The organism is Aliivibrio sifiae (assembly GCF_002954715.1).
Taxonomy (GTDB): Bacteria; Pseudomonadota; Gammaproteobacteria; order Enterobacterales; family Vibrionaceae; genus Aliivibrio; species Aliivibrio sifiae.
Genome location: NZ_MSCP01000003.1, coordinates 57,672 through 99,087, shown reverse-complemented (window position 1 = coordinate 99,087; position 41,416 = coordinate 57,672). Strand labels below are relative to the sequence as shown.

The 41,416-nt window shown below is 41.3% G+C and carries 54 protein-coding genes and 1 riboswitch (1 of these 55 running past the window's edge); of the genes, 43 read left to right on the top strand and 11 right to left on the bottom strand.

Translation table 11 applies throughout. The annotated features are described in order from the left end of the window. From BTO23_RS18840 to rplQ, 29 genes are all read left to right on the top strand, one after another. Positions 1-195, top strand: a 195-nt coding sequence (locus BTO23_RS18840; RefSeq protein WP_478206018.1) for an EF-Tu C-terminal domain-related protein, incomplete at its 5' end; no start/stop codon positions are given. Between the two features lie 427 nt (positions 196-622). Then, the gene (rpsJ, locus tag BTO23_RS18835) at positions 623-934 is read left to right on the top strand and encodes a 30S ribosomal protein S10 (RefSeq protein ID WP_005417222.1); all 312 of its coding nucleotides are present in this window, start codon (positions 623-625) and stop codon (positions 932-934) included. 12 nt (positions 935-946) lie between these two features. Continuing rightward, positions 947-1,576, top strand: a complete 630-nt coding sequence (rplC, locus tag BTO23_RS18830) for a 50S ribosomal protein L3 (RefSeq protein ID WP_060993968.1) — start codon at positions 947-949, stop codon at positions 1,574-1,576. Positions 1,577-1,593: 17 nt separating this feature from the next. Then, positions 1,594-2,196: a 50S ribosomal protein L4 gene (gene rplD / locus BTO23_RS18825; RefSeq protein ID WP_060993967.1), complete on the top strand. Its 603-nt coding sequence runs from the start codon at positions 1,594-1,596 to the stop codon at positions 2,194-2,196. Further along, positions 2,193-2,495 carry a 50S ribosomal protein L23 gene (gene rplW, locus BTO23_RS18820; RefSeq protein ID WP_060993966.1) on the top strand — a complete coding sequence of 101 codons (303 nt, stop codon included), beginning with the start codon at positions 2,193-2,195 and terminating at the stop codon, positions 2,493-2,495. The genes rplD and rplW overlap by 4 nt, the downstream gene beginning before the upstream one ends. 15 nt (positions 2,496-2,510) lie before the next feature. Further along, on the top strand, positions 2,511-3,335 hold the full coding sequence (gene rplB, locus BTO23_RS18815) for a 50S ribosomal protein L2 (protein WP_012549153.1): 825 nt from the start codon (positions 2,511-2,513) through the stop codon (positions 3,333-3,335). 19 nt (positions 3,336-3,354) lie between these two features. Beyond that, positions 3,355-3,633, top strand: a complete 279-nt coding sequence (gene rpsS / locus BTO23_RS18810; protein WP_012549154.1) for a 30S ribosomal protein S19 — start codon at positions 3,355-3,357, stop codon at positions 3,631-3,633. A 10-nt stretch (positions 3,634-3,643) separates the two neighbouring features. Continuing rightward, on the top strand, positions 3,644-3,976 hold the full coding sequence (gene rplV, locus BTO23_RS18805) for a 50S ribosomal protein L22 (protein WP_045103050.1): 333 nt from the start codon (positions 3,644-3,646) through the stop codon (positions 3,974-3,976). A gap of 19 nt (positions 3,977-3,995) precedes the next feature. Beyond that, positions 3,996-4,694, top strand: coding sequence for a 30S ribosomal protein S3 (rpsC, locus tag BTO23_RS18800; protein ID WP_045103049.1), 699 nt, complete (start codon positions 3,996-3,998; stop codon positions 4,692-4,694). 11 nt (positions 4,695-4,705) lie between these two features. Continuing rightward, positions 4,706-5,116: a 50S ribosomal protein L16 gene (gene rplP / locus BTO23_RS18795; protein WP_045103048.1), complete on the top strand. Its 411-nt coding sequence runs from the start codon at positions 4,706-4,708 to the stop codon at positions 5,114-5,116. Further along, positions 5,116-5,307, top strand: coding sequence for a 50S ribosomal protein L29 (gene rpmC / locus BTO23_RS18790; RefSeq protein ID WP_005417238.1), 192 nt, complete (start codon positions 5,116-5,118; stop codon positions 5,305-5,307). The genes rplP and rpmC overlap by 1 nt, the downstream gene beginning before the upstream one ends. Beyond that, positions 5,307-5,561, top strand: a complete 255-nt coding sequence (gene rpsQ, locus BTO23_RS18785) for a 30S ribosomal protein S17 (protein WP_060993965.1) — start codon at positions 5,307-5,309, stop codon at positions 5,559-5,561. Before rpmC ends, rpsQ begins: the two co-directional genes overlap by 1 nt. Positions 5,562-5,733: 172 nt before the next feature. After that, the gene (gene rplN / locus BTO23_RS18780) at positions 5,734-6,105 is read left to right on the top strand and encodes a 50S ribosomal protein L14 (RefSeq protein ID WP_012549159.1); all 372 of its coding nucleotides are present in this window, start codon (positions 5,734-5,736) and stop codon (positions 6,103-6,105) included. 11 nt (positions 6,106-6,116) lie between these two features. Then, on the top strand, positions 6,117-6,434 hold the full coding sequence (gene rplX, locus BTO23_RS18775; protein WP_060993964.1) for a 50S ribosomal protein L24: 318 nt from the start codon (positions 6,117-6,119) through the stop codon (positions 6,432-6,434). A gap of 23 nt (positions 6,435-6,457) precedes the next feature. Continuing rightward, positions 6,458-6,997 carry a 50S ribosomal protein L5 gene (rplE, locus tag BTO23_RS18770; protein ID WP_061005632.1) on the top strand — a complete coding sequence of 180 codons (540 nt, stop codon included), beginning with the start codon at positions 6,458-6,460 and terminating at the stop codon, positions 6,995-6,997. A 17-nt stretch (positions 6,998-7,014) separates the two neighbouring features. After that, entirely contained in the window at positions 7,015-7,320 is a 306-nt protein-coding gene (rpsN, locus tag BTO23_RS18765; protein ID WP_060993962.1) for a 30S ribosomal protein S14, read from the top strand. A 29-nt stretch (positions 7,321-7,349) separates the two neighbouring features. After that, the gene (gene rpsH, locus BTO23_RS18760) at positions 7,350-7,742 is read left to right on the top strand and encodes a 30S ribosomal protein S8 (RefSeq protein WP_045103042.1); all 393 of its coding nucleotides are present in this window, start codon (positions 7,350-7,352) and stop codon (positions 7,740-7,742) included. 12 nt (positions 7,743-7,754) lie between these two features. Beyond that, positions 7,755-8,288, top strand: a complete 534-nt coding sequence (gene rplF, locus BTO23_RS18755) for a 50S ribosomal protein L6 (protein WP_060993961.1) — start codon at positions 7,755-7,757, stop codon at positions 8,286-8,288. Between the two features lie 9 nt (positions 8,289-8,297). Then, positions 8,298-8,651 (top strand): 50S ribosomal protein L18, encoded by a 354-nt coding sequence (gene rplR / locus BTO23_RS18750; protein WP_045103040.1) that lies wholly within the window; start codon positions 8,298-8,300, stop codon positions 8,649-8,651. 14 nt (positions 8,652-8,665) lie between these two features. Further along, on the top strand, positions 8,666-9,166 hold the full coding sequence (rpsE, locus tag BTO23_RS18745) for a 30S ribosomal protein S5 (RefSeq protein WP_060993960.1): 501 nt from the start codon (positions 8,666-8,668) through the stop codon (positions 9,164-9,166). A 5-nt stretch (positions 9,167-9,171) separates the two neighbouring features. Next, positions 9,172-9,351, top strand: coding sequence for a 50S ribosomal protein L30 (gene rpmD / locus BTO23_RS18740; protein WP_045103038.1), 180 nt, complete (start codon positions 9,172-9,174; stop codon positions 9,349-9,351). Between the two features lie 6 nt (positions 9,352-9,357). After that, positions 9,358-9,792: a 50S ribosomal protein L15 gene (gene rplO / locus BTO23_RS18735; protein ID WP_060993959.1), complete on the top strand. Its 435-nt coding sequence runs from the start codon at positions 9,358-9,360 to the stop codon at positions 9,790-9,792. A gap of 20 nt (positions 9,793-9,812) precedes the next feature. Beyond that, positions 9,813-11,144 (top strand): preprotein translocase subunit SecY, encoded by a 1,332-nt coding sequence (gene secY / locus BTO23_RS18730; protein ID WP_045103036.1) that lies wholly within the window; start codon positions 9,813-9,815, stop codon positions 11,142-11,144. 27 nt (positions 11,145-11,171) lie between these two features. Then, on the top strand, positions 11,172-11,285 hold the full coding sequence (gene rpmJ, locus BTO23_RS18725) for a 50S ribosomal protein L36 (RefSeq protein WP_044583162.1): 114 nt from the start codon (positions 11,172-11,174) through the stop codon (positions 11,283-11,285). 149 nt (positions 11,286-11,434) lie between these two features. After that, positions 11,435-11,791, top strand: a complete 357-nt coding sequence (rpsM, locus tag BTO23_RS18720; protein WP_060993958.1) for a 30S ribosomal protein S13 — start codon at positions 11,435-11,437, stop codon at positions 11,789-11,791. Positions 11,792-11,812: 21 nt separating this feature from the next. Next, positions 11,813-12,202, top strand: coding sequence for a 30S ribosomal protein S11 (gene rpsK / locus BTO23_RS18715; protein ID WP_005303517.1), 390 nt, complete (start codon positions 11,813-11,815; stop codon positions 12,200-12,202). Positions 12,203-12,233: 31 nt separating this feature from the next. Next, the gene (gene rpsD, locus BTO23_RS18710; RefSeq protein ID WP_045103035.1) at positions 12,234-12,854 is read left to right on the top strand and encodes a 30S ribosomal protein S4; all 621 of its coding nucleotides are present in this window, start codon (positions 12,234-12,236) and stop codon (positions 12,852-12,854) included. Positions 12,855-12,877: 23 nt separating this feature from the next. Then, the gene (locus tag BTO23_RS18705; RefSeq protein WP_060993957.1) at positions 12,878-13,867 is read left to right on the top strand and encodes a DNA-directed RNA polymerase subunit alpha; all 990 of its coding nucleotides are present in this window, start codon (positions 12,878-12,880) and stop codon (positions 13,865-13,867) included. A gap of 36 nt (positions 13,868-13,903) precedes the next feature. Further along, positions 13,904-14,284, top strand: coding sequence for a 50S ribosomal protein L17 (rplQ, locus tag BTO23_RS18700; RefSeq protein WP_012549173.1), 381 nt, complete (start codon positions 13,904-13,906; stop codon positions 14,282-14,284). A 212-nt stretch (positions 14,285-14,496) separates the two neighbouring features. Here rplQ and fbp read toward each other — a convergent pair whose 3' ends face one another. Beyond that, positions 14,497-15,507 (bottom strand): class 1 fructose-bisphosphatase, encoded by a 1,011-nt coding sequence (fbp, locus tag BTO23_RS18695; RefSeq protein WP_060993956.1) that lies wholly within the window; start codon positions 15,505-15,507, stop codon positions 14,497-14,499. A gap of 183 nt (positions 15,508-15,690) precedes the next feature. On the opposite strand from fbp, the gene mpl reads away from it, so the two are divergent. The 7 genes from mpl to BTO23_RS18660 all read left to right on the top strand — a co-directional run bounded on the left by mpl (position 15,691) and on the right by BTO23_RS18660 (position 25,100). After that, positions 15,691-17,046: a UDP-N-acetylmuramate:L-alanyl-gamma-D-glutamyl-meso-diaminopimelate ligase gene (gene mpl, locus BTO23_RS18690; protein WP_105064324.1), complete on the top strand. Its 1,356-nt coding sequence runs from the start codon at positions 15,691-15,693 to the stop codon at positions 17,044-17,046. Next, complete coding sequence (locus tag BTO23_RS18685) at positions 17,043-17,672, top strand: flavin prenyltransferase UbiX (RefSeq protein WP_060993954.1); 630 nt, start codon at positions 17,043-17,045, stop codon at positions 17,670-17,672. Before mpl ends, BTO23_RS18685 begins: the two co-directional genes overlap by 4 nt. Positions 17,673-17,711: 39 nt before the next feature. Next, a riboswitch (TPP riboswitch) is annotated at positions 17,712-17,825 on the top strand. Between the two features lie 52 nt (positions 17,826-17,877). Next, positions 17,878-18,894 (top strand): thiamine ABC transporter substrate binding subunit, encoded by a 1,017-nt coding sequence (gene thiB / locus BTO23_RS18680; RefSeq protein ID WP_060993953.1) that lies wholly within the window; start codon positions 17,878-17,880, stop codon positions 18,892-18,894. Positions 18,895-18,937: 43 nt separating this feature from the next. Then, positions 18,938-20,557, top strand: coding sequence for a thiamine/thiamine pyrophosphate ABC transporter permease ThiP (gene thiP, locus BTO23_RS18675; protein ID WP_105064323.1), 1,620 nt, complete (start codon positions 18,938-18,940; stop codon positions 20,555-20,557). Next, the gene (gene thiQ, locus BTO23_RS18670; protein WP_060993951.1) at positions 20,557-21,261 is read left to right on the top strand and encodes a thiamine ABC transporter ATP-binding protein; all 705 of its coding nucleotides are present in this window, start codon (positions 20,557-20,559) and stop codon (positions 21,259-21,261) included. The genes thiP and thiQ overlap by 1 nt, the downstream gene beginning before the upstream one ends. A gap of 192 nt (positions 21,262-21,453) precedes the next feature. Continuing rightward, a complete protein-coding gene (rapA, locus tag BTO23_RS18665; protein ID WP_061030551.1) occupies positions 21,454-24,363 on the top strand; it encodes an RNA polymerase-associated protein RapA in 2,910 nt (969 codons plus the stop codon). A 2-nt stretch (positions 24,364-24,365) separates the two neighbouring features. Beyond that, positions 24,366-25,100: a pseudouridine synthase gene (locus tag BTO23_RS18660; protein ID WP_060993949.1), complete on the top strand. Its 735-nt coding sequence runs from the start codon at positions 24,366-24,368 to the stop codon at positions 25,098-25,100. Positions 25,101-25,171: 71 nt separating this feature from the next. Here the strand turns inward: BTO23_RS18660 and BTO23_RS18655 are convergent, their stop codons facing one another. From BTO23_RS18655 to argR, 4 genes are all read right to left on the bottom strand, one after another. After that, the gene (locus BTO23_RS18655; protein WP_060993948.1) at positions 25,172-25,609 is read right to left on the bottom strand and encodes a universal stress protein; all 438 of its coding nucleotides are present in this window, start codon (positions 25,607-25,609) and stop codon (positions 25,172-25,174) included. 55 nt (positions 25,610-25,664) lie between these two features. After that, positions 25,665-28,244 (bottom strand): TRAP transporter permease, encoded by a 2,580-nt coding sequence (locus tag BTO23_RS18650; RefSeq protein ID WP_060993947.1) that lies wholly within the window; start codon positions 28,242-28,244, stop codon positions 25,665-25,667. A 231-nt stretch (positions 28,245-28,475) separates the two neighbouring features. Further along, positions 28,476-29,450 (bottom strand): TAXI family TRAP transporter solute-binding subunit, encoded by a 975-nt coding sequence (locus BTO23_RS18645; protein ID WP_061030552.1) that lies wholly within the window; start codon positions 29,448-29,450, stop codon positions 28,476-28,478. A gap of 347 nt (positions 29,451-29,797) precedes the next feature. Next, entirely contained in the window at positions 29,798-30,268 is a 471-nt protein-coding gene (argR, locus tag BTO23_RS18640) for a transcriptional regulator ArgR (protein ID WP_060993945.1), read from the bottom strand. A 333-nt stretch (positions 30,269-30,601) separates the two neighbouring features. On the opposite strand from argR, the gene mdh reads away from it, so the two are divergent. Beyond that, positions 30,602-31,537 (top strand): malate dehydrogenase, encoded by a 936-nt coding sequence (mdh, locus tag BTO23_RS18635; RefSeq protein WP_061005620.1) that lies wholly within the window; start codon positions 30,602-30,604, stop codon positions 31,535-31,537. Between the two features lie 76 nt (positions 31,538-31,613). Here the strand turns inward: mdh and ispB are convergent, their stop codons facing one another. Continuing rightward, positions 31,614-32,585, bottom strand: coding sequence for an octaprenyl diphosphate synthase (gene ispB / locus BTO23_RS18630; RefSeq protein WP_060993943.1), 972 nt, complete (start codon positions 32,583-32,585; stop codon positions 31,614-31,616). Between the two features lie 276 nt (positions 32,586-32,861). On the opposite strand from ispB, the gene rplU reads away from it, so the two are divergent. From rplU to folA, 6 genes are all read left to right on the top strand, one after another. After that, positions 32,862-33,173 (top strand): 50S ribosomal protein L21, encoded by a 312-nt coding sequence (rplU, locus tag BTO23_RS18625; RefSeq protein ID WP_060993942.1) that lies wholly within the window; start codon positions 32,862-32,864, stop codon positions 33,171-33,173. 17 nt (positions 33,174-33,190) lie between these two features. Further along, positions 33,191-33,448 (top strand): 50S ribosomal protein L27, encoded by a 258-nt coding sequence (gene rpmA, locus BTO23_RS18620; RefSeq protein WP_012549189.1) that lies wholly within the window; start codon positions 33,191-33,193, stop codon positions 33,446-33,448. A gap of 284 nt (positions 33,449-33,732) precedes the next feature. After that, positions 33,733-34,908 carry an Obg family GTPase CgtA gene (gene cgtA / locus BTO23_RS18615; RefSeq protein ID WP_060993941.1) on the top strand — a complete coding sequence of 392 codons (1,176 nt, stop codon included), beginning with the start codon at positions 33,733-33,735 and terminating at the stop codon, positions 34,906-34,908. Positions 34,909-35,030: 122 nt separating this feature from the next. Further along, complete coding sequence (locus tag BTO23_RS18610) at positions 35,031-35,798, top strand: threonine/serine exporter family protein (protein ID WP_061014092.1); 768 nt, start codon at positions 35,031-35,033, stop codon at positions 35,796-35,798. A 15-nt stretch (positions 35,799-35,813) separates the two neighbouring features. Continuing rightward, complete coding sequence (locus tag BTO23_RS18605; RefSeq protein ID WP_060993939.1) at positions 35,814-36,305, top strand: threonine/serine exporter family protein; 492 nt, start codon at positions 35,814-35,816, stop codon at positions 36,303-36,305. 23 nt (positions 36,306-36,328) lie between these two features. Continuing rightward, a complete protein-coding gene (folA, locus tag BTO23_RS18600) occupies positions 36,329-36,808 on the top strand; it encodes a type 3 dihydrofolate reductase (RefSeq protein WP_061014094.1) in 480 nt (159 codons plus the stop codon). Between the two features lie 181 nt (positions 36,809-36,989). On the opposite strand, the gene BTO23_RS18595 is transcribed toward folA, so the two are convergent. The 5 genes from BTO23_RS18595 to lptD form a co-directional block, all read right to left on the bottom strand. Further along, complete coding sequence (locus BTO23_RS18595) at positions 36,990-37,811, bottom strand: symmetrical bis(5'-nucleosyl)-tetraphosphatase (protein WP_105064322.1); 822 nt, start codon at positions 37,809-37,811, stop codon at positions 36,990-36,992. A 96-nt stretch (positions 37,812-37,907) separates the two neighbouring features. Then, entirely contained in the window at positions 37,908-38,741 is an 834-nt protein-coding gene (rsmA, locus tag BTO23_RS18590) for a 16S rRNA (adenine(1518)-N(6)/adenine(1519)-N(6))-dimethyltransferase RsmA (RefSeq protein WP_061005608.1), read from the bottom strand. Then, positions 38,738-39,727 carry a 4-hydroxythreonine-4-phosphate dehydrogenase PdxA gene (gene pdxA / locus BTO23_RS18585; RefSeq protein WP_170066784.1) on the bottom strand — a complete coding sequence of 330 codons (990 nt, stop codon included), beginning with the start codon at positions 39,725-39,727 and terminating at the stop codon, positions 38,738-38,740. The genes rsmA and pdxA overlap by 4 nt, the downstream gene beginning before the upstream one ends. Beyond that, positions 39,720-41,033, bottom strand: a complete 1,314-nt coding sequence (gene surA, locus BTO23_RS18580; RefSeq protein WP_105064320.1) for a peptidylprolyl isomerase SurA — start codon at positions 41,031-41,033, stop codon at positions 39,720-39,722. The genes pdxA and surA overlap by 8 nt, the downstream gene beginning before the upstream one ends. Positions 41,034-41,102: 69 nt before the next feature. Then, positions 41,103-41,416 carry the 3' portion of an LPS assembly protein LptD gene (gene lptD, locus BTO23_RS18575; RefSeq protein WP_105064319.1) on the bottom strand. 2,041 nt of this gene lie beyond the right edge of the window, so the window shows 314 of its 2,355 coding nt (coding positions 2,042-2,355); the start codon falls outside the window, past its right edge; its stop codon occupies positions 41,103-41,105.

Sequence of the window (41,416 nt, the reverse complement as noted above, 5' to 3'; positions counted from 1 at the left end):
TTCTACTTCCGTACAACGGACGTAACTGGCGATATCACACTTCCAGAAGGTGTTGAAATGGTAATGCCTGGTGACAACGTTCAAATGACGGTTGAGCTAATTGCTCCAATCGCAATGGACGAAGGTCTACGCTTCGCAATCCGTGAAGGTGGCCGTACAGTTGGTGCTGGTGTTGTTGCTAAAATCTTCGCTTAATAGCTAAAGATTTTACGATAAATCGCATGACTAAAAAAGGGAAGCTTAGGCTTCCCTTTTTGTTTCCTGTAAGAAAATAAATAAAAATATTTCGTTTGTTTTTCAAACAATGCTTGCATCTAAAAGTGTGATCTGTATAATGCATCGCACTGGCTTAAGTCAGTTGTGAACCAATGAGCAGCGAGGAAAGTGCTGATTCCTACAGAGTAGGGTTAGTACTTAGAATGAATACTCAGCTTATGTTCGCGGTTAATATTATTTGAAATTAGACTATTGAGTAATCATTAGACTAACTTCTAATATAAGTTAACTGACAATGTGTCCTAATTTTGGACCTATGGTTTCACATAAATCAATCGGCATTCTCTCGTTTTAACGGGATTGAGTGGCGATATTGTTTGTGTATTTATTATTGGAGCTCTGTCTCATGCAGAACCAACGTATACGTATCCGCCTAAAAGCATTCGATTACAAGCTAATCGATCAGTCTACAGCGGAAATCGTTGAAACAGCTAAGCGCACTGGCGCTCAGGTTCGTGGTCCTATTCCACTACCTACTCGTAAAGAGCGTTTTACTGTTCTTACTTCTCCTCACGTTAACAAAGACGCACGTGACCAGTACGAAATTCGTACTCACAAGCGTTTAATCGACATTGTTGAGCCAACAGATAAAACTGTTGACGCACTAATGCGTTTAGACCTTGCTGCTGGCGTTGATGTTCAAATTAGCCTAGGTTAAGGGGAGATTATTATGATTGGTCTAGTCGGTCGTAAAGTGGGCATGACCCGCATCTTTACCGAAGAAGGCGTTTCTATCCCAGTAACAGTAGTTGAAGTTGAAGTTAACCGTGTTTCTCAAGTGAAAACTGTAGAAACTGATGGCTACAACGCAATTCAAGTTACTTGTGGTTCTAAGAAAGCTAACCGCGTATCTAAGCCTGAAGCTGGTCACTTTGCGAAAGCAGGTGTTGAAGCAGGTCGCGGTCTTTGGGAATTCCGTTTAGAAAGCGGTGAAGAATTCGCAGTTGGCGCTGAGCTAAGTGTTGAAATCTTTAACGAAATCAAAAAAGTAGACGTTACTGGTACATCTAAAGGTAAGGGTTTCCAAGGCGCTGTTAAGCGTTGGAACTTCCGTACTCAAGATATGACTCACGGTAACTCTTTGTCTCACCGTGCTCCGGGTTCAATTGGCCAATGTCAAACTCCAGGTCGCGTATTTAAAGGCAAAAAAATGGCAGGTCACATGGGTGCTGAGCGTTGTACTACTCAAAACCTAGAGATCGTACGTGTTGACGCTGAGCGCAATCTGCTTCTTATTAAAGGTGCAGTACCAGGCTCAACAGGTGGCAACGTGATCGTTAAACCAGCTGTTAAAGCATAACGTCTTAGGAGTATGTAATGGAACTAATGGTTAAAGGTGCTGCGGCACTAACTGTTTCCGAAACTACTTTCGGACGTGAGTTTAACGAAGCTCTTGTACACCAAGTAGTTGTTGCTTATGCAGCAGGTGCTCGTCAAGGTACTCGCGCTCAAAAAACACGTTCAGAAGTATCTGGCGGTGGCGCTAAGCCATGGCGTCAAAAAGGTACAGGCCGAGCTCGTGCGGGTACTATTCGTAGCCCAATCTGGCGTTCAGGTGGTGTTACTTTTGCTGCGAAACCACAAGATCACAGCTTAAAAGTAAACAAAAAAATGTACCGCGGTGCTCTTAAGAGCATTCTTTCTGAGTTAGTTCGTCAAGATCGTTTGATCGTTGTTGACAACTTCTCTGTAGAAGCACCAAAGACTAAAGAGCTAGTTGCTAAGCTTAAAGAGCTTGAGCTTAACGATGTTCTTATCGTAACTGGCGAAGTAGACGAGAATCTATTCTTAGCTGCTCGTAACCTATATAAAGTTGACGCACGTGACGTTGCTGGTATTGATCCAGTAAGCCTAGTTGCATTCAACAAGGTTCTAATGACTGCAGCTGCAGTTAAGCAAGTTGAGGAGATGCTGGCATGATCAGTGAAGAGCGTCTACTAAAAGTCCTACGTGGCCCACATATCTCTGAAAAAGCAACGATGGCTGCTGAAGGCAATAACACTATTGTTTTCAAAGTAGCAATCAATGCAACTAAAAAAGAGATTAAAGCAGCAGTAGAAAAGTTGTTTGAAGTTGAAGTTAAGTCTGTAAATACCCTTATCACTAAGGGCAAGACCAAACGTCAAGGTGCACGCCAAGGCCGTCGTTCAGACGTGAAAAAAGCGTACGTAATCTTGAAAGAAGGTCAAGACCTAGACTTCGTTGGCGGCGCGGAATAACAGGAGTAGTTAAAAATGGCTATTGTTAAATGTAAGCCGACTTCCCCTGGTCGTCGTCACGTTGTAAAAATCGTTAACGCTGACCTACATAAGGGTAAGCCATACGCACCTCTTTTAGAGAAAAACTCTAAATCTGGTGGTCGTAACAATAACGGTCGTATTACAGTACGTCACGTTGGTGGTGGTCATAAGCAACACTACCGTCTAATTGACTTTAAACGTACTAAAGATGGCATCCCAGCTATCGTTGAACGTTTAGAATACGATCCAAACCGTAGTGCAAACATTGCACTAGTTCTGTTCGCAGACGGTGAGCGTCGTTACATTATCGCACCAAAAGGTCTTAAAGCCGGCGATACAGTACAATCAGGTGTTGATGCGCCAATCAAAGCAGGCAACTGCTTACCATTGCGCAACATCCCAGTAGGTTCTACTGTTCACTGTGTTGAATTAAAACCTGGCAAGGGCGCGCAAGTTGCACGTTCTGCTGGTGCATACGCACAAATCATTGCTCGTGATGGCGCTTACGTGACATTACGTCTACGCTCTGGTGAGATGCGTAAAGTTCTTTCTGAAGGTCGTGCGACTATCGGTGAAGTTGGTAACTCTGAACACATGCTACGTGAGCTAGGCAAAGCCGGTGCTACACGCTGGCGCGGTGTTCGTCCAACGGTACGTGGTGTTGCAATGAACCCAGTGGATCACCCACACGGTGGTGGTGAAGGTCGTACATCAGGCGGTCGTCACCCAGTATCACCTTGGGGTATGCCAACTAAGGGCTTCAAGACTCGTAAGAATAAATCTACTGACAAGTACATTGTACGTCGTCGTAACAAATAATCTATAAAGAGGAATCGCCATGCCACGTTCTCTCAAGAAAGGTCCTTTTATTGACCTACACTTGCTGAAGAAGGTAGAGAAAGCGGTGGAAAGCGGAGACAAAAAGCCTATTAAGACTTGGTCCCGTCGTTCAATGATCATTCCAACTATGATCAACTTGACCATCGCTGTCCATAATGGTCGCCAGCATGTACCAGTTTTCGTTACAGAAGACATGATTGGTCACAAGCTGGGCGAATTTGCACCTACTCGTACTTATCGCGGCCATGCTGCAGATAAGAAAGCTAAAAAGCGTTAGGAGGTAGAATATGGAAGCTATTGCTAAACATCGTTTTGCCAGCATTTCTCCACAAAAGGCTCGCTTAGTTGCGGACCAAATCCGTGGGAAATCAGTAGACCAAGCTCTTGAAATTCTTACTTTCAGCAACAAAAAAGCTGCAGTATTAATTAAGAAAGTTGTTGAGTCTGCTATCGCAAACGCTGAACACAACGAAGGTGCAGATATCGACGATCTAAATGTCGCTAAAATCTTCGTAGACGAAGGCCCTATCATGAAGCGTATTATGCCTCGTGCTAAAGGTCGTGCAGATCGCATCTTGAAGCGTTCAAGCCACATCACTATCGTTGTAGCTGATCGTTAAAGACTAGGAGATTAAGCAAATGGGTCAAAAAGTACATCCTAATGGTATTCGTCTTGGCATCGTTAAGCCTTGGAATGCTACATGGTTTGCTAGTAGCCAAGAGTTCGCTGACAACCTAGACGGCGACTTCAAGGTACGTCAGTATCTTACTAAAGAACTGAAAAAAGCATCTCTATCTCGCATCGTTATCGAGCGTCCTGCGAAGAGCATCCGTGTGACTATTCACACTGCTCGTCCAGGCGTAGTAATCGGTAAGAAAGGCGAAGACGTAGAAAAACTACGCGCAGGCGTAGCTAAAATCGCAGGTGTTCCAGCGCAAATCAACATTGCAGAAGTTCGCAAGCCTGAGCTAGATGCTCAACTTGTAGCTGATAGCATTGCTTCTCAACTAGAACGTCGTGTTATGTTCCGTCGCGCTATGAAGCGTGCGGTACAAAATGCAATGCGTCTAGGCGCGAAAGGCATCAAAGTACAAGTAGGCGGCCGTCTTGGCGGTGCTGAAATCGCACGTTCTGAATGGTATCGTGAAGGTCGTGTGCCTCTACATACTTTACGTGCTGACATTGATTACGCAACTTCTTCGGCTCACACTCAATACGGTGTGATCGGCGTTAAAGTTTGGATCTTCAAAGGTGAAGTTCTAGGCGGTATGCCAGCTGCTAATGCAGTAGAGCCTAAGGCTGACAAGCCTAAGAAGCAGCGTAGAAGCCGTAAGTAAGGAGCTGACTGATGCTACAACCAAAACGTACTAAGTTCCGTAAGGTTATGACTGGTCGTAACCGTGGTCTTGCTAAAGGTACTGAAGTGAGCTTCGGCGAATTCGGTCTTAAAGCTGTAGGCCGTGGTCGTCTAACTGCTCGTCAAATTGAAGCGGCACGTCGTGCTATGACGCGTCACATTAAGCGTCAAGGTCAAATCTGGATCCGTGTGTTCCCAGACAAACCTATCACAGAAAAACCGCTTGAAGTTCGTCAAGGTAAGGGTAAAGGTAACGTTGAGTACTGGGTAGCCCAAATCCAACCTGGAAAGGTTATGTACGAAATGAACGGCGTACCTGAAGAGTTGGCACGTGAAGCGTTCCGCCTAGCGGCACGTAAACTGCCTATCAAAACTACTTTTGTAACTAAGCAGGTGATGTGATGAAAGCACAAGATCTACGCGAGAAAAACGTTGAAGAGCTAAATGAAGAGCTTTTGAATTTGCTACGTGAACAGTTTAACTTGCGCATGCAAGCTGCGACTGGTCAACTACAGCAAACTCATACTCTGAAAGCTGTACGTCGTGATATCGCACGTGTTAAAACTTTACTGAATGAGAAGGCTGGCGCATAATGAGCGAGAAAATTCGTACTATGCAAGGTCGTGTAATTAGCGACAAAATGGACAAGTCTATTGTTGTTGCTATTGAACGCATGGTGAAACACCCGATCTACGGTAAATACATCAAGCGTACGACTAAGCTTCACGCACATGATGAAAACAACGAGTGTGGCCAAGGCGACCTAGTTGCGATTCGTGAATGCCGTCCACTGTCTAAGACTAAGTCTTGGGCTTTGGTAAGCATTATTGAAAAAGCAAAAGCTTAATTTTTTGCTGATTCGATAGCGATACATGTAAACAGCTCCAATTAATTTTTTTTGGAGCTGTTTATTTTTTGACTACCTTTATGAAAAGAATGGTGATACACTCCCCATCCTCTTTTAGAGAGGCAGTCCGACCCGTGATGGGTCTATTTAAATATTTAGCGGAGCACTAACAATGATCCAAATGCAAAGTACACTTGACGCTGCAGATAACTCTGGCGCGCGCAAGGTAATGTGTATTAAGGTCCTGGGTGGCTCTCACCGCCGTTATGCACATATCGGAGACGTCATTAAAGTTACTGTTAAGGAAGCAATTCCTCGCGGTAAAGTTAAAAAAGGTGATGTTCTGAAGGCGGTAGTAGTGCGCACCCGTAAAGGCGTTCGTCGCCCAGACGGTTCTATCATTCGCTTTGACCGTAACGCTTGCGTATTGTTGAATGACACTACTGAGCAACCAGTCGGTACACGTATCTTTGGTCCAGTGACTCGTGAACTTCGTAATGCGAAATTCATGAAAATTGTTTCACTAGCACCAGAAGTTCTGTAAGGAGCGGTCAGATGGCAGCTAAAATCCGTCGTAATGACGAAGTAATCGTTCTTGTCGGTAAAGATAAAGGCAAGAAAGGTAAAGTAACTAAGGTTCTTGAGACCGGTAAAGTTATCGTTGAAGGCATCAATCTTGTTAAAAAACACCAGAAGCCAGTTCCGGCTCTTGGTCAACAAGGTGGAATCGTTGAGAAAGAAGCAGCAATTGATGCTTCTAATATCGCAGTCTACAATGAAGCAACTGGTAAAGCGGACCGTATCGGTTTCCGTTTTGAAGATGGTAAGAAAGTTCGTTTCTTTAAATCTAACGGCGAAACTGTTTCTAACTAATAGAAGTAATTTGGAGTTCTACTATGGCGAAACTGCATGATTACTACAAGTCGTCTGTAGTCGCTGAGCTTACCAAAGAGTTCAGCTACACAAGCGTCATGCAAGTCCCTAGGGTTGAAAAAATTACCCTAAATATGGGTGTTGGTGAAGCAATCAACGATAAGAAACTACTAGAAAACGCTGCTGCCGATATGGCAATTATCTCTGGTCAAAAACCATTGATTACAAAAGCACGTAAATCTGTTGCTGGTTTCAAAATCCGTGAAGGCTACCCAATCGGTTGTAAAGTAACCCTGCGTGGCGAACGTATGTGGGAATTCTTAGAGCGTTTAATCTCTATTGCACTTCCACGAGTACGTGATTTCCGTGGTGTTAGCGCGAAGTCTTTTGACGGTCGCGGTAACTACAGCATGGGCGTTCGCGAGCAAATCATCTTCCCTGAGATCGACTATGATAAAGTTGATCGTGTACGCGGTCTTGATATTACTATCACGACGTCAGCGAATACAGATGCGGAAGGCCGAGCTCTGCTGACTGCCTTTAACTTCCCATTCCGTAAGTAAGGTGAAGGGTTACTGTTATGGCTAAACAATCTATGAAAGCACGTGAAGCTAAACGTGCAAAACTTGTAGCTCAGTTCGCTCAAAAGCGTGCTGCGTTAAAAGTTCTAATTAGCGATGTAAATGCTTCTGAAGAAGAGCGTTGGGATGCAGTTCTTAAATTGCAAGCTCTACCTCGTGATTCAAGTGCATCTCGTCAGCGTAATCGTTGCAACCAAACTGGTCGTCCACACGGTTACCTACGTAAATTCGGTTTAAGCCGTATTAAGGTTCGCGAAGCTTGCATGAAAGGCGAGATTCCGGGTCTTCGTAAGGCTAGCTGGTAATTGCCACTTAATCATTTGGAGTAAATCTTATGAGCATGCAAGATCCGATTTCGGATATGCTGACCCGCGTTCGCAACGGTCAATCAGCAAATAAAGTTGCTGTTAAAATGCCTTCTTCAAAGCTTAAAGTTGCAATTGCTGCACTTCTTAAAGCTGAAGGCTACATCGCTGAGTTCGCTGTTGAAGGCGAAATCAAACCTGAGCTAGAAATCACTCTTAAGTATTTCCAAGCTAAACCAGTTATCGAGCAAATCCAACGAGTTTCTCGTCCAGGTCTTCGTGTTTACAAGAAGAACGACGCGTTACCATCTGTTATGGGTGGTCTTGGTATTGCTGTTGTTTCTACATCAAAAGGCCTTATGTCTGACCGCGCTGCGCGTAAAGCTGGTCTTGGTGGCGAAATTATCTGCTACGTAGCTTAATAGGAGTAGGATATGTCTCGTGTTGCTAAAGCACCTGTGGTTCTTCCTGCTGGCGTAGAAGTTAAACTGAACGGCCAGGAAATCACTATTAAAGGTGGTAAAGGTGAACTAACTCGCGTACTAAACGACGCTGTAGTTGTTTCACAAGAAGATAACTCTATTGTATTTGGTCCACGCGAAGGCGTTGCTAATGCTTGGGCACAAGCTGGTACAGCTCGTGCACTAGTAAACAATATGGTTATCGGTGTTAATGAAGGCTTTACTAAGAAGCTAATTCTTAAAGGCGTAGGTTACCGTGCTGCTATGAAAGGCAACGCTGTAGGCCTTACTCTTGGCTTCTCTCATCCAGTAGAGCACGCTCTACCGGAAGGTATTAAAGCTGAGTGTCCAACTCAAACTGAGATCGTTTTAACTGGTTGTGATAAGCAATTAGTTGGTCAAGTTGCTGCGGACCTTCGTTCATACCGTCGACCTGAGCCTTATAAAGGCAAGGGTGTTCGTTACGCCGATGAAATCGTGCGTACTAAAGAAGCTAAGAAGAAGTAGGGTATCACTATGGATAAGAAAGCATCTCGCATCCGTCGTGCTACACGTGCACGTCGTAAGATTGCTGAACTGTGTGCAACTCGCCTTGTAGTGCACCGTACTCCGCGTCATACGTACGCTCAGGTAATCGCACCAAACGGCTCAGAGGTTATCGCTGCCGCTTCTACTGTAGAAAAGGCAATCCGTGAGCAAGTTGGAAACACTAGCAACAAAGCGGCTGCTGAAGCAATTGGTAAACTAATTGCTGAGCGCGCTATCGAAAAAGGCATTACTAATGTTGCTTTCGATCGTTCTGGTTTCCAATACCACGGCCGAGTAGCGGCGCTAGCAGATTCTGCTCGCGAAGCTGGTCTGAAATTCTAAGGTAGGGTTGGAAGATGGCTAAAGAACAACAACAAGCTACAGATTTGAACGAAAAGCTAATTGCTGTTAACCGTGTTTCTAAAACGGTTAAAGGTGGTCGAATCTTTAGTTTTACTGCACTAACAGTTGTTGGTGACGGTAATGGTCGTGTAGGTTTCGGTTACGGCAAAGCCCGTGAAGTACCTGCAGCGATTCAAAAATCAATGGAAAAAGCACGTCGTAACATGTTTACGATTGCACTTAACGAAGGTACTCTTCACCACTCTGTTAAAGGTCGCCACACTGGTTCTAAAGTGTACATGCAACCGGCTTCAGAAGGTACAGGTATCATTGCTGGTGGTGCTATGCGTGCAGTACTAGAAGTTGTGGGTGTCCGCAACGTACTAGCTAAAGCTTACGGCTCTACTAACCCAATTAACGTTGTTCGTGCAACGATTTCTGGCCTAAGTAGTGTTAAGTCACCTGAAATGGTAGCTGCTAAGCGTGGTCTAACTGTTGAATCTATTTCGGAGTAAGTACCATGTCTAAAACTATCAAAGTAACTCAGACTAAAAGCTCTATCGGTCGCCTACCTAAGCACGTTTTGTGTCTTAAAGGTCTAGGTCTTCGTCGCATCAACCATACAGTAGAAATTGCTGATACTCCGTGTAACCGCGGTATGATCAACAAAGTTCGCTATATGGTTAATATTGAGGAGTAATCAGTAATGTTTTTGAATACTCTATCACCGGCTGCTGGTTCTAACGCTTCTAAGAAGCGCGTAGGTCGCGGTATCGGTTCAGGCCTAGGTAAAACTGGTGGCCGTGGTCACAAAGGCCAAAAATCACGTTCTGGCGGTAAAGTTCGCGTTGGTTTTGAAGGTGGTCAAATGCCTCTGAAACAACGTCTACCTAAATTTGGCTTTACTTCACGTAAGAGCCTAGTAACTGCAGAAGTTCGTTTAAGCGAACTTGCTAAAGTTGAAGGTAACGTTATCGATCTAAACAGCCTTAAAGCTGCTAACGTAATCACTAAGAACATTGTGTTCGCGAAAGTTGTACTTTCTGGTGAAATCGCTACTGCTGTAACTGTTAAAGGTCTACGCGTAACGAAAGGCGCTAAAGCTGCGATTGAAGCTGCAGGCGGTAAGATCGAGGAATAATCCTCGAAGGATGAGGTACAATGGCAAAGAAACCAGGAAAAGAAGTAAATAGTGCTCAGAACGGCCTAGCTGAACTGAAATCGCGTCTGTTATTTGTTATAGGTGCGCTTTTAGTGTTCCGAGCAGGCTCATTTGTGCCAATTCCTGGGATTGACGCTGCTGTCCTTGCTGATCTTTTCGAACAGCAGCAGGGTACCATCATTGAACTGTTTAACATGTTCTCTGGTGGTGCACTGTCGCGTGCCTCAATTCTTGCTCTAGGTATTATGCCGTATATTTCGGCATCTATCGTTGTTCAGCTGTTAACAGTTGTCCATCCACCTTTAGCAGAATTGAAAAAAGAAGGTGAGTCTGGTCGTCGTAAGATTAATCAGTACACACGTTATGGCACCTTGGTTCTGGCTACATTCCAAGCAATTGGTATTGCAACCGGATTACCAAGCATGATTCCAGGGTTAGTTGCTAACCCTGACATGATGTTCTATCTGACAGCTACAGTAAGTTTAGTAACTGGTACCATGTTCTTAATGTGGTTAGGCGAACAAATTACTGAGCGTGGCATCGGTAACGGTATATCTTTGATTATTTTCACAGGTATCGTTGCAGGTTTACCACCAGCTATCGGTGAAACGATCCAGCAGGCGCGTCAAGGTGAACTGCACGTGCTTCTTCTATTACTAATTGCAGTGTTATCGTTTGCAGTAATTTACTTTGTAGTGTTCATGGAACGTGGTCAACGTCGTATCGTCGTTAACTACGCGAAGCGTCAGCAAGGCCGTAAGGTATTTGCAGCTCAAAGTACTCACTTGCCTCTTAAAATTAATATGGCTGGTGTAATTCCTGCAATATTTGCATCTAGTATTATACTATTCCCTGGGACATTGGCTCAGTGGTTTGGTGGTAATGGTGAAGGAACATTCGGTTGGTTAACTGATGTTTCCATGGCGTTAAGCCCTGGTCAGCCGTTATACGTAATGCTATATGCAGCAGCAATTATCTTCTTCTGTTTCTTCTATACAGCGTTGGTGTTTAACCCTCGTGAAACAGCTGATAACTTGAAGAAGTCTGGTGCATTCGTACCCGGAATCCGCCCAGGTGAACAGACTACGAAATATATTGATAAAGTTATGACCCGTTTAACCTTAGCTGGTGCGATGTATATTACCTTTATCTGTCTGATCCCTGAGTTTATGATGATAGCTTGGAATGTTCGCTTCTATTTTGGCGGTACTTCCCTACTAATCGTAGTTGTTGTTATTATGGACTTTATGGCACAGGTTCAGACTCATCTGATGTCTCAGCAGTATGAGTCCGTTTTGAAGAAAGCTAATCTGAAAGGCTACGGCCGTTAATTTCAGGTCCATTTACGGAGTTTAGCAATGAAAGTTCGTGCTTCCGTTAAGAAAATCTGCCGCAACTGTAAAGTTATTAAGCGCAACGGTGTTGTGCGTATAATTTGTGTTGAACCAAAGCATAAACAACGCCAAGGTTAATTAGCAGAAATTTTTACTTGATATATTAAGTTAGGCCGAGTATTATTCTCGGCCTACCTTTTGTGTGCAAAAGAAGTAGTTATAGTCGCAACGTATCCTCATCGGGCTTTGTTGTGGCTCTTCTTAAGAAAAAGTACTAGGAGTGAATAGTGGCCCGTATAGCAGGCATTAACATTCCTGATCATAAACACGCTGTGATTGCACTTACGTCAATCTACGGCATTGGTAAGACTCGCTCGCAAGCTATTTTAGCTGCAGTTGGTATTGCTGAAGATGTTAAGATCAGTGAACTGAATGATGAGCAGATTGATATTCTGCGTGATGGTGTTGCCAAATACACTGTCGAAGGCGACTTACGTCGTGAAGTATCGATGAACATTAAGCGTCTTATGGACCTTGGTTGTTATCGTGGTCTTCGTCACCGTCGCAGTCTACCATTACGTGGACAGCGTACTAAAACCAACGCACGTACCCGTAAAGGTCCGCGCAAGCCGATCAAAAAATAATCGGATAAGGTAGAGAGTACAATGGCAAAACAACCTACTCGCGCTCGTAAGCGCGTTCGCAAGCAAGTAGCGGATGGCGTAGCGCATATCCATGCTTCTTTCAACAACACAATCGTAACCATTACTGACCGTCAAGGTAATGCACTAGCTTGGGCTACTGCAGGTGGTTCTGGTTTCCGTGGTTCTCGTAAATCTACTCCGTTTGCTGCACAAGTTGCTGCTGAACGTTGTGGTGAAATGGCCAAAGAATATGGCGTTAAGAACCTTGAAGTTATGGTTAAGGGCCCTGGTCCTGGTCGTGAGTCAACTATCCGTGCACTAAACGCTGCTGGATACCGCATCACAAACATCGTTGATGCTACTCCGATCCCTCATAACGGTTGTCGTCCACCTAAGAAACGTCGCGTTTAAGTTTCGTTTCTAGGAATATTGGAGAAAGAACATGGCAAGATATTTGGGTCCTAAGCTGAAGCTTAGCCGTCGCGAAGGCACTGATTTATTCCTTAAATCAGGCGTACGTGCGATCGATACCAAGTGTAAGATCGATAACGCTCCAGGTGTACACGGCGCTCGTCGCGGTCGTCTATCTGAATATGGCGTTCAGCTTCGTGAGAAGCAAAAAGTTCGTCGTATGTACGGCGTACTAGAAAAACAATTCCGTAACTACTACAAAGATGCTGCTCGTATTAAAGGCAACACAGGTGAAAACCTACTTCAACTTCTTGAAGGTCGTCTAGATAACGTAGTTTACCGTATGGGTTTTGGTGCTACACGTGCTGAATCTCGTCAACTAGTTAGCCATAAGTCTATTCTAGTTAATGGTAAAGTAGTTAACGTTCCTTCTTTCAAAGTTGCGGCTAACGACGTTGTTTCAATTCGTGAAAAAGCTAAACAGCAATCACGTATTAAAGCTGCTCTAGAAGTTGCTGAACAACGCGAAAAACCAACTTGGATTGAAGTAGATGCTGGCAAAATGGAAGGTACGTTTAAGCGTCTTCCTGAACGTTCTGATTTGTCTGCCGACATCAACGAACACTTGATCGTCGAGCTTTACTCTAAGTAAGGCTTAAATAAAGAGAGGACACAATGCAGGGTTCTGTAACAGAATTTCTAAAGCCGCGTCTAGTTGACATCGAACAAGTTAGCCAGACTCACGCAAAAGTAACTCTTGAGCCGTTAGAGCGTGGTTTTGGCCACACTCTAGGTAACGCTCTACGTCGTATTTTACTATCTTCAATGCCGGGTTGTGCCGTAACTGAAGTAGAAATCGAAGGCGTATTACATGAGTACAGCACCAAAGAAGGTGTTCAGGAAGATATCCTTGAAATCCTTCTAAACCTTAAAGGCCTTGCCGTTAAGGTTGAGGGTAAAGATGAAGTTATCATTACTCTTAACAAGTCTGGTGCAGGCCCTGTTGTTGCAGGTGACATCACCCATGATGGTGATGTTGAGATTGCGAACCCAGAGCATGTAATCTGCCACTTAACTGATGACAATGCTGAAATCAGCATGAGAATCAAGGTAGAGCGTGGTCGCGGCTATGTACCGTCAACAGCGCGTATCCATACTGAAGAAGATGAGCGTCCAATCGGTCGTTTGCTTATCGATGCAACTTACAGCCCAGTAGATAAAATTTCTTACTCGGTTGAAGCAGCACGTGTTGAGCAACGTACTGACTTAGACAAACTTGTTATCGATATGGAAACAAATGGTACACTTGATCCTGAGGAAGCTATCCGTCGTGCAGCTACAATTTTAGCTGAGCAACTGGATGCATTTGTAGATCTTCGTGATGTACGAGTTCCTGAAGAGAAAGAAGAAAAGCCAGAGTTCGATCCGATCCTACTGCGTCCTGTAGACGATCTTGAACTAACGGTTCGCTCTGCTAACTGTTTGAAAGCAGAAGCGATTCACTACATTGGTGATCTGGTGCAGCGCACTGAGGTTGAGCTACTTAAAACGCCAAACCTTGGTAAGAAGTCTTTAACTGAAATTAAAGATGTTCTAGCTTCACGTGGACTTTCTTTGGGCATGCGCCTAGAGAATTGGCCACCAGCGTCTATCGCTGAAGATTAATCAGTTCACTAATTATCTAGTTAGAAGGATTAGGTCATGCGCCATCGTAAGAGTGGTCGTCAACTCAACCGCAACAGCAGCCACCGTAAAGCTATGTTTAGCAATATGGCTTGCTCTTTGGTTCGTCACGAGATTATCAAGACGACTGTACCAAAAGCAAAAGAGCTTCGCCGTGTAGTTGAGCCTTTGATTACATTAGCTAAGACAGACAGTGTTGCTAACCGTCGTCTAGCATTTGCTCGCACTCGTGATAACGAAGTTGTAGCAAAACTATTTACCGAGTTAGGTCCACGCTTTGCACAACGTGCTGGTGGTTACACTCGTATTCTGAAGTGCGGTTTCCGTACAGGTGATAAAGCGCCAATGGCTTACATTGAGCTTGTAGATCGCCCAGAAGTAGAAGCTGCAGCTGAGTAATCAGTAGTAGTTTCAAGAAAAAACCGAGTCTTAGGACTCGGTTTTTTTGTATCTGAAATATGGAAACTAATAATACAAATGCCAGTAATTATCTGTTTATTATTACAGGTTAAATCACTTAATGGCGGTGTTAAAAATAGTATTGTAAATTACTTATATTATTTTTCTCTTACCTTTAAGCGATTTTCCTGCGTAATAAATAGAACACCTAATTAATCTTGCCACTCATCCAGAAAATCCTGAACTTTATCGACCATATTGCTAGAACCAACAAAGAAAGGTACTCGTTGATGTAATTCTGTTGGTTTAATATCTAGAATACGTTGCTCACCATCTGTAGCTTTCCCACCTGCCTCTTCAATTAACATTGCCATTGGATTACATTCATAAAGTAGTCGTAATTTGCCATTTGGATAGGCTTGAGTACTTGGGTAAAGATAAATCCCGCCTTTTAGTAAATTTCTATGAAAATCAGCGACAAGAGAACCAATGTAGCGTGAGGTATATGGGCGATTTTCTTCAGGTTTCATTTCCTGACAATATTTCAAATATTGCTTAATACCTTCAGGGAATCGAATATAATTCCCTTCATTAATTGAATAGATATTACCATCTTGCGGTACTTTCATATTTTCATGAGATAGGCAAAATACACCAAGAGATGGGTCATAAGTAAATCCATGAACACCATTGCCTGTTGTATAAACTAGCATAGTAGAAGACCCATAAATAATATAACCAGCTGCTACTTGTTTGTTTCCTGGTTGTAGGAAGTCCTCTTCTATTGCTGGAGTTCCAATTGGAGATATACGACGATATATTGAAAAAATTGTACCTACAGAAACGTTTACATCAATGTTTGATGAACCATCTAATGGGTCCATTAAAACAACGTATTTAGCGTTTTGATTGAGCTCTTTATTAAAAGCAACCGCCTCATCTTCTTCTTCGCTGGCTACACCACAGACTTGGTCACGGTTTTCTAATGCAGCTTTAAATTTATCATTAGCGTAAAGATCTAATTTTTGCTGTTGCTCACCTTGAATATTTTCTTCACCAGAAGCTCCTGTAATATCAACAAGTCCAGCTTTGTTAATTTCACGGTTTACAATTTTAGCTGCCAACTTAATTGAACCAATTAGTGATGACAACTCTCCACTTGCATGAGGAAAGTCATGTTGCTTTGCAACAATAAACTCACCGAGGGTTCTTATTTCAGACATAGTTATTCCTTTATTCTCTGTTATTAGATATCAATGATAAGTGGGGTCAGGTACTGATTTATTTTTACAGTAGTTGTGTTACTGTTTGCTGTAATTCATTCTATAACATAGAACTTTTTAAGAGTATTGAAGTAACTCTGTATCGGGATTACTCACTTAATTTAATATAAGACGGTTTTGATTATGCATATTCACATTCTTGGTATTTGCGGGACTTTTATGGGTGGCGCTGCGACATTAGCTCGTCAACTTGGACACAAGGTGACAGGATGCGATGCAAACGTGTATCCCCCAATGAGTACGCTATTAGAATCTCAAGGTATTGAGATTATTGAAGGCTTTGACCCAAGCCAATTGAATCCAGCACCAGACCTTGTTGTTATTGGTAACGCCATGAGTCGTGGTAACCCTTGCGTTGAGTATGTATTAGATAAAAATCTCAAATACACCTCAGGACCACAATGGTTACAAGAGTTTTTATTACAAGACCGTTGGGTTATGGCTGTTGCTGGAACTCATGGTAAAACAACAACAGCAAGCATGTTGGCATGGGTGCTTGAAGAGTGCGGTTATAAACCAGGCTTCTTAGTTGGTGGCGTTCTTGGGAATTTTGGAGAATCAGCTCGTTTAGGTGAAAGCATGTTTTTTGTCGTTGAAGCTGATGAATATGATAGTGCTTTTTTTGATAAGCGTTCAAAGTTTGTCCATTATCGTCCGCGCACTTTAGTGCTGAATAACCTAGAGTTTGATCATGCTGATATTTTTGATGATCTTGCTGCTATTCAACGTCAATTCCATCATTTAATTAGAACTGTCCCTAGTACTGGACGTATTTTTGCTCCAAAACAAGATAAGCCACTAGAGCAAGTATTAGAGCAAGGTTGCTGGAGTGAACTTGAATTTACGGGGGAAAATGGTCAATGGAAGGCGAATAAGCTTAATAAAGATGGCAGTGCGTTTGAAATTTATTTTGAAGGTGAGAAAGTTGGTCAAGTTGATTGGAATTTGGTCGGCGATCATAATGTCAGCAATGCATTGATGGTAATCGCTTCTGCTCGTCATGTAGGGATTACTTCTGATTTAGCTTGTGAAGCATTAGGTAAGTTTATTAATACTAAACGTCGTCTTGAGTTTAAAGGCGAAGTGAATGGGGTTACTGTTTATGATGATTTTGCTCATCACCCGACTGCGATTGATCTAACTTTAGGTGGGCTACGTAATAAAGTGGGCGATAAGAAAATTATCGCAGTTTTAGAGCCTCGTTCAAGCACCATGAAATTAGGTGTTCATAAAGATACTTTGGCGGCTTCTCTGCATGCAGCCGATTCGGTTTATCTTTTTCAACCAGATAATATTACTTGGTCGGTAGATGATGTTGCACAGCAATGTACTCAACCAGCCTATACCCATAATGATATTAATACCTTTGTTGATATGATTGTGACGGAAGCACAAGCAGGTGATCAAATATTAGTAATGAGTAATGGTGGCTTTGAAGGTATTCACGGTAAATTACTTGATAAGTTGAGTCATAAATGACATCTAAAAATAAAGCAATCACACTAGCTATGACTGGGGCCTCTGGTGCTCCTTATGGACTCCGTTTATTGGAGTGTCTATTAGCCGCAGATTATCATGTTTACTTTCTGATCTCCTCGGCAGCTCGTGTGGTGATGGCAACAGAGCATGATTTGAAGTTACCAAGTGGTCCTGATGCGATGAAGGCGGCATTGGTTGAACATCTTAGTTGTAATGCTGATAATTTAACTGTTTGTGGTAAAGAGGATTGGTTCTCACCAGTGGCTTCTGGATCCGCAGCACCAAAGCAAATGGTTGTATGTCCATGCTCTGCTGGTAGTGTTGCTTCTATTGCTCACGGTATTTCAGATAATCTTATTGAGCGGGCTGCTGATGTTGTATTAAAAGAACGTGGCCAATTGATTATGGTAGTAAGAGAAACACCATTCTCAACCCTGCATTTAGAGAATATGTTGAAATTATCTCAAATGGGAGCAACGATTATGCCAGCGGCTCCTGGGTTTTATCATCAGCCAAAATCTATTGAAGATTTAATTGATTTTATGGTTGCTCGAATATTGGATCATTTAGGAGTAGAACAAGGGCTTGTTCCTCGTTGGGGGTATGATCAGCGTCAGAAGGATTAATAAACCTCTGGCTCATTAAAGCGTTCACACATACAATATGGCCTCTCATCGGGGAGCGACTAGCTGAGATTAGTGAGTATTGGAGAATACTGGCTTAAACCCGTACTACCTGAATCAGATAATGCTGGCGTAGGGATTGAGATGACATCCTCTTTGAGAATATCAACTTAATTCTGTGCCGCTCAAAAGGATGTAAGCGCACATAATGAACACTCTTTCTATCTTTTCTTCTCGTAAGCTATTATCCACAGCCTTAACTATGGCAGTAGTGACTTCTTTTTCTGCTTCAGCAGCAAATACATTAACCGTTTATACTTATGATTCCTTTGCCGCTGATTGGGGCCCAGGGCCAACAATCGAGGCCGCTTTTGAAGCTCAATGTGGCTGTGACTTAAAGCTTGTTGCTCTTGATGACGGGGTTTCTATTTTAAATCGTCTGCGTCTTGAAGGTAAAAATGCGAAAGCAGATATTGTATTAGGTTTAGATAACAACTTAATGGCAGAAGCGAAGGCAACGGGGCTGTTAGCTCAACATCAGGTTAATACTGATTCAGTTACTGTACCGGGTGGCTGGAATGATACAACGTTTGTGCCTTATGATTTTGGTTACTTTGCCTTTGTTTATAATAAAGAAAAAGTAGCAAATCCTCCAAAAAGTTTAAAAGAGCTAGTTGAAAATCGTGATGATTTAAAAGTTATTTATCAAGATCCAAGAACATCAACTCCGGGTCAAGGTTTATTGTTGTGGATGAAATCAGTTTACGGTGATGACGCACCACAAGCGTGGAAACAACTCGCGAAGAAAACAGTTACGGTAACTAAAGGTTGGTCAGAAGCTTATAGTATGTTTTTAGAGGAGGAGTCTGACTTAGTTTTATCTTATACAACGTCTCCCGCGTATCATCTAATCGCTGAAAAAGACGATCGTTTTGCAGCGGCTAATTTTTCAGAGGGGCATTACATGCAAGTTGAAGTTGCAGCGAAAGTGAAAAACACAACAAATAATAAATTAGCAGATGAATTTCTGGCTTTTATATTGAGTGATAAATTTCAATCTGCGATGCCGACCGGAAATTGGATGTACCCAGTAACCGATGTTAAACAACCTGCTGGTTTTGAAACATTAACTGTACCAAATAAAGGGTTGTCGTTTAGTTCACAAGAGATCTCACAACAACGTAAATCGTGGATCCGCGAATGGCAACATGCTCTGACATTCTAATTTGAAATAAGGAGTACTGTTGTGCTCCTTTCTTTTGGCAACTATGAAAAAGACCTCTTCTTATAGCTCTGTCCCTGCTTTGGGATATTTCATCGCAATTATTATTATTGGCTTTGTTGGTGGATCGATCAGTGCTCTGTTTTTAGAATCCCCAAGTTTGGATTTAAGTCTAATTTGGTCTGATCCTTATTATCGTTATATTACTCAATTTAGTTTATACCAAGCGTTTCTATCTACTTTATTTAGTATTAGCCTTGCGATTCCAACTGCGTATGCATTATCACGTCGACAATTTTTAGGCAGAGGATTGTTACTTAAGCTTTGTGCTACGACGCTTGTTTTACCGGTGTTAGTTGGTGTGTTTGGTTTATTGTCTATTTATGGAAATAGTGGACTTATTGCAGAGGTATTTGAATGGTTTGGTGGTTCCCTTCCTTTCTCTATTTATGGTTTAAATGGCATTTTACTCGCCCATGTTTTTTTTAATTACCCTTTTGCCACACGCCTTTTTTTACAAACCTTAGATTCTATTCCTGCTGAGCAACACCAATTATCGGCACATTTAGGATTAGCTGGTTGGAATAAGTATAGATTGGTTGCTTGGCCGAGAATTAAGCAGCAATTTCCTCATGTCGCAGGTTTGATCTTTATGTTGTGCTTTACCAGTTTTGCTACTGTAATGGCGTTAGGTGGAGGGCCTAAATCAACCACAATTGAGCTTGCTATTTATCAAGCTATTAAATTTGATTTTGACTTGCAGTCAGGTGCTATTTTAGCTTTATGGCAAATGTTATTATGCGGTGTACTTTCCTTAATTATTCAGCGCTTTTCAATTTCTGTTGCCGTCGATTCCGGTTCTATATATCAAGCTGTGTTATACCAAGATTCAAAACAAGAGCGATTATGGGATAGGGCTTGGATTGTATTTCTTATTATCTTTTTATTACCCCCGTTATTGATGGTCGTTATTAGTGGTTTAAATTCAGAATTGGCGACAGTATTAACATCGTCTCAATTTTGGTTAGCTCTAGTTAATTCTTTGATTGTAGCGTTAAGTGCGGCAGTACTTGCTATGGTTTTTGGCGTTATCTTATTACATACGACAAGAGCATTAAGATTAAATGAAAAACGTCTATTAGCAGATAAATTGGATTTGATTGGTACGATGATCTTGGTGACCCCCGGGTTAGTTATTAGTACGGGGTTGTTTTTATTATTGCGAAATATAACTGATGTATTTTCAATAGCAATTTGGATCGTGGTATTGGTTAATGCATTAATGGCACTGCCTTATGTGATAAAAACACTCGCTCAACCATTGCTTCATATCGCTCAGCAATATCATTTGTTATGTGGCAGTTTAGGATTAAACGGTTTTACTCGTTTTAGATTGATTGAGTGGCGAGCGTTAAGAAAACCAATGGCTCATGCATTTGCGATAGCATTTATTATGTCGATTGGCGATTTAAGCGCCATCGCCTTGTTTGGCAGTCAAGATTTTCGTACTTTACCCCTCTATCTTTTTCAATTATTAGGCAGTTATCAAATGGATGCTGCTGCCGTTATCTCCCTAAGTTTACTCGTATTAAGTGTGGGAGTATTTGGTGTTGTGGAATGGTTATTCTCTTCTAAACGTAAACGTAAACGTAAAGGTGAAGTGTAATGTTGAATTTTTCTGATGTGAAATATCGTTACAACTCAGAGTTATTTGAATTTAATTTAACTGTAAATCAAGGGAATGTGGTTGCTATTCTTGGGCCTAGTGGTGCAGGTAAAAGTACGTTACTTAGCTTGCTTGCTGGATTTATTGAACCTGAATCTGGTGATATTAGTATTGAACAGCAATCCTTGTTATTACAAGCGCCTCATCAACGTCCATTATCTATGTTATTCCAAGAACATAATCTTTTTGCTCATTTATCAATTGTAGATAATATTGGTTTAGGAATTAAACCTAATTTACGCCTTAGTAATGAAGAGAAAGAACAAGTAACTCGCGCCGCTCAACAGGTAGGGGTGGATGGTTTATTATATAGGCTACCTGAACAACTTTCTGGTGGTCAAAAACAGCGTGTAGCGTTAGCTCGATGTTTAGTACAAAAAAAGCCTGTTTTATTATTAGATGAGCCTTTTTCAGCCCTTGACCCAATGTTAAGGGAAGAGATGATTGTATTAATTCGAGATCTAATTAAGAGTCAAAAGTTAACTGTACTCATGGTGACGCATAGTATTCAAGATGCCAAAGCGTTAGCTTCTCATTATGCTTTTGTCTGCAGTCATAAAGTATTAAGTTATGGCAAAATGACAGAGATAATGACACAAGACAATCCTCCTGAATTAACTCGATATTTAGACGCGGTTAAGTAAACTTTTCACACTCAAATTGAGTATAATCGACTACACTCAGTTTTATGATAAATAGGCGTGACCTAACTGCTCTCATACAGTAATATTGGCGCCCTTTTGAACCTCGCCGTTTAAGGCTGTCTATTCTCGGTTCATTATGAAACTCTCACTCTATATAAAATCAATTAATTAATTTTGAGGTGTATTACTACTATGTCATTTGCTTTGGGCCAACGTTGGATCAGTGATACAGAAAGTGATTTGGGTTTAGGAACAGTGGTTGCTGTTGACGATAGAACCGTATCTGTACTTTTTGCCGCATCAGAAGAAAATCGTTTATACGCAAGACATGATGCACCCGTTACCCGAGTGATGTTCAATAAAGGAGATACAATTGAAAGCCATGAAGGCTGGTCACTTGAAGTAGAAGACGTTATCGAGGATGGTGGGTTATTAACTTACATCGGAACTCGAACTGATACTGATGAAGTGAACGTTGTTCTTCGTGAAACATTACTAAGCCATCAAATTCGCTTTAATAAACCTCAAGATAAACTATTTGCAGGTCAAATTGATCGTATGGATCGTTTTGCTTTGCGTTATCGTGCGCTTCAAAATCAATATGAGCAACATAAAAACCCAATGCGTGGTTTATGTGGTATGCGTGCAGGTTTAATTCCTCACCAACTATTTATCGCCCAAGAAGTAGGTCGTCGTTACGCTCCGCGTGTTTTGCTGGCAGATGAAGTAGGTTTAGGTAAGACAATTGAAGCTGGTATGATCATTCATCAGCAAGTGCTATCTGGTCGTGCTGAGCGAGTACTAATTGTTGTGCCTGAAACGCTGCAGCACCAATGGTTGGTCGAAATGATGCGTCGTTTCAATCTGCATTTCTCTATCTTTGATGAAGAGCGCTGTATTGAATCTTATGCTGATTCAGAAAACCCATTTGATACCGCACAATTGGTACTGTGTTCATTAGATTTTATTCGTAAGAGTAAGCGTCGTTTTGAGCAAGTTGTTGAAGCTGATTGGGATCTTCTTGTTGTTGATGAAGCTCATCACCTTGAATGGAACCAAACAAAACCAAGTCGTGAATATCAAGTAATCGAAGCGATTGCAGAAGAAACCGCTGGCGTTTTACTGTTAACGGCAACACCTGAGCAATTAGGTCATGAAAGTCACTTTGCTCGTTTGCGCCTATTAGATCCAGATCGCTTCTATGATTACGATGCGTTTGTTGAAGAAGAGCGCCAATATCAACCTGTTGCTGATGCCGTTACTGCTTTGATGAGCGGTGATAAGTTACCGAATGATGCAAAAAATCGAATTACAGAGTTACTTACAGAGCAAGATGTAGAGCCGCTATTTAGAATTATTGAATCATCAGATTCAGAAGAACAACAAAGCCAAGCGCGTCAAGAATTAGTCGATAATCTAATGGATCGTCATGGTACTGGTCGAGTGTTATTCCGTAATACCCGTGCCGCTATTAAAGGGTTTCCATTACGTAACTTGAACTTAATGCCAATGCCTTTACCATCACAATATGCGACTTCTATGCGTGTGGCGACGATGATGGGTGGCCGCATGAGTGATGAAGCTCGTGCAATGAAAATGCTTTATCCTGAAGAAATCTTCCAAGAATTTGAAGGCGATAGTGCAACGTGGTGGCAGTTTGATCCACGAGTTAACTGGTTGCTTGAACTATTAAAAGAAAATCGTAACGAGAAAGTATTAATTATCGCTTCTCGCGCTTCAACTGCTTTGCAATTAGAGCAAGCATTACGTGAGCGAGAAGGTATTCGTGGTACGGTTTTCCATGAAGGTATGTCTATTATCGAACGAGATAAAGCGGCTGCTTACTTTGCTCAAGAAGAAGGCGGGGCTCAGGTTCTTATCTGTTCTGAAATCGGTTCTGAAGGACGTAATTTCCAGTTTGCTAATCAATTAGTGATGTTTGATTTACCATTTAACCCAGATCTACTTGAGCAACGTATTGGGCGTTTGGATCGTATTGGTCAAAAACGTGATATTGAGATTCATGTTCCGTATTTACAAGGCACATCTCAAGAACTATTAGCTCGTTGGTTTGACGAGGGCCTTAATGCTTTTGGTGAAACTTGTCCTACTGGTCGAGCTGTATATGAAAAATTCTCTGATACGATCATTGCGATTTTAGCGACAGGAAAATCGGATGGATTAGAACCTCTTATTGAAGAATCAGCAGCGTTAAATAAAGAATTAAAAGTACAATTAGAGCAAGGCCGAGATCGCCTGTTAGAAGTTCACTCTAATGGTGGTGATAAGGCAAAAGCACTTGCTGAGAAGATTGCCGCAACGGATGGTGATACGAACTTAGTTAATTTTGCATTAAATCTGTTTGATACGATTGGTTTGAATCAGGATGATAAAGGCGAAAATGCCATTGTTGTTACTCCTGCAGAAAATATGTTGGTATCTAGTTACCCAGGTCTGCCTTATGAAGGTTGTACGATTACGTTTGATCGTGAAACGGCACTCTCTCGTGAAGATATGAACTTGATCAGCTGGGAACACCCAATGATCCAAGGTGGTATTGATTTAGTTTTAACCGAAGGTGTGGGTGCTACAGCGGTTTCTTTATTGAAAAATAAAGCGTTGCCTGCAGGGACATTATTGCTTGAATTGGTTTATGTGGTGGATGCACAAGCGCCTAAGCAAAGCGGTATTGGTCGCTTCTTACCGAAAACGCCAATTCGTCTAATGATGGATAGCAAAGGTAATGATCTATCGGCTCAAGTTGAGTTTGAAAGCTTTAACCGTCAATTAAGTCCTGTTAACCGTCATATGGCGAGTAAGTTGGTTAATTCCGTACAGAAAGAGATTCATGCACTTATTGATACTGCGGAAGTAAGCATCGAAGATCGTATTGAAGCCGTTCGTGTTGATGCAAATACAGAGATGAAAGTAGCATTGAATGCAGAACTTGAACGTTTACAAGCATTGAAAGCGGTAAACCCAAATATCCGTGATGAAGAATTAACGCAAATTGAAACTCAAATGAGCGAACTTTCAGGATATATAGGTAAAGCGCAAGTACAGCTTGATTCACTGCGTTTAATCGTCGTGAGCCATAACTAATTATGGCAATGCTTGAGTACAATCCACCAATGGAACCGCTTGATATTGTCTATCAAGATGAAGCGATTCTTGCAGTGAATAAACCTGCGGGATTACTTTCTAATCCCGGCAGGGCTCCTGAGCACTATGACAGTGTATGGTCTCGTGTTATTGCCGAGTTTCCAGAAGCTCAGCTTGTACACCGCCTTGATATGTCGACGTCTGGACTGATGATTTTTGCTTTATATAAAGAAGCTGAAAGGCACATTAAAAAGCAATTTCAGTATCGCTTAACTCATAAAGTGTATTACGCACGAGTATGGGGGAAAGTAGAGAAAGTAGAAGGCCATATTGATTTACCGTTAATTTGTGATTGGCCAAATCGTCCACGCCAAATGGTGTGTTACGAGCATGGAAAGCCATCACAAACGGGCTATCAAGTGATACAAGTTGAAGATAAGACAACATTAGTGCGCTTATTGCCGATCACGGGTCGTTCTCATCAATTGCGTGTGCATATGATGGAAGAGGGGCATGAGATTGTTGGAGATGAGTTTTACGCGTGTGAAGAGGCTCTGGCGTTTTCTAAACGTTTGCAACTGCACTCTGCTGAGTTGAGTTTTTATCATCCAGAAACCGATAAATTTATCAGTTTATTTGCACCTTGTGAGTTTTATCCAGAAGCTAAATCGGGTGTTTTAGATTCAATGAGTATTACGCCGATAAGACCTGATTATAAAACCTTGCCTAAGCAGTAAGAGATTTTATATATTGCTAAAAATAAAAAAAGGAGCCAATGGCTCCTTTTTTTATTTTAGTTATAAAGGCATTAACCTTGAGGTTTAACAACCATAACGTTAATCGGTGAGTTTTCTACCACTTTACTAGCAACAGAACCGAGCATCACTTTATCTATTTTAGAACGCTTATGACTTGGCATTACAATTAGATCTGCACCTAGACGTTCAGCATAATCTAAAATAGTGACATAAGGTTTACCTTCAGCAACGTGTACTCTGTATACCACGTCTTCATCTACAAACTTAGCTGCAAATTCATTCAGTTGTTTTGAAACATCATCTTTCATTTGCTTTGCTGCACCTTTAGGGAAATAAGTCGATACCATCGACATATGGATCCCAGGTAACACATTTAATAAATGAAGTTCAGCATTAGAATGTTTTGCGTGCCAAACAGCTAGTTCAACCGCTTTATCAGCAAAGCCTTTATCATTTAAATCTACTGGAACCAAAATTTGTTTATACATAATTTTTATTACCTAATTAGGGGAGTTATTCTCCCCTTAGATTCCATTCATTAATTTATGCCGCTAAGTTTTCCTTTTTAGCTCGGCGACGCTGATTAAAGCCTAGTGCAAACAATAGAAGAAGGGTTGGTACAAATACCCATTCTTTTAATGGGCGGTCTGCATCAAGAACCACATTCTTTATTTCCCAATCAAAATCTATTCCGGAAGCTTCAGCAGGACTGCCAAACTCGACCATATCTACGATCATTTTGTTATCGACTTCAGATAACATTAGACCCATAGAGCTCACTCGATCTTCACCAGTGACAGCGCGATCTTCAAAAGGTAAACGAACCGTTTTACTAATGACATCGCCTTCAAGATTTTGACCGACAACTTCTAATGTGAGGGATTGTCCCACATTTAGTTCTTCAGCAATTTGAGCAATCTCAATACCTTGATAATAATCTTTGGCTGGATAGATCTTATCCCACCAGAAACCTGGGCGGAATAATGAAAAAGTGATCAGAAGTAGTAAAACAACTTCCCACCATTTTGTTTTCGTAAACCACCAGCCTTGTGTTGCTGCTGAGAAGGTCAACATAGCAATAATTGATGAGATTATTGTGAGGGCTAAATGCCACCAAGAATCAATGCCCATCAATAAGAGCTGTGTATTGAAAACAAACATGAAAGGCAATATCGCTGTACGAATATCGTAAGTGAACCCTTGAATACCAGTACGAATTGGATCTGATTTTGCTATTGCCGCTGCCGCGAATGCAGCAAGACCTACTGGAGGAGTGTCATCGGCCAATATACCGAAATAGAACACGAATAGGTGAACCGCAATTAATGGAATGATCAGACCGTGCGCGGCACCTAAAGTCACAATAACCGGAGCCATCAAGGTAGAAACAACAATGTAGTTAGCCGTTGTTGGTAAGCCCATACCTAAGATTAAGCTAATTACCGCAGTAAACAACAGCATAAGAATAATGCTACCACCAGAGATAAATTCAACGAAATCTGTCATTACCAGACCGATACCAGTTAAGGTTACAACTCCCACAACCGTCCCGGCTGCTGCTGTAGCAACACCAATACCGATCATGTTTCGTGCACCTGATACTAAGCTTTCTAGTAAGTCATCGAAGCCCTGTTTTACTTGTTCAATGACATTACCTTCTTTGGCAAAGAAACCGATTAATGGCCTTTGTGTCAGTAAAATGAAGATCATAAATACTGATGCCCAAAAAGCAGACAAACCTGGTGAGAAACGTTCAACGGTTAAACACCAAACTAATACTACGATTGGCAATAAAAAATGTAGGCCAGATTTGATGGTAGGGCCAGGATCTGGCACTTCAGTCAGCTCTTCATCAATCGCCATCATTGCATGTTCTTGATATTTTGCAGAGATGCTAACGAGGCCAATATAAGAAAGTAGCAAAGCAACTGTTACAATTGGTGTTGCTGCTGCACCAAAGACATCTTTAGTCCAACCAATGCCGTAATACACGGCAGCACTGATTACACATAGCCCAAGAATTGTACCGGTAAAAGATAATAAGCTATGAACTAAACTTGGAGTATGACGGCGTGGAAGACCTTTCATACCCGCTTTACAGGCTTCAAGATGAACAATGTAAAGTAATGCAATGTAAGAGATTAAAGCAGGCAGTAGGGCAGCCTTAATCACTTCTACATAAGAAATACCTACGTATTCAACCATTAAGAATGCAGCTGCACCCATAATTGGTGGGGTTAACTGACCATTAGTAGAGGCTGCCACTTCGACAGCACCCGCTTTCTCGCCAGAGAAGCCCACTCGTTTCATTAATGGGATAGTAAACGTACCTGTTGTAACCACATTTGCAATCGATGAACCAGAAACTAAACCTGATAGACCTGAAGCCACAACCGCTGCTTTGGCAGGGCCGCCTTTCATGTGGCCAAGTAAAGAGAAAGCAACTTTAATAAAGTAAGCACCAGCCCCTGCCTTTTCTAGCATGGCACCAAAAAGTACAAATAAGAAAACGAATGAAGTTGAAACACCTAAAGCAACACCAAAAACACCTTCTGTTGTTAACCACAGGTGCGACATTGCTTTATTTAAACTTGCGCCTTTATGCGCGATTACATCTGGCATATGAGGGCCAGCAAAGGTATATAGCAAGAATACAGCTGCAACCACCATTAGTGGCGGGCCTAGAGCGCGACGTGTCGCCTCAAGTAATAACACCATCCCTACGACTGAAGCTACAATATCAGGAGTTGTTGGTGCGCCAGAACGATCGGCTAGTTGCGCATAGAAAATATAAATATAAGCAGCAGAAAAACTACCAGCGAAAGCAAGAGCCCAATCAATGACAGGAATACGATCTCTTGGTGAATTTTTTAGGGCAGGGTATGCAGTGAAAGCTAAAAATATAGCGAAAGCTAAATGTATTGAACGAGCTTCTGTATCGTTAAGTATGCCGAAGTCAAAAATGAACGGTAAAGGGGAAGCATACCAAAGTTGGAATAGAGACCAACATAGTGGAACAAACCATAGAATTCGGCCAGATAATCCTTGCGGTGAACGAGCACCAGTATCAGATTGGGCCACCATTTCTTGCACATCTTGTGACGTATTTGACGACTGCGTCATGTACTTTTCCTTAGTGATGGTCGAACCTAACACTCAATCATTAAGTATTAGATTACTGAATATAAGCCAATATATAGGCTAAAAAGAACCGATCTTCAAATCCGTTTTATTATTGATTGTTATCCGTTGCATGGACAGATCAGGGAGTGTAGCGAAGAAAGGAAGAGACCATTTGGCCTCTTCGCTTTATAGTCACGTTACTTATTAAAAGTTACGCGTGTAGAAGAAAAACTATTTTAGTAGACCAACTTCTTTGTAATATTTCACAGCACCAGGGTGCAGCGGAATAGAAAGACCTGCTTTAACCATGTCTTCTTTTTTTAAGGTTGCAAATGCAGGGTGAAGGCGTTTGAATGTATCAAAGTTCTCAAATACTGCTTTTGCTACGCTGTAAGCAACTTCATCTGAAACATCTGATGTTGTTACCATTGTTGCAGCTACACCGAAGCTATTTACATCACCTTCAGTACCACGGTACATGCCAGCAGGAACTGTGCTGTATGCATAGTAAGGGTTATCAGCAACGATCTTATCAATCTTAGGACCTGTCGCTGATACTAGTTTCGCATCACATGATGTTGTAGCTTCTTTGATTGAACCATTTGGGTGACCAACCATATAGATAAATGCATCAATTTTGTTATCACAAAGAGCTTGAGAACGCTCAGACCCCTTCAGTTCAGAAGCAAGTTTAAAGCTATCATTTGTCCAACCCATAGCATCCATTACAACACCCATCGTTGCACGGTCACCAGAACCAGGATTACCAATGTTTACACGTTTACCTTCAAGGTCAGCAACGTTGTTAATGCCTGAATCTGTACGAGCGATGATGTTAAAAGGTTCTGTATGAAGAGAGAACATCGCACGCAGTTTCTTGTAAGGGCCTTGAGCTTCAAATTTACTTGTACCGTTGTAGCCATGGTACTGCCAATCTGATTGTACGATACCAAAATCTAGTTCGCCTGAACGGATAGTATTTACGTTATAGATAGAACCGCCCGTCGATTCTACAGAACAGCGAACATTATGTTCTTTACGGTCTTTATTCACTAATTTACAGATAGCACCACCCGTTGGGTAATAAACACCTGTTACTGAGCCTGTTCCAATAGTAATGAAATCCTGAGCACTTGCAGAGCTCATGCCTGCACCAAGCATTGCTGCAGCAATAGCACTTGCTTTAATTAAGTTTTTTAATGCCATGTTATTCCTTTCCTTATTATTGTGTTTCTTTACTCATTTAAATGCTCTCTAAAAGTAAGAGAGAATGAGAGTAAGAAACCGTATTTATTCACCTCATTGTGAAGTGTTTTAAATTTCCTGTTACAGAAATGGCGTGTGAATGATAGCAAACTAATGCGCACTTTTTAAAATAGTGTTAATTAAATTATATCAAAACTGTGAAATAAATAACTATTGATTCTATTAATAATTAGCATAATGTGTCGCTTTAACATTTCTGCAATATTTATTAATGAGTTTGGTTGGGGAGAATATGTAGGAATAAGGTCGCTTTATAAGAGAAAACGACCTTTAAAAAGAGTATAGATTTAAATGCTGTATTCAAATAGGTCACAGACAGAATCGAATAACTTCGAGACTTCAATGTTTCTTGTCGGTGTAATAAAGATTGTATCATCACCAGCAACGACGCCTAAAATACCTTCAGATTTACCTAAGGAATCTAATAAGCGAGCAATTAATTGAGCTGCCCCCGGTCCTGTATGAATGACTACTAGAGCATTGTTGTAATCAATATCCATAACAAGTTCACGTAAAGAACTAGAAACGGTAGGAACACCAAGCTCAATAGGAAGGCAATACACCATCTCCATTTTTGCATTGCGGGTACGTACAGCACCAAATTTAGTCAGCATTCGGGATACTTTTGATTGATTAATGTTATCGAAACCTGAGATTCGAAGAGCATCAACAATTTCACCTTGAGAACCAAATCGTTCTGCTTTAAGAATGGATTTAAATTCTTTAACTAGTAGTTCTTGCTTTTCATTATTTCGCATGATGTTTTGATTCTTTTTGCAATAATTACGACTATTCTCGCATAATTATTTACGTATAACCAAATCAAAATGGCATTTATGTGAATACTTACTCATGAATTATTCATTTATTTTTGTTCAAGATCTCTAATTCGCTAGACAATTTCATTTACAAGCAAGGATAAATGCAAGTAGAGTCGCGTTCAATTTATGGCTTGGTTCGGATGTCATTGCGTAAGGTCGCAAAGCGAAGCAAATAGCATTGAATTTCATTTGAGCTTGCTATAACGTCACTTTCAGTTTGAAAGTAAATTAATAATAAAAATATACCTCTACTACTCAAGGAGAAAGAACATGAAAGTTGCTGTTATTGGCGCCGCAGGAGGCATCGGACAAGCGTTAGCATTACTTCTTAAGAATCGATTACCAGCAGGATCTGATCTTGCTCTTTATGATATTGCTCCGGTAACACCAGGTGTTGCTGCGGATCTTAGTCACATCCCAACGCCAGTTTCTATCAAAGGATATTGCGGTGAAGATCCTACGCCGGCTCTTGATAATGCAGACGTCGTTTTAATTTCTGCAGGTGTTGCTCGTAAACCTGGTATGGATCGCTCAGATCTTTTCAATATTAATGCAGGTATTGTTAAGTCATTAGCTGAAAAAATTGCAGTGACATGTCCAAATGCATGTATTGGTATTATTACTAACCCGGTAAATACAACCGTTGCGATTGCTGCTGAAGTATTAAAGAAGGCGGGTGTATACGATAAAAATAAATTGTTTGGTGTAACAACACTGGATGTGATCCGTTCAGAAACGTTTGTTGCTGAATTAAAAGACAAAGATCCAGGCGAGATCCGCGTACCAGTTATCGGTGGTCACTCAGGCGTAACTATTCTTCCTCTTCTTTCTCAAGTTGAAGGTGTCGAGTTTACTGCTGAAGAAGTTGCGGCACTAACTCCTCGCATTCAAAATGCAGGAACGGAAGTTGTTGAAGCAAAAGCCGGTGGTGGTTCTGCGACACTTTCAATGGGTCAAGCGGCATGTCGTTTTGGTCTATCACTAGTGAAAGCATTAAGTGGTGAGAAAGGTGTTGTTGAATGTGCGTATGTTGAAGGTAATGGCGAACACGCTCGTTTCTTCGCACAACCAATTTTACTTGGTAAAAATGGGGTTGAAGAAATTCAGTCTTATGGTGCGTTGAGCGCATTTGAACAAGAAGCACTTGATAGTATGTTAGATACACTGAAAGGTGATATTTCGATTGGTGAAGAATTCGTTAAATAACAAGAATTAAAGTAATTGAAAGAGAAAAGGGCAGATAGTTATTTATCTGCCCTTTTTATTTTCTTTAAGCGTAGTATTATTTACTGCGTTTAACGGCTAAGTGTGCCAACGTCTTCAATGCTTCTTTGTATTCAGATTCAGGTAATACGGCTAACTCTTCAATGGCTTTATCCGCTTCTTCATCTGCTTTTTTCTTTGTGTATTCTAATGATCCAACTTCTTTCATGCAGGCAAGGATAGGTTCTAATTTATCTAGACCATTGCCTTTTTCGATTGCTTCACGGATCATTGCTGCTTGTTCTGCATTACCATGATTCATCGCATGTAGTAAAGGAAGTGTCGGTTTACCTTCAGCAAGATCGTCTCCGACATTTTTGCCCATATCTTCGCCATCTGAAGTGTAATCCATCACGTCATCGATCAATTGGAAAGCAGTGCCTAAATATTTACCGTAGTTTTGTAATGCGGTTTCGATCTCTTGTGGTGCGTCATTTAGGATCGCGCCGATCTGAGTAGCGGCTTCAAATAAGCGAGCTGTTTTAGAATAGATTACTTGCATGTAACTTTCTTCAGTCGTATTAGGATCATTGCAATTCATTAGTTGAAGAACTTCACCTTCTGCGATCACATTAACTGACTCACTCATTAAACTAAGGATCTTTATGGATCCCAAACTCGTCATCATTTGGAACGAACGGGTGTAAATAAAATCGCCAACGAGTACGCTTGCTGCATTGCCAAATTCGGCATTAGCTGTAGCTTTGCCACGACGCATATCTGATTCATCGACAACGTCATCATGAAGTAATGTTGCCGTGTGAATAAATTCAATAAAGGCAGCTGCCATTGTGTGGTCTTTGCCTTCGTATCCAAGTGCTTTTGCAGATAAAATGGCAAGCACAGGACGCAAGCGTTTACCGCCGCCGCTTACAATGTAGAAACCAAGTTGGTTGATCAGCGCAACATCTGAATTCAGTTGAGCTAGGATGGTCTCATTTACGATTGCCATGTCATCAGCCGTGAGGGCTTGGATAGCTTTAAAATCCATTATTCTTCCAGCAAGGTTAGGGCCTAAGTTAGGCTTTATTGTAATAAGTGATTACATAAATAATACACTAAATTGAGGGTCGCAATACAGTCGAAAATTCCTCTCTTTTAGCCGATTGACTATTTCGTTTATCTTTTCATCATTTTTCTTCAATTTTGGGTTGTCAGATTGAAATCATTCGCGTAGAATCCACGCCCTATTGATGACAAGTTTAACGCACACCAAAATTGTTGAGTAAACAAATTAAATGGTAGTGCGAAAGTAGCGGAGTAAAATATGTACGCTGTTTTCCAATCTGGTGGTAAACAACACCGTGTAAGTGAAGGTCAAACTCTTCGCTTGGAAAAATTAGACGTTGAGACTGGCGCAACAGTTGATTTCGACAACGTTCTTATGATTGCTAACGGTGAAGAAATCACTGTTGGTGCACCTTTAGTAGCTGGCGGTAAAGTAACTGCGGAAGTAGTTCAGCACGGTCGTGGCGATAAAATTAAAATCGTTAAGTTCCGTCGTCGTAAGCATTCTCGTAAGCAACAGGGCCATCGTCAATGGTTCACTGAAGTCAGAATCACTGGCATCAGCGCTTAATTTAAGGAGAATAACAAATGGCACATAAAAAAGCTGGCGGTTCTACTCGTAACGGCCGCGATTCAGAAAGTAAACGTCTTGGTGTTAAGCGTTTCGGTGGCGAATCTGTTCTTGCAGGTAACATCATCGTACGTCAACGTGGTACTAAATTCCACGCTGGTACTAACGTAGGCATCGGTAAAGACCATACTCTTTTCGCTCTATCTGAAGGTAAAGTGAAGTTTGAAGTTAAAGGTCCTAAAAACCGTAAATTCGTTTCTATCGACGCTGAATAATCGTTTTTAAAAACTAATTTTAAAAGCCCTGCCACTTGGCGGGGCTTTTTATTTATGGATAGTCACCAGTTAATTATTTTGTCGTTTATACTTCTTTTAGGTTGGTATAACTAATGAGTTTAAATGCTAGAATACTTACCTAGTGACTATATTGATATATTACGTAGCGTAAAGATCATAGAAGATCCACTCTCATAATGTCATTTTGATTTGCAGAGAAATAATCTGTATCAGAATAGAACAGTTAATGAAAAGATTACCAGCGCTACAGCTCGGAGAAGAAAATGAAATTCGTTGATGAAGCGACAATTAAAGTAGATGCAGGCGACGGCGGTAACGGTACTGTTAGTTTTTGGCGTGAAAAATTCGTAGCTAAGGGCGGCCCTGATGGCGGTGATGGCGGCGACGGTGGTGATGTTTACCTAGAAGCGGATGAAAACCTAAACACCCTAATTGATTACCGTTTTAACCGTTTTTATGATGCAGAGCGTGGTAAAAATGGTGGTGGCACAAACAGTACTGGTCGACGTGGTGCGGATATTACGTTGAAAGTACCTGTTGGTACGCGTGCTATTGATATTGATACTGGTGAGAAAGTTGCAGAGCTAATGGCTCATGGCATGAAGATCATGGTTGCTAAAGGCGGCTGGCATGGTTTAGGTAACACCCGTTTTAAATCATCTGTTAACCGTGCACCTCGTCAAAAGACAATGGGAACAAAAGGTGAGGTTCGTGAACTTCGCTTAGAACTTCTTTTGCTTGCTGATGTTGGTATGCTTGGTTTACCAAACGCTGGTAAGTCTACATTTATCCGCGCTGTATCTGCTGCAAAACCAAAAGTGGCTGACTACCCATTTACTACGCTTATTCCTAGCTTAGGTGTTGTACGTGCACGTGGTAATAAGAGCTTCGTTGTTGCTGATATTCCAGGTCTAATTGAAGGTGCTGCTGAAGGCGCAGGTCTTGGTGTTCGTTTCTTGAAGCACCTTGAGCGTTGTCGTGTATTGCTTCATGTAATTGATATCCTTCCAGTTGATGGCAGTGATCCTGTCCAAAATGCACTAACTATCATTGATGAGTTAGAGCGTTACAGTGAGAAAGTTGCTGGTAAACCTCGCTGGTTATTATTTAATAAGACCGATCTTCTACGTGAAGAAGAAACTGATGAAAAGATCGCTGAGATCTTAGAAGCACTTGCTTGGGATGATCGCTACTTTAAAATCGCAGCAGTAAGTCGCACTGGTACTCAAGAAGTATGTGATGAACTATCTGACTTTATGGATACTCTACCAAAAGAGATTCAAACTGATGAAGAGAAAGCGGCTGATAAAGTCGACTTCATGTGGGATGATTACCATAAAGATGCGATTTCAGGTCAAAACGTTATTACTGAAGACGGTGATGATGATGATTGGGATGACGAAGAAGATGACGGTCATGTTATCTATGTTCGTGACTAAGTCTTAATCAAGATAATTATTATAAAAAACCGCACTTGTTGCGGTTTTTTTTATTTAAGTCATTAAAGATAGAAATGAATAGCATAGAATAGAGGTTCATTTAGTTAACTATTACGAAGAAAATGGACGAAAAACAAAGGGAAATATCACGTTTAGTCGCTAAAGCTGGGCAGATGTTACTTCAACATGGTGCAGAAAGTAGTTTAGTTTCTGACGTTAGCCGACGATTAGGGCTTGCTGTAGGTGCCGATGACGTGGAGATTTCATTATCAGCCAGTTCGCTTGTTATCACAACAATGATCAATGAACATTGTATGACGACTGCTCGAAGAGCTCCAGATCGCGGGATTAACATGCGGGCGGTTACTGAAATTCAAAGGATCTGTATTATGTCTGAAAAAGGCTTATTAGATCGCCATGAAGCGGCTGTGAAATTAGATGCAATTAGCCCAGAAAGATACAACCGCTGGCTTGTGGTTGTGATGATCGGTTTATCTTGTGCTAGCTTTAGTCGTTTAGCTGGTGGAGATTGGCCTGTATTTATGATGACCTTTCTTGCCTCTTTTTTAGGGATGATCGTCCGACAAGAAATTGGGCATCGACATTTTAATCCGCTACTTAATTTCGGCATTACTGCTTTTGTAACCACGCTTATTTCTTCTCAAGCTGTTATCTACCATATTGGTAATACCCCTTTTCTTGCAATGGCTTCCTCTGTTTTGATGCTTGTTCCTGGCTTCCCATTAATTAATGCCGTTGCTGATATGGTGAAGGGGTACGTTAATATGGGAATTGCGCGTTGGACGTTTGCTACCTTACTTACTTTATCAACCAGCATTGGTATTGTTGGTGCAATGAATTTAGTCGGCGTATGGGGATGGATTAACTAATGGATGCTTTTATAAATGGATAGTGTAACGATGAGTTCCTTTTTTGATTTATTTCTAGCATTATTGAACGATATGTTTTTCGCGATGATTCCTGCAGTCGGTTTTGCTTTGGTGTTTAATGTTCCAGTAAAAGCATTAAAATATTGTGCAATTGGTGGTGCTATTGGTCATGGAACTCGATTCTTATTAATGCATTATGGTGCGCCATTAGAGTGGGCGACATTATGTGCTGCAACAACGGTCGGCATGATTGGAGTGCATTGGTCACATCGTTTTCTTGCTCATCCTAAAGTATTTACCGTCGCTGCATTAATCCCTATGATCCCAGGCGTTTTTGCTTTTAAAGCGATGATTGCTGTGGTTGAGATTAACCACCTCGGTTATTCTCCGGAATTGTGGGGATTGATGATTGATAATTTAGTGAAAACGTTATTTACAATAGCTGCATTAGCAATTGGTCTTGCTATGCCAGGGTTACTGTTTTACCGTAGAAAGTCGATTGTTTAGATCTAAATATATAAGGATTAGTTGTGAAAATTAGCATGATCGCCGCAATGGCAAAGAATCGTATTATTGGTGTTGATAATCAAATGCCATGGCATTTACCTGCTGATTTCACATGGTTTAAAAAATCAACTATGGGTAAACCAATTGTAATGGGGCGTAAAACTTACGCATCGATTGGTCGTCCATTACCAGGTCGATTGAATATTGTATTAAGTCGTGATGCGAACTTGAATATTGAAGGTGTTACTTGTGTGACTTCAATTGATGAAGCTAAACAAGCCGCTGGTGATATTGAAGAGCTGATGATTATTGGTGGTGGTTCAATTTATCAAGCGTGTCTTGCTGATGCAGATAAGTTATACCTGACCTTTATTGATGCTGACATCAATGGCGATACTCAATTCCCAGATTGGGGTGAGGGTTGGAAGCAGACTCATTCTGAAACGTATTCGAAAGATGAAAAGAATAAGTACGATATGGAGTTTGTGGTTTTAGAACGATAGAGACTATACGCTGCGCTAACTAGAATCTAGAGCGCTTCGCTTCTATAAGAACAGGGTTCAGATCGCTTCGCTAGCAGAATTCAGACGTAGTCGTTGATATTTCAGCGTTTAATTCAGGGAGTTTACGACCGATCTGAATTCTTTGCTCTTATAAGTCTCTAGTCAGCGAAGCGTATCGTTTCTAGCTCAACGCTTTTTGAGTAAAATACTTCCTATCATCAACACGATACATCGTCATATACTCCCCCCAGACACAACCTGTATCCAACGCTATCACGTCATTCCCTTCGTACCCCATCAATGCCGCCCAGTGGCCAAATATGATTTTATGAGTCAGAGGAAGACGAGAGCTTAACTCAAACCACGGCACTAATTTATCTTTATCTTCTGATGATAAGTCTTGTGGTGGTTGTTTACAGTCCATATCTAAACTTGCGTTGTGAAGACAGAAACGCATGCGTGTAAAAGCATTGATAATATAGCGATAGCGCTCAATACCAGTAAGATCTTCTCGCCATAAATCGGGTTGGTTTTCGTACATGTTCTCTAATAACCAAGTCCATTTATCTGATTGTAAAACCGCTTCAACTTCACGAGCGCATTTAATCGCGGTATTAATTTCCCATTGAGGAGAAATACCTGCATGAGTCATAACAACTTTATGTTCAGTGTGAATTGCCAATAATGGCTGTTGGCGTAGCCAAGTTAATAACTCTTTGCTATCTGGAGCCGAGAAAATAGGGGCTGTTTTATCTTTTTCTTTTACACGAGAAATGCCTTGAGAGACGGCAAGTAAATGCAGATCATGATTGCCAAGAATAGTAACTGCTGCTGTCCCTAATGATTTCACAAAGCGAAGGGTTTCTAATGATTTTGGACCGCGAGCAACGAGATCTCCCGTTAACCATAGTTGGTCTTTTTCTTTATCAAAGCTAACTTGGTCTAACAATAATAATAGTTCGTCTAGGCATCCTTGAATATCACCTACAAAATAGGTCGCCATGTCTCTTTCCTCTCATCTCATTATTAAAGCGTAGATAGAAAAAAGGTGACAATGAAGTCACCTTTATATTTAACTGTTATTGATTATACGCTTAACTTAAGCTGATTCTTTTGATTCAGCTTGGAAGTTGTCATTTAACCAGTTTGCCATCGTCACAAATTGTTCTAACGTTAGGTTCTCAGGACGAAGAGAAGGGTTAATGCCTAATTCTTCTAGCTGTTCTTTTGTTAGCAATGCTTTAAAACAGTTACGAATTGTTTTACGACGTTGATTAAAGCCCTCACGACATACACGGTCTAACCATTTCAGGTTTTTAGCCGGGTATGGAAGTACCTCATAAGGTACTAAGCGAACAACCGCTGAATCCACTTTTGGTGGCGGAACAAATGCTGTTGGCGGCACTTCAAGTACAGGCATAACTTTACAGTAATATTGAGCCATAACCGTTAGTCGACCATAAGCTTTAGTGCCAGGACCCGCAGCTAAGCGGTTAACCACTTCTTTTTGTAGCATAAAGTGCATATCTTGTACGTCTTTATGGAACTCAAAAAGATGGAACATCAGTGGTGTTGAGATGTTGTATGGCAAGTTACCAAAAATACGTAATTTATTACCTTCTTGGATAAGTTGCGTGAAGTCGAAGCGCATTGCATCGCCTTCATGAATAGTTAGTTTACTACCCAGTTCAGGGTGAGTGCGCAAACGAGCGGCTAAGTCACGGTCAAGTTCGATAACCGTAAACTTATCAACTTCACGACCAACAGGTTCGGTAATAGCCCCAAGACCTGGACCAATTTCTACAAGGTTTTGGCCTGGTAGAGGATTAATTGCAGATACGATTCCATCGATCACATAAGGGTCATTTAAGAAGTTCTGACCAAAGCGTTTCTTCGCTTTATGGCCTAAATGGACATCATTTCTTGTACTCATTTATTTTCTACCAGTTCAATTGCATGGGTAAGTGCGGTAATAAAGCTTCCTGCATCTGCTTTTCCAGTACCTGCTAATTCCAATGCAGTACCATGGTCTACGGAGGTTCGGATGAAAGGTAAACCTAAAGTGATGTTTACCGATTTTCCAAAGCCTTTGAATTTTAGCACAGGAAGCCCTTGATCGTGATACATAGCGAGTACCGCGTCCGCTTCTTGTAAGTATTTATCTTGAAATAACGTGTCTGCGGGCAATGGACCAATTAAGTTCATGCCTTCTTCTTCACGCAATTCATTTAATGCTGGGGCTATGATATCAATTTCTTCACGGCCAAGACAACCATCTTCCCCTGCGTGTGGATTTAATCCACAGACAAAAATAGATGGTTTTGCTATACCAAATTTAGTGATTAAATCTTGGTGCAGAATACGAGTTACTTGTTTAAGGCGATCTGAGGTAATCGCTTTTGCTACGTACGCAAGAGGTATGTGAGTAGTTACTAACGCAACGCGCAAGCCTTCTGTTGCTAGCATCATTACAACTTGTTGTGTATTGGATTGCTCTGCAAAGAACTCTGTGTGTCCACTAAAAGCCACACCAGCTCGGTTGATTACGCCTTTATGTACAGGACCAGTCACAACTGCGTCAAATTCACCGTCCATATTACCTTGTGCTGCTCGACGCAAGGTATCAAGAACATAATGACCATTGGCTTCATTTAGCTCACCTGCAACGACATCGTCATTCAATTCGATATTATCGACAATTAAAGATCCTGCCTTATGCATTTTTGCTGGTTCATGAGCGTTGTAGTCTTCAATAGCAATATTAATACCGAGCAGTTTGGCTCTCTGCTTTAGTGCGTTTTTATTACCACAAATAACTAATTGGTGAGGCCAATCTTGTTGTGCAATAGTTAAAACAAGATCTGGTCCGATACCTGCAGGTTCTCCTGGAGTAACTGCGATACGCTTAATCTTATTCATTATTTTCTTCACCATTATCATCTTGTAGAATTTCAACATAAGCACTTGCACGGATTTCTTGTAGCCAAGCCCCGGCTTCTTCGTTAAATTTTCGACTCATGAGAATACGGTAAGCTTTATTTTTCATTGCCGCGTCTGTTCTATCAACTTGACGGCGCTCTAGTACTTCAACAATATGCCATCCATGGACGGTTTTAAATGGCGCACTGATTTGCCCTGTTGGTAAAGTTTCTACTTGGTGTTTAAACTCAGGTACATATAAATCTGGTGTTTGAAAACCGAGCTCACCATTGTTAGCTGCAGAACCTGGGTCTTGACTATAACGCTGAGCCATTTCTGCAAAAGTGTCTTTGCCTGCTTTGATGTCTGCAATAATAGTATTTAACTGACGTTGTGCACCTTCATCACTCACGATTACTGATGTCTTAATCAGGATATGTCGAGCGTTCACTTCAGTTACTGCAACGGTTTCAAGGCCTTTTACATCATCTATTTTCAGAATGTGAAACCCTACACCTGAACGGAAAGGACCAATAATGCTATTTTTTCCTTCGCCAGTAATTTGATCTGCGAAGATGGTAGGCATCTCTTCTTTACGCATCCATCCCCAATCACCACCTTGTAGTGCTTTAGGGCCTTTTGAATAAGTGTATGCCATGGTGGCAAAATCAGCACCTTGTTTTAAACGCTCAGTTAGATCTTTTGCTTGTTGCTCTAATGCTTCTTTATCGGCTTGAGTTGCGCCATCTTCTGTTCTTAGTTGAATGTGACTAATTTTGTATTGAACCGTTGCTTGTGTTTCTTCTGATAATAGCAAAGCAAGGCTTTCTACCTCTTGAGGAAGGATATTAATACGGCGGCGAACTTGTGCATTTCTAGCCTCACTTGCTGCTATTTCCTTACGGATTTGTTCTCGGAAGCTTTCATATGGTAGTCCTTGAGCTGCCGTTTTCTGTTGTAGCTGCGCAAGAGTCATGTTGTTTTCTTTTGCGATACCTTTTAACGCCTCTTCTAAACGGGTGTCATCTATACGTATGCCCATTTTTTCTGCTTGTTGGCTTTGAATGGTATCGACAATTAGTTTCTCAAGTACTTGCTCTCGAAGAACTGATTCGTCAGGTAGTGGTTGGTTTTTTTCTTGAGCATTAATTTTTACCGTTTTAATCGATGTATCGATATCACTTTGAAGGACAACACCTTCATTAACAATAGCAATTACTCGATCTAATTCGACAGGAGCTGCCTGTGCATTTATTGCTAGCATCATTAATAGGGTGCTAATAAATGGAAATTTCCAGTTTTTCATAGTGTCATCCAAGAGTAAGGAGCATGAAATGCCTTTGAGAAAATAGCATTTCATGTATATCCATATAAATTAATTATTCAAATAAAATGGGCGACCATAGCCTAAGGCATTGGTTGCAGAACCTGAGGTGATGCCAGTGTTAGTACCTAAACCTCGAATTGCAATAGAAAGCATGACGTTACTTTCGTATTCTGGTTCGTAGCTTCCAATCAAACCTGAGGTTTCTGGTGCAATAATTTGATCGCTATAGGTTAAGCCAAATGACCAGCAATCACTTAAATAAGTGGCGCCAACCAGAGTTTCTAGCATAAATTCTTCTCTAGTGTCATAGAAATACTGGGCATTTAAACGCCAACTATTACCTATATTATATTGTGTTAAGA

Bases quoted from the DNA above. Each gene is read 5' to 3' on its own strand.
- rplF (WP_060993961.1), top strand. From the start codon at position 7,755: ATGTCTCGTGTTGCTAAAGCACCTGTGGTTCTTCCTGCTGGCGTAGAA.
- rpmA (WP_012549189.1), top strand. From the start codon at position 33,191: ATGGCACATAAAAAAGCTGGCGGTTCTACTCGTAACGGCCGCGATTCA.
- rpsE (WP_060993960.1), top strand. From the start codon at position 8,666: ATGGCTAAAGAACAACAACAAGCTACAGATTTGAACGAAAAGCTAATT.
- rpsH (WP_045103042.1), top strand. From the start codon at position 7,350: ATGAGCATGCAAGATCCGATTTCGGATATGCTGACCCGCGTTCGCAAC.
- rplB (WP_012549153.1), top strand. From the start codon at position 2,511: ATGGCTATTGTTAAATGTAAGCCGACTTCCCCTGGTCGTCGTCACGTT.
- rplQ (WP_012549173.1), top strand. From the start codon at position 13,904: ATGCGCCATCGTAAGAGTGGTCGTCAACTCAACCGCAACAGCAGCCAC.
- thiQ (WP_060993951.1), top strand. From the start codon at position 20,557: ATGTTGAATTTTTCTGATGTGAAATATCGTTACAACTCAGAGTTATTT.
- surA (WP_105064320.1), bottom strand. From the start codon at position 41,033: ATGAAAAACTGGAAATTTCCATTTATTAGCACCCTATTAATGATGCTA.
- rpsC (WP_045103049.1), top strand. From the start codon at position 3,996: ATGGGTCAAAAAGTACATCCTAATGGTATTCGTCTTGGCATCGTTAAG.
- BTO23_RS18685 (WP_060993954.1), top strand. From the start codon at position 17,043: ATGACATCTAAAAATAAAGCAATCACACTAGCTATGACTGGGGCCTCT.
- cgtA (WP_060993941.1), top strand. From the start codon at position 33,733: ATGAAATTCGTTGATGAAGCGACAATTAAAGTAGATGCAGGCGACGGC.
- rpmJ (WP_044583162.1), top strand. From the start codon at position 11,172: ATGAAAGTTCGTGCTTCCGTTAAGAAAATCTGCCGCAACTGTAAAGTT.
- rplU (WP_060993942.1), top strand. From the start codon at position 32,862: ATGTACGCTGTTTTCCAATCTGGTGGTAAACAACACCGTGTAAGTGAA.
- BTO23_RS18655 (WP_060993948.1), bottom strand. From the start codon at position 25,609: ATGTATAAACAAATTTTGGTTCCAGTAGATTTAAATGATAAAGGCTTT.
- rplD (WP_060993967.1), top strand. From the start codon at position 1,594: ATGGAACTAATGGTTAAAGGTGCTGCGGCACTAACTGTTTCCGAAACT.
- BTO23_RS18605 (WP_060993939.1), top strand. From the start codon at position 35,814: ATGGATAGTGTAACGATGAGTTCCTTTTTTGATTTATTTCTAGCATTA.
- mpl (WP_105064324.1), top strand. From the start codon at position 15,691: ATGCATATTCACATTCTTGGTATTTGCGGGACTTTTATGGGTGGCGCT.
- secY (WP_045103036.1), top strand. From the start codon at position 9,813: ATGGCAAAGAAACCAGGAAAAGAAGTAAATAGTGCTCAGAACGGCCTA.
- BTO23_RS18595 (WP_105064322.1), bottom strand. From the start codon at position 37,811: ATGGCGACCTATTTTGTAGGTGATATTCAAGGATGCCTAGACGAACTA.
- BTO23_RS18645 (WP_061030552.1), bottom strand. From the start codon at position 29,450: ATGGCATTAAAAAACTTAATTAAAGCAAGTGCTATTGCTGCAGCAATG.
- rapA (WP_061030551.1), top strand. From the start codon at position 21,454: ATGTCATTTGCTTTGGGCCAACGTTGGATCAGTGATACAGAAAGTGAT.
- rpsD (WP_045103035.1), top strand. From the start codon at position 12,234: ATGGCAAGATATTTGGGTCCTAAGCTGAAGCTTAGCCGTCGCGAAGGC.
- rplO (WP_060993959.1), top strand. From the start codon at position 9,358: ATGTTTTTGAATACTCTATCACCGGCTGCTGGTTCTAACGCTTCTAAG.
- rpsJ (WP_005417222.1), top strand. From the start codon at position 623: ATGCAGAACCAACGTATACGTATCCGCCTAAAAGCATTCGATTACAAG.
- rplV (WP_045103050.1), top strand. From the start codon at position 3,644: ATGGAAGCTATTGCTAAACATCGTTTTGCCAGCATTTCTCCACAAAAG.
- rplR (WP_045103040.1), top strand. From the start codon at position 8,298: ATGGATAAGAAAGCATCTCGCATCCGTCGTGCTACACGTGCACGTCGT.
- rpsQ (WP_060993965.1), top strand. From the start codon at position 5,307: ATGAGCGAGAAAATTCGTACTATGCAAGGTCGTGTAATTAGCGACAAA.
- rplW (WP_060993966.1), top strand. From the start codon at position 2,193: ATGATCAGTGAAGAGCGTCTACTAAAAGTCCTACGTGGCCCACATATC.
- rpsN (WP_060993962.1), top strand. From the start codon at position 7,015: ATGGCTAAACAATCTATGAAAGCACGTGAAGCTAAACGTGCAAAACTT.
- rplC (WP_060993968.1), top strand. From the start codon at position 947: ATGATTGGTCTAGTCGGTCGTAAAGTGGGCATGACCCGCATCTTTACC.
- rplN (WP_012549159.1), top strand. From the start codon at position 5,734: ATGATCCAAATGCAAAGTACACTTGACGCTGCAGATAACTCTGGCGCG.
- rpmC (WP_005417238.1), top strand. From the start codon at position 5,116: ATGAAAGCACAAGATCTACGCGAGAAAAACGTTGAAGAGCTAAATGAA.
- rpsK (WP_005303517.1), top strand. From the start codon at position 11,813: ATGGCAAAACAACCTACTCGCGCTCGTAAGCGCGTTCGCAAGCAAGTA.
- pdxA (WP_170066784.1), bottom strand. From the start codon at position 39,727: ATGAATAAGATTAAGCGTATCGCAGTTACTCCAGGAGAACCTGCAGGT.
- thiP (WP_105064323.1), top strand. From the start codon at position 18,938: ATGAAAAAGACCTCTTCTTATAGCTCTGTCCCTGCTTTGGGATATTTC.
- rsmA (WP_061005608.1), bottom strand. From the start codon at position 38,741: ATGAGTACAAGAAATGATGTCCATTTAGGCCATAAAGCGAAGAAACGC.
- rpsS (WP_012549154.1), top strand. From the start codon at position 3,355: ATGCCACGTTCTCTCAAGAAAGGTCCTTTTATTGACCTACACTTGCTG.
- fbp (WP_060993956.1), bottom strand. From the start codon at position 15,507: ATGTCTGAAATAAGAACCCTCGGTGAGTTTATTGTTGCAAAGCAACAT.
- BTO23_RS18660 (WP_060993949.1), top strand. From the start codon at position 24,366: ATGGCAATGCTTGAGTACAATCCACCAATGGAACCGCTTGATATTGTC.
- BTO23_RS18610 (WP_061014092.1), top strand. From the start codon at position 35,031: ATGGACGAAAAACAAAGGGAAATATCACGTTTAGTCGCTAAAGCTGGG.
- BTO23_RS18650 (WP_060993947.1), bottom strand. From the start codon at position 28,244: ATGACGCAGTCGTCAAATACGTCACAAGATGTGCAAGAAATGGTGGCC.
- rplE (WP_061005632.1), top strand. From the start codon at position 6,458: ATGGCGAAACTGCATGATTACTACAAGTCGTCTGTAGTCGCTGAGCTT.
- BTO23_RS18705 (WP_060993957.1), top strand. From the start codon at position 12,878: ATGCAGGGTTCTGTAACAGAATTTCTAAAGCCGCGTCTAGTTGACATC.
- rpmD (WP_045103038.1), top strand. From the start codon at position 9,172: ATGTCTAAAACTATCAAAGTAACTCAGACTAAAAGCTCTATCGGTCGC.
- thiB (WP_060993953.1), top strand. From the start codon at position 17,878: ATGAACACTCTTTCTATCTTTTCTTCTCGTAAGCTATTATCCACAGCC.
- ispB (WP_060993943.1), bottom strand. From the start codon at position 32,585: ATGGATTTTAAAGCTATCCAAGCCCTCACGGCTGATGACATGGCAATC.
- argR (WP_060993945.1), bottom strand. From the start codon at position 30,268: ATGCGAAATAATGAAAAGCAAGAACTACTAGTTAAAGAATTTAAATCC.
- rplX (WP_060993964.1), top strand. From the start codon at position 6,117: ATGGCAGCTAAAATCCGTCGTAATGACGAAGTAATCGTTCTTGTCGGT.
- rplP (WP_045103048.1), top strand. From the start codon at position 4,706: ATGCTACAACCAAAACGTACTAAGTTCCGTAAGGTTATGACTGGTCGT.
- mdh (WP_061005620.1), top strand. From the start codon at position 30,602: ATGAAAGTTGCTGTTATTGGCGCCGCAGGAGGCATCGGACAAGCGTTA.